Raw genomic sequence first — 57,671 nt, forward strand, 5'->3', positions numbered from 1 at the left:
AAATATGTTGAGATTAAACCTAATGAGTTTTTAAAGTACACAGATAAATTTGATGACCCTAACCTTCCAGGTGAAATGACTACTTCAGTTTGGCTGCAGAAAGTTTCGGTGGGTACGGAAATAAAAATTTTGCAGGAGAATATTCCTTCCATGATACCTGTAGAAATGTGTTATTTAGGTTGGCAAGAATCTCTGGAGAAGTTGGCGAAATTGGTTGAGCCGGAAATTCCAGATATGTAATTTATTTTGCAAGCCTTTCTTAAAATACTTTTAAACAAATTGCCCAGCACTTCAACAGGTTTTGAACAAATAAGACTTTCCAAATGTGTCTGGCAAACACGAGGATCGCCATTTGTTTGTAGTTTTTCTGCTTCGGCTTGTGCCTCAGTCCGTTATTTATTTAAATCCTTCCTCTTACTTTCCGCGCATGATCCCGTCTTGTTCCCCAAAAAATGCTTCATATCTTTTTAAGCATTTTAATATTAAAAGTCAGTAAAGTCACAAATAAAAATTTGGATGGAAAAGATCCTGCATGTAGTTTTGTCTACTAATTTGGTAGACTATTAATATTATAACGACAGGTAATCTTGAAAATTATTTTTTATGAATGTTTATTTTGATAATGCGGCAACTACACCTTTAGATGAAAAAGTGTTTGAATCGATGCTTCCTTATTTGATGAATCACTTTGGAAATCCGTCATCCAGCCATAAACATGGGAGACAGGTGCGTATTGCAATCGAGGATGCAAGGAAAACAATAGCAGACTTGTTAAATGCTTCACCAAATGAAATATTTTTTACATCGGGAGGTACCGAAGCTGATAATACTGCCATTCTTTCTGCTATTCGTGGGATGGGAATAAAGCACGCGATCACAACGAAACTGGAGCATCATGCAGTTTTAAATACATTGAAGTCTTTAGAAAAAAATGGTGAGATAAGTTTGAATTACGTATCGCACGACCGGTATGGAAATCTTAATTTACAGCATTTGGAAAGTCTGTTGCAGAAAAATGAAAAAACCTTTGTCTCCATCATGCATGGAAATAACGAGATTGGGAATATTAATGATATTGAATTGATAGGTGAAATTTGCAAAGAATACAATGCAATATTTCATAGCGATACAGTTCAAACAATGGGACATTATCGTTTGGATGTTAAAAAACTGAATGTCCATTTTTTAGTTGGCTCAGCTCATAAATTTCATGGTCCGAAAGGTGTTGGGTTTCTTTATGTAAAAGATTCTGTTCAGGCAAAACCACTGATACAGGGAGGTTCGCAAGAGAGGCATGTAAGAGCCGGAACGGAAAATGTTGCAGGAATAATCGGTTTAGCAAGAGCACTTGAAATTGCATACGCTAACCTCGACGAACATCGGCATCATATAGAAAGTGTAAAACAATCTTGTATCGAACGTTTACAAAACGGAATTCCCAGAATTGAATTTAACGCTAATTCGGCTTTAACTAATAAAAGTTTGTACACCATCTTGAGTGTCAGTATACCTGCTACAGAAACTGACTTTCTTATCAATCTTGATTTTAACGGTATTTCGGCCTCAGGTGGAAGTGCGTGCAATAGCTCAAATCATGGTGCTTCTCATGTATTAACTGCTTTAGGCGCTAACGTAAAAAGACAAACAATTCGCTTCTCATTCAGCAAATACAATACGTTAGATGAGGTAGATTTTCTTGTGGAGAATTTGGTAAATATGCATAAAGAAGTTGCGGCCGCGTGATAGTATTACTAGTTAGAATGAGGAAAGAATGTAAGGAAGAATAAATTTATTCTACTGGTTTAGTAGACTGCAGTATATTTGCAAACTGAAAATAAAAAATAGAAAAATTATTAATACGGCTAGAAATAATCAGCATTAAAATCAGAACAATGAAAAACGGAACAGGCCTTAACAGAAAGGCTTTAGGTGGCACAAAAAGAGCTTTAATTTTACAATTCTTCTCTTCTTTTCAATGTTGTTGTATGCACTCGTCTTGCATATGTTGATATCTCAACCTTTTCCCTAACGACTTGCTTTCCCGGTTTTTGAAACAATTATCAAGTACTTGAATCTGTACTTGTAGCTACTCCTTGTTCTTATTATAAAGAATGTAGCAGATCAAGTTCTTATATCATCACTATTAATTATAACAATTATGTTTAAGCATTACAAACTGCTTACAGGATTATTAGCATTTCTCTTTTACAACAGTATTTATGCACAAAATGTAACCGTGAACGGTTCCGTCGTTTCAAAGAGCGACAACAAGCTGTTGGCTGGAGTCTCCGTTCTTGTTGAAGGCAGCAGCAAGGGAACAAAAACTGATAACGATGGCCACTTCACTTTAACCTCACCTGTCAATAGCGTAGCCACCTTTTCATTTATTGGTTATCAAGCGCAAAAGGTTACTCTCAATTCTTCAACAACAACCTTGAATATTGCATTGGAAAATGCAGAAAATTCATTAAATGAAGTCGTTGTGACGGCCCTTGGAATTACAAAGCAAAAAAAATCTTTAGGTTATGCGGTACAGGAACTGAAGTCGAAAGATTTTTCTGAAGCAAAAGAACCAAACCTGGTAAATGCTTTGGAAGGCAAAATTGCCGGAGTAAGAATTACCAATAGCCAGGGCGATATGGGTTCATCGAGAATAGTTATCCGCGGCGAAACTTCCATATCCGGAAATAACCAGCCGCTATTTGTAGTTGATGGTGTACCGGTAGACAATTCGCAGTTAGGCGCTGGCGGATCGAGAGATTATGCAAACGCCATTTCTGACTTGAGTGCAGAAGATATTGAAACCATCAGCGTATTGAAAGGTCCGAACGCAGCGGCGCTGTACGGTTCACGGGCAGCTCATGGTGTGGTATTGATTAAGACAAAAACGGGAAAACGACAAAAAGGTCTCGGAATTACGCTTAATTCAAATACGACCTTTTCTAATCTACTTATTTTGCCTAAGTATCAAAACGTATTCGGACAAGGTGCAAACGGGCAGTTTAGTTATGTAGACGGAAAAGGTGGTGGAGTGAACGATGGCGTTGACGAAAGCTGGGGCCCAAAGCTGGATGGAACTTTGATACCTCAATTTAATTCAAATGGTCAGCCGGTGCCTTTTATCGCTCATCCCAATAATGTAAAGGATTATTTCAGAACTGGCGTAACACTTAATAATGGTGTGGCTATAGCAAATGCAGGAGATAAATTTGATTACCGCGTTTCTTATAATAATTCTAACCAAAAAGGTGTTATTCCAAACAGTGAACTAAATAAACATTCAGTTTCGCTCAATACAACCTTTAAAGTTGACCCTAAACTCACTTTGACCGCTGCCGCAAATTATTTTATAGATGATGCACCAAACTTGCCTGGTTCTGGTGGTAAACGGGCAACCAGTACTATGCTGCAGTTTACGTGGTTTGGACGCCAGGTCGACATGAATCAGTTAAGAAACTACCGTGATGCGAATGGCAACACATTCAACTGGAACAACAGCTACTACAGCAATCCATTTTTTGTAGCTTATGAAAATACAGTGCAACAACGTAGGGATAGAATTATAGGAAACTTAGGTTTAAACTATAAAATAACAGATGACCTAACGGCAAACTTTAGAAGTGGAAGTGATTATTATACTGACCGTCGTAAGTTAAAAGTTGCCTATGGTACAAGTGGTACGCCTTTCGGCTCTTACGAAGAGGATGCTTACACTGTAAATGAAAATAATACAGAAGGTACATTAAGTTATAATAAAAAAGTAAGCAGTGATTTTAGTGTGGATGTTTTGGCAGGTGGAAATATTCGTACCAAAACTTATTCTGAAAATATTCAACAAGCGCCAAGACTTGCAGTAGCAGGAGTTTATACTTTATCCAACTCACGCGACCCGCTGGTTTCGTCAAATTACTTCAGCAAGTTGAAACAGTACAGTTTGTTCTCATCTGCACAGGTTGGGTTTAGGAATTATGCTTTCTTAAACCTTACTGCACGTAATGATTGGTCTTCTACTTTACCTATTGAAAACTTATCTTATTTCTATCCTTCAATAAATGGAAGCCTGGTGCTTACAGATGCTTTTGATATAAAAAGCAATGTTTTAAGCTTCGCTAAAATAAGAGGTGGATGGTCAAAAGTGGGTAGCGACGCTGACCCTTACCAGCTTGTAAACACTTACAATTTTAATGCACCGTTTAACTCAAATCCACAGTTAACTGCTACCGGTAAAGACCTAAATCCTAACCTTAAATCAGAATCTACCACCTCAACTGAAATCGGAGCCGAAGCTGCTTTTTTCAACAATCGTGCTCGTCTCGATGTAAGTTTATACAACACAAACAGCTATAACCAAATTCTTTTTGTTGATGTGAGCGCTACAACGGGTTATACATCAAAATTGTTGAATGCAGGTAAAATAAATAACAAAGGAATAGAAGTGCAGTTAGGTGTTACCCCCGTAAAAACAAACGCATTTTCATGGGATGTAAATGTAAACTACGGGTCTAACAGAAGTAAAGTTATAGAGTTGGATAAAGAAGGCCGTTTGCAGAATTATGTTTTAGGATCTTACAGAAATATACAAGTGTTGGCAGCAGTTGGTCAACCTTATGGAACTCTTTATGGCAATGCTTTTCTTCGCGACGCATCTGGCAACATCATTGTAAATGCTGACGGTTTACCTGCCACTGACCCTAACAAAAAAGTGTTAGGTAAATACACACCTGATTGGACTGGAGGGATCACAAACAGTTTTTCTTATAAAGGCATCACGGCGAGTGTTTTAATAGACGCAAGCTATGGTGGTTCTATTTTCGCCGGAACAAATTCAACTGGGAGCTATACAGGAGTATTGGAATCTACTTTACCGGGCAGAGATGCTGCGCACGGTGGATTACTTTATTACTATCCGGGTAATGATAAAGCAAATGGAACAGTTCAATTAACAAATGGAACCGCAGCTCCTGCAGGTGAAACAGTGTATGACGACGGAATGATTTACAAAGGTGTAACTGCTGATGGAAAAGCAAACAGCAAGATTATTCCTGCTTCTTCTTACTATAAATCAACAAGAAATATCGAAGAAGCTTATGTATACAATGCTTCCTTCGTGAAGCTAAGAGAAGTGAGACTGAGTTATGCATTGCCTTCAAGATGGATTAGCCGCATTGGTTTCGCAGGCGCTTCTGTCTCGCTTGTTGGCCGCAATCTTTTGTTCATTCATAAAAATGTTCCAAACATCGACCCCGAAACAGCTTTCAACAATGGTAATGCACAAGGCCTCGAAGACCTGACCCTGCCAACAACAAGAAGCTACGGTTTTAATATCAACCTTAAATTTTAATGCTCCATTTATGAAATTCGGATATTTCAATATAATTGCTTTTTCTTTCGTTTTGTTTGCAGCAACCTCTTGCAAAAAAGAGCTTGCTAAAACCAATATTAATCCCAATACAGCCCAAACAGCACAGCCTGATTACCTGTTAACTGCAGCTTCAAAAATTACAGCCGATGCTTATTGGGGTGCTGACAACAATTTCAATTCAAGTCTATTAATCGTTCAGCATTGGGCTAAGATTCAATATACAGAACCTGACCGTTATATTTTTTCAAACAGCAGTTTCATTTCTCTCTGGAACACCCTCTATTCACAAAGTCTTACTGACCTCAATACTATAATTGCACAAGCCTATGCACAAGGCAATTCTAATTACAAAGGAGTGGCACTTGTTTTAAGGTCTTGGGTATTCCAATTATTAACAGACCAATATGGTGACATTCCGTACAAGCAAGCGGGCGCTATAGATGAACATCTTACACCAGTTTATGACGCACAGAAAGACGTGTATTTTGGATTATTAGATGATTTAAAATCAGCGCAGGCAGCGCTTGACCCTGCAGGCAAACCAATAGCAGGTGACGTCATCTATGGAGGAAAAATCGATTTATGGAAAAAGTTTGCAAATTCTTTAAGACTGCGTATTGCACTTCGCATAGCAGACCGCGAACCTGAAAAATCAAAACAAGTATTGGCAGACATCACAGCAGAAGGTGGAACTTATATTAGTGATAATACCGAAATTGCTCAGTTGCTGTACTATGATTCCCCCAACCAAAATCCTGTAAGCGCCTGGTTCGACACTCGCGATGATTACCGCATCAGTAAATCTATGACGGATAAATTGTTCCAGTTAAATGACCCACGTCTGCCTGTTTATGCAAGTAAAACACAAACACCTACGCCGACTAATTATGTTGGTATTCCAAATGGGTTAACTACCGGCGACGCCAACAATCTTGGTTTTGCAAAAACTTCAAGACCGGGTGCTTATTTTACTGCACCTCACGCTCCCGCTGTAATTATCAGCTACGCGGAAGTATTGTTTGACCGGGCAGAAGCAGCAGCACGAGGATTTACTTCTGAAAACGCCGCCGATTTATATGCCCAGGCTATCCAGGCATCTTTAAGACAATATGGAATTGCTGATAATGATATTAACAATTATCTCACTCAGCCTTCCGTTGCCTTCAATGCTGCTAATTATAAGCAATCTATTGGTGACCAAAAGTGGATTGCTCTTTTTGGAAACGGTCTCGAAGCATTTGCTGAATGGCGCCGTCTGGATTACCCACAACTTGCTCCGGCGGTTGCAGGCGTCCTAAATGGTCAAATACCTGTTCGCTTTATTTATCCCGGAACCGAGCAATCACTTAATAAAGAAAATTATAAAACAGCAGTATCGAACCAAGGCGTAGATGTATTAACTACCAAGCTGTGGTTTGATGTGAATTAATACGGAAGGGCAGATAAATCAAAAAGTGAGAAAATTTGCAAAAGAAGCTTGAAAAAATACACGGAAATTACTTTTCGTCATTGCGAGGAACGAAGCAATCTGCTTTGACTAATTGAACAAGTCTTCAATATTTATCAGATTGCTTCGTCGTTCCTCCTTGCAATGACGAACATAATAATAACTGATACGAGGAACTTTTACAGGTCATTTTTCCAAAGAAGGGCTAAAGCAGATGCCTGATTATTATATAATCTATGAGCCTGGGCTGGTAGCAACTTTACACACACGCACAAATGGTTGTATAATTAAAAAACCAAAAATGAAAAAGCGTCACATTATATTTCTCAGGCATTATCCGTACCTGTTCGCTTTACTACTGGTTCTGCTTGTAAGTTGGACAGATAAAAAGCCCATTTTTAGAAATGGGATATACCGCTCCGTCGTGACAAGGCCTGATGGAAAGGATATTGTTTTCAATTTTCAGTCAAAAGATAGTGCAGGCAAGAAGATTTTGTATGTATTAAATGCAGATGAGAAATTATTGGTTGATAACGTAGCCGAAAAAGATGATTCTGTTTTTATACAAATGCCATTTTTTGAATCAGGATTTAGAGCAGCAATTGATGCGCAAGGCAATCTGCAGGGACAATGGATAAAGCGATTTGCAGACAGGGAGCAAATATTACCCTTTACAGCAAAATACAATGAGAAACAAAGATTTGTTGCAACTGCAAAGCCGGCTTTCAATGTTAGTGGAAGATGGGACGCAACTTTTATAGGAAAGAAAAACGATACAACAAAAGCTATTGGAGAATTTTCTCAAACAGGGGCTAAGATCACAGGAACATTTCTTACATCGACAGGCGACTACAGGTATCTGGAAGGAGTTGTAAGCAGAGATAGTTTAGTACTATCAGGCTTCGATGGCGGACATGCGTTTTTATTCACTGCGAAAATCGATGATGCTAATAATCTTTCCGGAGGAAATTTTTATTCAGGTGCTACAAGTGTTGAAAGTTGGGTGGCCAAAAAAGATGAGAAAATAGAATTGCCCGATGGATACCAGCAGACAAAACTGCACGAAGGCGAGTCGAAATTAAATTTTTATTTTAAAAGCCTTGATGGAGAAGATGTATCGATAAACGACAACCGCTTCAAAAACAAAGTAGTTGTAGTGCAGATATTAGGTTCGTGGTGCCCGAATTGTATGGACGAAACCAATTTCTTAAGCGATTACTATAATCGAAATAAGCAAAAAGGTGTAGAAATTGTTGGTTTGGCTTACGAAAGAACAACCGATTTCGAAAGGTCTAAAAGTTCGCTCCAAAGATTTGTAAAAAGATTTAATGTTCAATACCCGGTATTGATAACAGGCGTAACAGTATCAGATCTGCAACGAACAGAAAAAACGCTACCTCAATTGACAGAAATCAAAGGTTTTCCAACTTCCATTTTTATTGATAAAAAAGGTAATGTAAGAAAAGTATACACCGGTTTTAACGGACCGGGAACTGGAGAACACTATAAAGAATTTCAAAAGGAATTTGATGAAACGATCAATGGGCTATTGAATGAATAACTGCTATTATCTTAGTATGGCTTGAAATATTCCATAACGCTTTTCTGTTGCTAACTGAAAAATTTATATTAACGTTACGGAAAGTTTTAAATTGACTTCATGCCATGAGAAGCGAAACTGAAATTAAAAATCTCATACTTGAGTTTTCCAAACAAGATGAAAGGATTAGAGCAGTTTTGCTAAATGGTTCAAGAGCAAATCAAAATATTAAACCTGACAAACTTCAAGACTTTGATATTGTTTTCGTTGTTGATAACTTGGAAAGCTTTACGATTAACCACTCCTGGACAAACATTTTTGGTGAGCGAATCCTTTTTCAGCTTCCAGATGAAATGACTTTTGGAAATAAAGACCGCTATGAGGAAAATATAAGTTTTGCTTATCTAATGTTATTTAAAGATGGAAATCGGATAGACCTCACACTATTTCCTAAACAGAAACTTACATCAGACTTTAAACGAGATAGTCTAACAATTTTGTGGCTCGACAAAGACAATCTATTTACACATCTTCCTCAAGCGAGCGATAAAGATTATCATATTCAAAAACCTACAGAAAAAGAGTTTTTAGATACTTGTAATGAATTTTGGTGGGTAAGCACCTATGTGGGCAAGGGACTTTTAAGGGATAAAATAATTTACGCAAAAGAAATGTTGGAAACAGTTGTAAGACCGATGTTTATGAAAGTTATTGAATGGAAAGTCGGAATTGAAAACAACTTTGACGTATCAATTGGCAAATCGGGTAGTTTTCTAAGAACATTTGTTCCTGGCGACTTCCATAACAAAGTTTTATTGACCTACTCAAATTTTGAGACCGAAGAAAATTGGAAGGCGTTATTTTTAATGACTGAAATTTTTCAACAAACATCAGATTTTATCGCAGACAAAATGGGATTTGCGATAAACAGAGAAGAACAGCAAAACACACTCGCTTATCTGAAAAAACTGCACGATAAGGTTGATAATTTCGAGCTGTAATAATTCAAACAACCAGACAATGAATTCCCAAATAGCAAAAGGCTACGAAACAAAAAATGATAGCACAAGCGGCTATGCTTCCGTGAACGGACTTACAATGTATTACGAAATTCACGGAGCGGGTGCGCCGCTTGTTCTGATTCATGGCGGCGGCTCTACCATTCAGACAACTTTTGGAAGAGTGTTACAAGACTTTGCAAAAACTCGTTCAATAATAGCGGTTGAGATGCAGGCACATGGACACACAGCAGACATTGACCGACCTTTAAGTTTTCAGCAAGATGCAGATGACATTGCAGAACTGTTAAAGCAACTAAACATAGGCAAAGCTGACATTTTTGGTTTCAGTAATGGAGCAAGTACCACACTTCAGTTTGCTATTCGACATCCTGAAATGGCTAATAAGATAATTGTAGCTTCTACTTTCTATAAAAAGTCCGGTGCTCCCGACTGGTTTTGGAATATGATGTCTAGTCCGACTTTTGAAGGTATGCCCCAACCATACAAGGATGAATATTTAAAAATAAATCCTGACACAAATGCTCTTTACCGAATGTATGAAAGAGATGTAACAAGAATGCAGTCCTTTCCCGACATTTCTGAAGAACAAATATTATCTATCAAAGCACCTGCATTTATTATCATTGGGGACAATGATGTTGCAACTCCTGAACATGCTGCTGAAATGCATCGTTTAATGTCAAACTCACGACTTGCAATTATTCCTGGGGGACATGGAGATTATATTGGGGAAATGACAACACCGCAAGACAGCATTTTAATTGCAGCTACAGTTTCATTGATTAATAAGTTTCTAGACGAGCCGGTAACGAAATAGAACTTTGAACAAGATAAATTGTAAGTATAAAACAACCCCGCGTAGATTCTATCCTCTGGGCCAAGGTGCAAATCACATATGCAGTAGTGGCTTTAGAAAAACTTCATCTTCGGTTTGAATAATACATTAACGGGCGAATTTGGTTGCTTTGTGATGCTCGATTTTTTAAGACTTGACTATTAAAAAGGCGCAATGCTTTGCATCTGCGCCTGTATTATAAGCCCTTACAGTCGAGAGTTGTAGGCTGAAAAATTACAAGTAGCTCTTATGTTTCGTTATATAATTAACGCTAATATTTACAGGATTTTTGCATGTTTTAAAAAGCCCCATCCTGTTTTAAGATGAGGCTTTTTAAAATTTATTGCTTTTATTCTATTCTTTGCTGGAAGAAAAAAAGTTGCCGAGGCTTTAAAAGCAGCAAAAATACTTACTATCTAGCTTCCTCTGTTTGCTCCTGTTGACCTTACTTTTTTAGTGATTGCTGCGGGCTTTGCCGAACCTTTTATAAACTTTGAACCTTTTCCAACATCTTTTTGATTTTTATTTACCTGGTTTTCACCTTTCTTGTTATTAGTGGGTAGAGACATGGTTAATATTTTAGTATTACAAATGTAAGTGGTTCTGCAAACAACTGCAACAGTATACATTTAATTAACAGGATGTAAATGCGTAACAAATGGACTGTAAATAATTAATGAATACTGTCGCCCGAAATCTTACTGCCTGATGTATCCATGTGCATGGTGTCCATTTCCATAGTATTTGAACCCGGTGAGTTTCCTTTTGCAGAATCTATGTTTGCACCATCAGAACTTTGGCTGGTATTTCCGCCTGAATTGCATGACATTGCAATAAATAATAAGCCCAGGTAAAATATTTTTTTCATGATTTGCTTTTGTAATAAAAGTAATACGGTTATTTGCTTTAGATAGATATAATCTTGCTTTTAATTAAACGCTTATCGTTTCAATTTTCTTGCCAGGCAACTATGATCTAACTGCAAGTCCTAATTATTTTTAAAACTTAATATGAGCGCCGACGAAATAACCAACAGCCCTGCAAATAACTTCTGGAAAAGACGAGAGTTTGTAAGTACATTAATGACTGTGGCAGGAGTTTCTACATTTTTGACTAGTCCTGTCGCCGGTATTGCACAAAAATTCCAGAAACAAATTCAGGAACTCACAGTGCAACAGGTAATTGATCTTATTCTTAAAAGTATCCCCAATGCTCCCTTTGAAAAAACGGTGGATACTATAAAATCAGGTGATCCCGATCAAAAGGTGACAGGCATAGTTACTACAATGTTTGCCACAGATGAGGTTATTGAAAAAACTGCAAAACTTGGGGCCAATTTTATTATTGCACATGAGCCTACTTTTTATAGTCACACAGATGACACAGGGTGGCTTGAAAACGATGATGTGTACAGGCACAAACGTGAACTTCTTCAAAAACATAACATCGCTGTTTGGCGGTTCCATGATTATATACATGCACATAGGCCTGACGGTGTGCTGGCAGGTGTGTTAACAGAATTGGGTTGGGAAAAATATTCTAATGCAGATAATCCTTTCTCAATTACTATTCCGCCCACATCTTTTGCAGCTATTATAGAGCTTTTAAAAACTAAACTTGGTATTCCTCATCTAAAGGTTATAGGAAACAAGGCGCAGTCATGCAGCCGAATAATACTTGCGCCGGGGGCGGCTGGAGGAACCCGGCAGATTGAAGCAATACAAAAATACAAACCAGACGTTTTTATTTGTGGTGAGCTAAATGAGTGGGAAACGAGTGAGTACATAAGAGACATGCGTTATATGGGTTCAAAAACTTCTCTTATTGTGTTAGGACACATAGTTAGTGAAGAACCCGGACTTGAATGGCTGGTAAAATGGCTACAACCTCAAATACCTGGAATTCATATTACACATATTCCTTCTAATGATGCGTTTACATGGGCCTAAGCTCACAGCATCTTTCGACTTTTTTAAATGAAATTTATAAGATTAACCACTGTTCTTATTCTTAATAGCTAAAAACCAAAAACGGAAATAAACTCTACTTTGTAAATAATGAACCAAACTTTTTCATATAAGCAATTATTCAACTTTACTTACCAGGTATTTTTAAAAATGGGATGTAATGAAGAACATGCAATTTTAGCAACACGGGTTTTATTGTCAGCAGATATGCGTGGAGTGGATAGTCACGGAGTAGCGAGATTGAGCGGCTATGTAAGACTATGGGAAGCCAAAAGAATTAATGCAAGGCCAAACATAAAAATAGTTCATGAAACACCTTCTACCGCTACAGTAGATGGTGATGCAGGATTGGGATTGGTAGTCGCGCCTTTTGCAATGCAAGTAGCTATCGAAAAGGCTGAGAAAGCTGGTACAGGCTGGGTCGCCGTTAAAAACAGCAATCATTTTGGTATTGCGGGCTATCATGCAATGATGGCCTTAGAGCATAATATGATTGGTATTGCTATGACTAATGCGAGTGCAATTGTAGCACCAACGTTTTCAGTTGAGAGAATGCTGGGAACAAATCCAATTGCAGTAGCCATACCAGCTCATGACGAACCACCTTTTGTTGCTGATTTTGCCACCACAACTGCATCTAATGGGAAGCTTGAGATTTTGCAAAGAAAAAATGAAGATGCTCCTGATGGTTGGGTGCAGAATTTAAATGGCGAATCTACGACAAATGCAAATGCGTTGAAAGAAGGTGGGGCATTGTTGCCATTAGGAGGCGATAAGGAACATGGAAGCCATAAAGGGTATGCTTTGGGAAGTATTGTTGATATTTTTTCTGCTGTTTTAGGCGGAGCAAGTTATGGCCCGTGGACGCCTCCTTTTCCTGCTTATGTTCCTGTTCCTGAGAATATGCCTGGTGCAGGTCTTGGACATTTTTTTGGAGCCATGCGAGTCGATGCATTCAGACCATTGGAAGAGTTTGAGGAACACATGGATAACTGGATAAAAAGATTTCGTTCAGCAAAACCTGCCCCAGGATACGATAAGGTTTTAATTCCCGGAGATGTTGAAAGGGAAATGGAGACTATAAGAAGTAAAGATGGTATTCCGTTATTTGATTCTGTAGTTAAAGAATTGAATGGAGTGGGGGAAAAGATGGGAGTAGGTTTATTAAGTAACGAGGCCGATAAAATCTAAGGCAGACACTTTAATTATATTGATTCAAGTTATTAATTTTAAAGTTTATTGTTTCCAAACTTTAAAATTATTCTGAAAAACATTTAATGTGGTTGTTGTTGCAAATCAATTTCGTCTGTATTACATTACCTTTGCACCACTTTTAGTAATCTACATTTTATTTATTTTGTTGCAGTATTCGCTTTAGTACAAGTGAGTGACACAACGATGTTTAATAGAATTTCAAATGCTTGTTACCAAATAAAAAAATTGTATTGAAATGGCAGACGTTTTTGCAAAGCTTATAAAAGATGGTGGGCCGTTAGGCCAGCATATGGACAGGGCACATGGTTATTTTGCTTTTCCAAAGCTGGAAGGAGAGTTGGGGCCCAGAATGACTTTTCGTGGAAAGGAAATGATTGTATGGAGCTTAAATAATTACCTTGGACTTGTAAATCACCCGGAAGTTAGAAGAGTGGATGCGGAAGCTGCTGCGAAATATGGAATGGGTAACCCGATGGGAGCCCGCATGATGAGTGGAAATACTGCAAAGCACGATCAACTTGAAAAAGTAATAAGTGAATTTGTCGGTCGGGAAGACACAATGCTTTTAAATTTTGGGTACCAGGGAATAATGAGTTGCATAGATGCTCTTGTTAACCGTCGAGATGTGATTGTTTATGACGCCGAAGCGCATGCATGTATAATTGATGGGCTCAGACTGCATATGGGGTATAGGTATGCGTTTAAACATAATAATGCAGAAGATTGTGAAAAGCAATTGCAACGTGCTACTGAAATGGCAAATAAAAACGGCGGCGGAATTCTTGTAATTACGGAAGGTGTTTTTGGTATGGATGGAGAGCAGGGTATACTGAAAGAGATTGTGGAACTGAAGAAAAATTATGAGTTTAGAATACTGATAGATGATGCGCATGGTTTCGGGTACATGGGTCCAAATGGTGCGGGTGCTGATTCTGCACAAGGCTGTGAGGATGGAATTGACTTGTACTTTTCAACCTTTGTAAAAAGTATGGGAAGCATTGGTGCTTTTATCAGTGGTCCTAAAGATGTGCTTAAGTATTTACGCTATAACACCAGAAGCCAGATTTTCGCAAAAAGTCTGCCTCTTGTTGTTGTAGAAGGTATGCTGGCAAGAATGGAAATGGTGAAAACAATGCCGGAATTGAGAGAAAAGCTCTGGTACAATGTAAACCGCCTGCAGGAAGGATTAAAGGCAAGAGGTTTTGATATTGGTAGTACAAATTCGCCTGTTACGCCTGTTTTTATGAAAGGTGATGTACCTGAAGCCACATCAATGGTGATGGACTTGAGAGAAAATTATCACATATTTTGTTCTATTGTGGTTTACCCGGTTATACCAAAAGGAGATATTATATATAGAATTATACCAACTGCCGCTCATAGTGATGAGGATATTGACCTGACTTTAAAAGCGTTTGAAGAAACTAAAAAGAAGCTAGATAGAGGCGAATATAAAGTTGCTGAAATACCAGCAATGGCTGAGGCAATGTAAGCTGGTTTTATATCACTGGTTAAATACATAAAATATAACCTTCCTGTGGGAAGGTTTTTTATTGGCGATTTTTTAAATTGTTTTACAGGTCTTTGAAGAAATCTTCATCAACCTTGTATTGCTTTTGCTCCAAAACTTTATTGAGCTTATTTATTGTATATCCTGCTCTTTGTAATTTTAGACATGTTAAAGAAATGGTTTAGGAGAACAAGCCCATTCGTAATACTTTCTGTTATTCTATTACTAGTTACGTTATATCTATTATTTGCAGAAAGAAAAACCGAAGGATTTCAATTTTCATTATTTTCCAAAACAATTATTTCTTTAATTGTAATAGTTGTAATTGATGTGGTTCTCAAATACCTGATAACCACAAAAAACTACTTAATCTGGATAATCGAGCTTTTTTTATGCTTAAGCTTTCTCTATTATTGGATTGTTACTTAAGGTTTGTGCAAAAGGCCATTCTTTGGTCAATCGCGCTTTTATAAAAAATACTATTGTTCCCAGGGAGATAACTATTAAACCATAAGCGACCATTTTTATTCCTGTCGAGTATAAAATGAATAACCAAATAGCTATTGCCAGGAAAACAGGCGCGGGATACAAAGGCATTTTATAAGGAAAATCTTTTTTATTTCTTTTCTTTCTTAATATCAACAAACCTATTGCCTGGCCTATAAACTGTATTAAAATTCGCATAGCCAAAATAGCGCTTATAACCTCACTCAGTCTGAACAGTAGACTAAAAACAAAAGCAACTGCGCCCAGAAACAACAATGAGATATAAGGAAAATGTTTGGTAGGATGCAATTTGGCAAAAACTTTGAAAAAAGCTCCATCGGCCGCCGCGGCATATGGAATGCGGCTATACCCTAAAGTTGCTGAAAAGACCGAAGCGAATGCTACCCATAAAATAAGACAGGTAATTATTTTTGCAGCAGAATTTCCTGCAAGTTCTCTCATATAAATACTCAAAACAAATTCACTCTCTTTTGCCTCTTGCCACGGTATTACGCTAACCACGCTCACATTCATAAACAGGTATAAAATACTGATACCTGCAATAGACAAAAACATACTTCGCGGAATGTTTTTAGAAGGATTGATGATTTCTCCTCCAAGATGGCAAATATTATAATAACCAAGGTAACTATATACAGACTTTACACTTGCAAAACCAATGGCAGTTACAAAGGCATAGTTTATAGTAAGACCGTCATTAATATGTTTTATCGGAGACATAAAATTTCCATGTGCAATTCCACTTCCAATAATCCAAAATAGGGTAATGATAACGCCTGCCCAGAGAAGCACGCTTATTTTTCCAATCGTTCCTATTTTTCGATATAACAATATTACAATTAAGATAACGACACTACCGCTTACTACTTTCGAGGTGAAAGGTGTTAAGGGCAACAGGTACGAAAAGTAAGAAGCAAAGCCGATAGCTGCAGAAGCAATTACAAGGGGTGCTTGTATCATCGTTTGCCAAACAAATAAAAAACTCATAAATCTTCCTGCACCATTAGTTCCATATGCTTCCTTTAAAAAATTATAGCTTCCTCCTGCTCTTGGAAAAGCTGTTCCTAATTCGCTCCATATCATCGCATCTATAAACGATAATAAAGCGCCTGCTACCCATGCATACAAGAACCAGGGACCATTCATCATGCCTATTACCATTGGCAGGGTGATGAAGGGACCAATGCCTACCATATCAATCATGTTTATGGCAGTAGCTTGTGCAAGGCCAAGACGTCTTTCTAGTACAGGTGCAGGCATTAGTTATGTTGGTTTGCTTTTGAGGTTGCAAAGGTGCAAAGAAGAATTGATGAATAAATCATCGCTTCGGAGCAAATTGTCGTTCTTTTGTTTAAAAGCCTTTAGAGTTAAACTTTTTATTTTCAAATATCCCACGGTTCATTACTTTACATTAATGCTTACCGATTATTGGCTGATTGTTGTTATTCTTACCATTGTAGCGTTTATTAGCATCAAGGCTAAAAAACTTACATTGGCGGCAGGAGTCACCGGATGGTTAACAGGTTTGTTGGTCTTTGCAGGTACAGGTTACATAGGAGTAGGCCTGATAGCCACATTTTTTGTATTAGGTACAGCTGCTACTTCTTGGGGAATGAATGTAAAACAAAAGCTAGGTTTAGCAGAGAAAGATAAAGGCAGAAGGACAGCAGGACAGGTTCTGGCAAATGCAGGCGTTGCAGGAATACTTGGATTGACTTCAATATTTTGCCCGGCACAAAGAGCGTTATTTACAATCATGATAGCTGCATCTATTGCCTCTGCTACCGCAGATACTTTGTCTTCTGAACTGGGAAATATTTATGGCAAAAACTTTTATAACATTATTTCCTTCAAAAAAGATATTAGGGGATTGGATGGTGTTATAAGCCTCGAAGGAACATTAATTGGTGTTGCAGGTAGTGCTATCATAGCAGCCGTGTATGCAATAGCTTTTGGGTTTCACATACATTTTTTGTGGATCACTGTTGCCGGCACTCTTGGAAATCTTTCAGACTCTGTCTTAGGTGCTACTGCAGAACGTAGAGGTTATTTGCGCAATAATGAAGTGAATTTTTTAAATACTTCAATTGCAGCGTTGTTAGTTATGGCGTTATTTAATTAATTATTCTACGGCAAAAGTAGCCAGCACCAACTTTTATTACTCCTTAAAATTAAAAAGCCTCCAAAACAAGAGGCTTTACAATTTTTATTATAAAATTAATTTTATTACTATTTTCTCTGCTGATCATTATTTACAGGAACGGGTATAGGGATCAATTCTGGTTTTTTATCATCAAACAAAATAGAAAGCAATTCACTCAGACTCATATTAAATATTTTAAAGTTAAAAACGTAATTATCACTTTTTTATTTTACTAAAATTGATACTATCAACACCTAAATTACACACAAATACTATACTCAAGTGTTAAAAAATTAAAATTATCTTTAATCTTTTTTTAATCTGTTATTTTTTTCGCTTTTGTCTGACTTTTAAATAACTTTTGTTTAATATAAAGCCGGCCAATGTTCTTAATTGGATTGATAAGAGAAGGAAAAATACCCGCTGACAACCGTGTTGCCTTAACTCCTAAACAATGCAGGTGGATACAAGAAAATATGCCTGACATAAAAGTTGTGGTACAGCCTTGCTCTAACCGTTGTTTTTCTGATAAAGAATACAGATCTGCAGGCATTGAATTAAGGGAAGATTTACGTGAATGTGACCTTTTGTTAGGAATAAAAGAAGTACCGGTTGATTTTTTAGTCGAAAAAAAAACATATATGTTCTTTTCGCATACAAAAAAAGCACAACCGCATAATAGAAGGATGTTACAGGCAATTATTGAAAAGAAAATTACTTTAATAGATTTTGAGTGTCTTGAGCACGAAGACGGTCAGCGGATTTTAGGATTTGGATTTTTTGCAGGTATTGTTGGAGCTCATAACGGCATGTGGGCTTACGGCAGAAGAACAGGAACCTATAACTTATGCCGTGTGGGTGAATGCAAGGATTATAAACACCTTATTAATACTTATTTTGGTTTAAAATTACCTGCCATAAAAGTTGCAGTTACCGGCAGCGGCAGGGTAGCCAGCGGGGTGTTGGAAATTATGAATTTAATGGACATAATTGAGGTTGAACCTGCGGAGTTTCTGCAAAGAGAATTTTCTTATCCTGTATACGTGCACTTAAAAGGACGGGATTTATATGAACACAAACTTACAGGCCACTACAACCGTGAAGATTTTCATGCTAGTCCGCAAAATTACAGCAGTAAGTTTAAGCCTTATATCTATCAAACAGATATACTGATGAACGGAACTTATTGGGAAAAAAATATTCCCCGTCTTTTTAATTGGGAGGATATGCTGAATGAGCGTTTTCGTATACAAACGATAGCAGATATAAGTGATGATAAAGAAGGATCGATACCTTGTAATTTAGGTAATAGTACAATCGAATTCCCGGTCTACGGCGTTGATCCTGTAAGCCGCAGAGTTATTGACCCTTTTCAAAAAGGGGGAGTGGATATAATGGCTGTGAGTAATCTTCCCAACGAATTACCAAGAGATGCCAGCAGCTACTTTGGTGATCAGCTAATAAAATATGTATTAGATGAGATAAGGAAAGATGATTCACCGGTAATTGAACGTGCAACGATAGTGAAAAAAGGACACTTAACTTCTTATTATGCTTATTTGAAAGAATATGCGGCAACAAAAGTTTAGTTATAGTAATTACAATAAACCATTTTTAGTTTTCTTACAAATACAGGTAATAGTCCTTCAGAAGCTCTATAAAACTTTCTGTATATGCGTCATTTTTATCTTTTATGGAAATTGAATGTTCCGTTACTGCTTCCGGAGTTGCTACATTGGTAAAAACGCCAATTGTTCTAAAATAGTTTGAAAGGGTGTGTTGCCGTATGTTCACCTTTTCAAACAGTTTAAGTTTATTTTCAAGAGCTATTTTTTCAAAAGCAATAAATTCTTCAAAAGGCAAAAGAATATAAAATTTTCCTTTTTCAGCAAGGTGGCTACATGCAATGGATGCAAGCGCGGTATAGGGTAGCGTGGTGGTATGCTTCGCCAGGTTTTTTTTGAGGTCGTCGCTTTTTAATGATTTTTGAAAAAAAGGAGGATTTGAAACAATAATATCATACTTTTTCAAGATCGACAATTGTGTTATATCTGCATGAATTGCAGTTAACCTTTTTTGCCACGGGCTGATTTCAAAATTTTCATTTGCTTGTTCAAAAGCGCTGTCATCTATTTCAACTGCTTCAATATTTCCATTAACTCTTTGTGCAATCATAAGGGATAGCAGGCCGCTGCCGGTGCCAATATCCAATATATTCGTTTCCTCATTGCTACAAGCCTTTTCTTTTAATGAAACATATGCACCAAATACACAAGCATCAGTACACACTTTCATAGCCGATTTTGCCTGGTGAACAGTGAATTGTTTAAACCTAAAGTAAGAATTGGCCATTAATTCTTTAATTCGCTTAAGAGTGATTCCATATCTAAAGCCTCCGTTATCATCTGTAAGTTACCTGACCCATCAAAAGGCCATTGCTCTCTCGGTTTGTCCCAATATAACTCTACACCGTTGCCATCCGGGTCATTTAAATAAAGCGCTTCAGACACGCCGTGATCGGCAGCGCCGGTAAGCGGATATTTTGCTTCTGCAAGTCTCTTTAAAATGACTGCCAAATCTCTTCTTTCAGGATAAACAATTGCAGTATGATACAGTCCACAGGAATTAACGGGTGCAGGAGGAGCATTTTTGCTATGCCAGGTATTTAGCCCGATATGATGATGATAACCCCCTGCAGAAACAAAAACTGCAGAAGGACCATATCGTTGCATAATTTCAAAACCTAGTAGTTCATGATAAAATGCAAGTGCCCTGTCAATATCAGATACTTTTAAGTGAATATGGCCTATTCTTGTATTGGCGGGAACGGTATAAGACATATTTAGAAGTTAAAATAAAAAGTGTTTTTCTATAAAATAGTTGCTAAAATTAAAGAATTAGCGCGTTAAATGATTTGAAGGTTTATAAATAAGAATTTTAGTGGAACGAACAGAATAACTTTTATCAACATCCTTGTGTCACTCACTTCGACCGTAACTTTTTAATCATCTATTATGCTGATTATTTGCGTTACGAGCTTTATCCTAGCAAATTTGTACAGTCCTTTTTCAGCTAGCGCGCGACCATTCCTTTAGTTTATGCCCCCAGTGAAAATATTTTACTTTATCGTAATACTAAAATACTTGTTCCTGTTAACCTTAAATAACTTTATTTTTCGTACCTTTATACACACATTTATATACAAGAAGTGCCTACTTTCAGGTACATGTATCATCTAAAACAAAACAATGGGTAAATCACAGGAAACTTTCAGTAAAAAAGAAAAAGAGAAACAAAGATTAAAGAAGAGACAGGATAAACAGGAGAAGAAGGAAGAGCGCCAGGCACACGCCCGGAACGGTAACAATTTGGAAAGTATGCTCGCCTATATTGACGAGAACGGAAATATTTCTTCAACACCACCTGATCCTCGTAAGAAAATAACTACGAATGTAGAAGACATACGTATAGGTGTCGCAAAAAGGGAACCGGTGGATGAGTCTGAATTAATAAGAACAGGAGTTGTTACCATGTTCAACGAATCTAAGGGGTATGGTTTTATAAAAGACAGTAAAACACAGGAAAGCGTTTTTGTTCACATCAATTCTTTGCTTGATCGTATTAAAGAGCACGACAAAGTGACTTTTGAAGTGGAAATGGGTGTTAAAGGAAAAAATGCTGTAGGCGTTAAGAAGTCTGTTTAAGAACTTCAAAATCTTTTGTTCATACTATCTGCGGTGAGTTCTCACAAAAGGGAACTTACTTTTTTGTTTTTTTTACGTACTACCTACCAAGGCAATAAAACTTTGTGATAGATAAAAAGGAAATTTTGGAAATAGTTTTATTGCATTACTTCTGCGAGTTCTTTTTCTATTCGTTTACACGATAGGAGAAATGGCTTTTTTATGATTGCTAACGATAACGCTTGTCCTGAAACCGCGAAAGAACCGTGAATTGATCCTAAAGGCGTTTTAGCTTGAAAACTAGCCTGCGTAAAATCTCCACTAAATGCTCCGCCCGCTTTTTCTATTTCTTGCTTTGCTCTTTTCATCAGACTTTCAGAGTCTCCCTCAAAGGGTATACTAAACTGACACATAATAATAGTTTAAGAAACTTGAATGAGTTGTTTCGGCCATTGTGTTTCTTTCAATAATTCAGCCAATATTTCAATTGCGTTTTGAAAAAGAAAAGGAAAAAAGCCAGAAAATAAATTCGTTGCCAAAAAGTACGTGCAAATTGAGTTAAGCTGGCCGATATTGCAGCGGAAAAATCAGGTGGACCTATGGTTTATATGCTTGAAATGTAGAATAACTTTAGGATGATTTTGTAATGCATTCCTGTGTTAATTTATTATTCCTTATGTTAAACAATGAAATAATCCCGAACTTTATCCTTTAACAAAATAGGGATGATGTGAATAAAGTTTTAAGCAGAAATAATGTAAAGGTTTTTGGCGAAGGGCAGGCAATGTTATTTGCGCACGGCTTCGGGTGCGACCAGAATATGTGGCGTTTTATAACTCCGGCATTTGAAAAACAATACAAAATTGTTTTATTTGATTATGTAGGATCTGGTAATTCTGATATCTCAGCTTATAACCGCGAAAAATATAGCGACCTGAATGGATACGCGAATGATGTACTTGATATTATAAATACTTTGGATTTACAAGATATTATTTTCGTAGGTCATTCGGTAAGCAGCATGATTGGTTTATTAGCCGCCATCAAACAGCCTGATCGTTTTGATAAATTGATTTTTGTAGGTCCTTCCGCTCGATATATCAATGAAGCTCCCTCGTATACGGGAGGTTTTGAAAAGAAAGATATCCTGGAGCTACTTGAAACGATGGAGAAGAATTATATCGGGTGGGCCAATTTTCTTGCACCGGCAATCATGAAAAATCCGGAAAGACCCGAATTAGGGAAGGAGTTAACGGAGAGCTTTTGTTCTACAGACCCTGTTATTGCGAGGCAGTTTGCAGAAGTTACCTTTTTATCAGATAATAGGCAGGACCTTTCTAAATTGAAAACTTCAACGCTCATATTGCAATGTTCTGATGACCTGATAGCACCGTTGGAAGTCGGACATTATGTGCACGAGCGAATAGCTGGTAGCACTCTGAGAATAATGAAAGCTACGGGCCACTGTCCACACATGAGTGCGCCCCAGGAGACGATCGATTTAATGAAAGAATACCTTCTAAACGCCAATTAGCTGAAATGTCAGGTGTACATGAAAATCTATTAATTCACGCCCCATGTGGGATTTTTTCGTTTACAGAAGATGGTGTGATAACAATGGCAAATGCTTATTGCTGCAAATTGCTAGAATATGAGGAAGGTGAACTAACAGGAAGAAATTTTTCAGAATTACTTACGGTTTCTGGCAAAGTATTTTACCAAACCCATTTTTACCCACTTGTAAAGCTACTGGGACATACAGAAGAAATTTTTATGAACCTGCAGGCGAAATCTAAAAACGACGTGCCTGTGGTTGTAAATGCTATAATCGCGAAAGCAAATGGCAAATCAGAAATTCTTTGTTCTTTTATTCCAATACTTAACAGGGTGAAATATGAGGAAGAAATTCTTTTGGCAAAAAAAAATGCTGAGGAAGCCTTACGTAAAAATGAAGTGTTAGAAAAAGTTAAGCTCGAATTAGAACAACAGCAAAAAGTATTAGATAAACAAATCACTTTACTTACATTTCAGAATAAAGAGCTCCTGCAACTAAGTGATATAATTACCCATGACTTGCAGGAGCCTGTACGAAAGCTCATCCTCTTTTCGACCGAGTTGCAGCAAAAAGAAATGCAGGCAACTTTTGATGGTCATGCTTTGTCAGTAATAAAAAAGTCATCTCAAAAAATAAAGACCCTTTTGCTAAACCTGCAAAACTATTTAGCTCTTACCGCAGTAACTGCAACAAAAGAACAAGTTAATCTTTCTCACGTCGTTCAATACGAATTAGGGCAATTGCAAAACGCGTATCCTCAAATAAATGTACATGCAGAAGTAGAGCCTTTACCAACTATTACGGGTAATAAAAACCAGCTTAATTGGATGTTTCACCACTTATTAAAAAATGCTTTTGACCATGGCTGCGTTGACAATAGGCTTATGCTTACGATACAGTCAGTTGTGGTAAAAGAAAACCTATACAACCATCTTGAGGATAAGTATAAATATATCGACTATGTAAAAATTACAATTTCCGATGAGGGGCCGGGCTTCGAATCTGAGTTTAATGATTATATTTTCGGTGTTTTGAAAAAATTGAACGTAGCGGGAGAAACTGTAGGTTTCGGGCTTGCTTTTTGCAAAAGAATTGTTGAGAATCATTTTGGAAATATAAGGGCAGAGGGCTTAGCCGGTAAAGGCGCTGCTTTCACTGTTATGTTACCAATTGATAATGTTTAAAGTTCTATTATGAATATACCTTGTAAAATATTGTTAGTAGATGATGACCGGGACGATCAGATGATTTTTAGGCATGCGATAAATGAAATTAATACCCAAATTGAATGTAATTGCTATGACAATGCCGAGCAGGGATTAAGGGCATTAAAAACAGATAATCAACATAAACCTGATTTTATCTTTTTAGATTTAAACCTGCCTTTTATGCACGGCTTTGAATTTTTGCAGCTTCTCAAAACTTCTGAAGACTTAAATGATATTCCCGTTATCATTTATTCAACTTCTTCGCGTGACTCAGATAAAATAAAAGCAAGAGAGTTAGGCGCCCTCAATTATTTAAGCAAACCAACTTCTTTTAATGAACTGAAGGTGAAAATAACTAATCTTTTAAATGAAGTGTATAACTGAAAAAAGGACTTTTCTACCTTTATTTGATTGTTAATAATACGGAGGTTTTAAAACCTACATTTATACGCTTTCATTTTGACTTTTCAGTTGCATTATTTCATTCATTGCCGCTTGCAATTGTAGCCGCGAGGAGGGTATAATTTTAGTAGCTATCGTCGAAATAATTATTCTTTTGGCCTTTTCAAACTCAAAACAATACACCTGGATAGTTGCAGGAATATTATTTGCCATATTATGGGCATCTGCATCAGCTGCAACAAAAATTGGTTTGGCAGATGCCCAGCCTTTGGTAATAGCGCAGGTAAGGTTTATGATTGCCGCCGTGGTGATGTTAGTTTTTTCTCATCTCATTAAAAGATATGCCCTGCCAACCGGTAAAGAGTGGAAATATCTAACTGTGTATGGCTTACTGAATATTACTGTTTATTTAGGATGTTATGTTGTGGCAATGCAACATGTTACTGCCGGCATAGGTTCATTGGCTGTAGCGACTAATCCGTTATTTATTAGTCTTATATCGGTTTTCTTTTTAAGGAAGAGGTTACAGCCAGCAACGGTGATCGCTATCATTTTAGGTACAGCCGGAGTCATGATCGCGTCGTGGCCTTTATTTAAACAGGCAACGGTGACAACAGCTGGATTACTGCTTTTATTATTTAGCATGTTGTCCTATTCTGCCGGCGCAATTTATTTTTCTACTAAAGAGTGGAATGGTTTGCATCTTTTTACTATTAATGGATGGCAAACATTAATAGGAGGAATGTTATTATTGCCGGTAACTCTAATTACGTATCACAATACTAATAATCATTTCACCCCGGGTTTTTGGCTAAGTGTGTTATGGTTAGCTGTGCCGGTATCTATTTTTGCTGTGCAAATATGGTTATGGCTATTGAGCACAAATGCAGTAAAAGCTGGATTGTGGCTTTTTCTATGCCCTGTCTTTGGCTTTGCTATCGCGGCCTGGTTAACACATGATGTTATCAGTAGCTATACAATTGCTGGTGTCGCTCTTGTATTGGCCGGGCTATTTTTGGCACAAAAAAGTTCAAAACAAAGTGCCGGTTCCTGATATCGAAAAAATATTTTTGCCTTCCGCAAGCGCTTTATTATTTAAAAAAAAGCTTGCTTTTTTTAAGGATGTATCATTTCAATACTTCCATCTGAATTATGTTTCAACTCCGTCACTTTTATATTTCTCAAGTAAGTTTTACCGGATAGTTCTGTATCATGATAGAAGATATACCATTTCCCTTTAAATTCAACTATAGAATGATGTGTTGTCCAGCCTTCTACAGGAGTCATGAAAACACCCTGGTAAGTAAACGGACCATAAGGGCTATCGCCAATTGCATATGCAAGAAAATGAGTGTTGCCGGTAGAATAAGAGAAGTAATACTTCCCATTGTATTTATGCATCCATCCACCTTCAAAAAATCTTTTGTCGTGGTCTTTCGTTAGTAGTGGTTTGCCATCTTTATCAACTATTGTCACATCCCTTACCGGCTCTGAAAAATGTAACATGTCTTTGCTCATTTTAACTACTTTGGCGCTTAATGCCGGTTCGTTATCCTTTCCATTATCAGTTTTAGAACCATTGGCATCGTATTTACCGGTACTCCATCTTTGCAGTTGGCCTCCCCAAATACCACCAAAATACATATACGAGTTGCCATCGGTATCTGTAAAAACTGCGGGGTCAATACTAAAGCTGCCCTCTATCGGTTTTGGCTGCGATTTAAAAGGGCCGGTTGGCGAAGAACTGGTAGCTACACCAATCCGGAATATGTCATTTTTATCTTTGACAGGAAAATACAAATAATAAGTACCGTTTTTATAAGCAGCATCGGGAGCCCACAATTGCCTTCCCGCCCATGAAATATCTTTAACGCTTAGCGCAACTCCGTGGTCTTTAACTTTTCCATTTATACTATCCATCGAAAGTATGTGATAATCCTTCATGTCAAAATGGTCCCCGTTATCATTTTCCTTTATACCTGATTCAATATCGTGCGACGGATAGATGTAAATTTTTCCGTTAAAAACATGAGCAGAAGGATCAGCGGTATAAATATGTGTTACTAACGGTTTTGATAAGTATTTTTTGGCGGTAGATTTATTATTTTGAGCTATTACCTTCGTTGTACCTGAGAAAACTGATACCAAAACAGTAGCAGATAAAATAATGAAAAACTTACTATATACAGATCTCGTCATTGTTTGTTATTTGAATTTATTCAGTCTTTTTTGTCTTTTTTACGCTAAAAATCTTTTCGGCTTTTTATACTTGTTTTACTTTTTATTTAAAGTAAAGTTGTTATTATCTCTTATAAATGCCTTTAAATTTCCAATATTAATTTTTTTTGAATAAACTCTGTCTTTTTTTTATAATTATTGACAAAAAAGATCTTAACTAGATGTATCTATTTTAAGGAATCTATTCGCGACAAAATATTTTATGACGGTAAGTGGTTTGCTAGTTATAAAAGGTTAAGGGTTGTAGCAGTAAAGGAATGAAGAGAAAATGTGTTTTTATAAATACTTCTTATTATTAACAATAACTCACTCCCGCTATGAATACGAAATCATAATAATCATAATTGAGATTAAAATATTTAGGTGCAACAATATCGGCCATTGTTAGCAAAAGAAAAAGCTTTTGTTTTATGTCATTAAAAGATTAAGCAACAAGCTGCATCGTTATGGTGAAGGAAATAGCCGCTTTTAATCTAGCTTCCCGAAAACGTGCAATTAAAAGCCTGCTGCAGCTAATAAAAAAAATTGCTTCAGAAAACCTATATACGGAGCATCAGGAGTTGGGGAAAAGAATACCTCACGACAGTTTAGTTATTTATGCGGCATTAGCCATCTGCATTCCTTTTTTCCGTCGCTGGCCCTTCGTGCCTGGTTTGGCAATCATCTCGCTTTCTATTTGTTTAATAAATACATCATTGTAATAGCGCCAAAGAATTTCGTTCAGCACTGCTTCTTCATCGTCCATGTGGTTGTAGTTAAGAAGCATGAATTCATTAAAGTTTTCACTTATTAATTCCATCACCGCTAATTTATTTTCTGCCCCCTGCATTTTATAAAACGATTTTATAAGGCTTTCAAGACTGAGAGACAGGTTGGCTATTTTATGGTGTTCACTGGTATAGCTATTCCACACCGATGGCTCATATTCAAAAATAAAAGGCAAAATATTAACAGTCTCATATTTTACCTGTTCATCACAAAGCTCAAGTACTTCCTCTACTTTGTATATCGCTTCCACTGCTGTTGCTATATTCCAGTCGCCATTTCTACTTAAGTAAATACAGGTCGATAACAAACACTCTTTTAGTGGCCTGTGTACCTGGTTAAAAATATTGTAACGCATGATTTGACATTTTAAAATTTAGAAGATCTGTTTTGGCTTTCCTTAACAAAAGAACAATACAAATATTCTTATCCCAATAGCACAAATATGTGGTTGGTACAAACGGCAGAATCAAGCCATAATGTTCACCTTTTGTAAGGAAGAATGGCGATGAATATTTTACATGTCTACAACAGATTGCTGCACTATTTTCACGCGGCGGTCGATAGAAAAAGCAGGTTTTTAAAACTTTTTTGAAACATAGCAATTTTCGGGTTGATACCTGCTATAGACATTTTTATTTTTGTATAGTCAAATTAAAAATCATAAAATGAAAGCGCAGGACGAAACTAACTTTAGCCGTATTGCAGTAGCGATTGAGTATATAAAAAGCAATTTCAAAACACAACCCGGTCTCGAAGAAGTAGCTGAAAAAATAAATGTAAGCCCGTTTCACTTTCAAAGAATGTTTACAGACTGGGCAGGTGTCAGTCCTAAAAAGTTTTTGCAATACATCACGGTGGAGCACGCAAAAAAGATGCTGAAAGAAAACAACGCTACCTTGTTTGATACAGCGTTCCAAACCGGGCTTTCCGGTACGGGTCGCCTTCACGACTTATTTATAAACATAGAAGGAATGACACCGGGTGAATATAAAAATGGTGGTGAGAACCTTTCCATCAATTATAGTTTTGCCGAAAGTCCTTTTGGAAATATTTTGGTAGCATCTACCAGCAAAGGTATTTGTCATATGGCTTTTGCAACTGGTGAAAAGGATGCATTACAGGAGTTAAAGACAAAATTTCCCAATGCGGTGTACAACCAAATAGTTGACCTGGCACAACAAAAATATATTATACATTTTTACGCACGATTGGAGCGAGCTTAACCAGGTTAAGTTACATTTAAAAGGGACAGAATTTCAATTAAAAGTTTGGGAAGCACTTTTAAAAATTCCAATGGGGCACTTAACTACATATGGAAACATTGCAAGGCAAATAGACCTGCCCAATGCTTCAAGAGCTGTAGGCACCGCGGTAGGTGATAACCCGGTAGCATTTTTAATTCCTTGTCACCGCGTCATTCAGTCAACTGGTGTCTTTGGTCAATATCATTGGGGAAGCATTCGTAAGGCAGCTATGATTGGGTGGGAAGCTGCTCATGCAGATGCTATTTCTAAAGTAAATTAAAATTATGGACCAAGCTTTATTACTACTATGAAACCGCGGTTGCGTCGCACTCTTGTGCTTTCTGTTCACCACTCAGCTTTAAAAAGCTATGAACACAAATGACAGCTTTTTCCATTTTTCTTAAAAACACTTCCTCAAAATCTATATCGAACGCTTTAAAACAATGAAAAATATAAAAGAAAAAATTTCTTCGATTAATTGGGAAAGTGTATCAGAAAATATGCATGAAAAAGGCTTTGCCGTAGTGCCTGAATTATTATTCTGAAAGTTGTAAAATGCTTATAGATAATTATAATGATCCTGATTTTTATCGCAAAAAATCATTATGGAACGTTATCGGTTTGGACTAGGTGAATATAAATATTTCGATTATCCATTACCAGGTTTAATACAAACAATCAAAGAAGAAATATATCCTAAACTTGCACCAATTGCAAATAAATGGATGAATGTTTTGCATATAGAAAAAGAATTTCCGTGTAAATTTGAAGAGTTGCAAAGGCTTTGTCACAACAATAATCAAACAAAGCCAACTGTGCTCATTTTAAAATATGGCAAGGGCGGGCATAACACTCTGCACCAGGATTTATACGGAGATATATTTTTCCCGATTCAAATGGTTTTATTTTTAAATGAACCTGCTGAAGATTATTTAGGCGGTGAATTTGTATTAATACAACAAACGCCGAGAGCGCAATCTAAAGCGATTGTTTTACAACCGCGAAAAGGAGATATGCTAATTTTTACAACAAATTTCAGACCTGTAAAAGGTAGCAAAGGATACTATCGGGCAAATATGAAACACGGGGTAAGTGAGGTACACGAAGGAGAACGTCATACCCTTGGAATTATTTTTCATGATGCCTTAAAGTAATACATGATCCATCATAATAACATTAGTAACACTGAATTGCGAAAACAAATTAGACAAAATTTTATTCGTTTTGGTGGAAACATGAAGCTTAAAATTTATGGCAAACTAAATTGCATATCCGGAAAAAGAATGCTGAAGCAAAACCGGGTCTTTTTCTGCACAGAAGCAGAAGCAATAAAGAATGGCTTTCGCCCATGTGGACATTGCATGAGGAGCGATTATAAAAAATGGAAAAATGGACTTGTTTAATACAGAGAGGATAACAAACTTATTACCGTATGACGGCGTAGTAAATTATTATGGAAAAGTGCTCGGTCAAAAAGAGGCGGATGATTACTTGGACTGCCTGTTACACACCATAAAGTGGAAAAATGATGAAGCCATTATCTTTGGAAAACACATTATTACCAAAAGAAAAGTGGCCTGGTATGGCGATACAGGTTATTCATATACTTACTCTAACACCACAAAACAGGCATTGGAATGGACTAGAGAATTGTTAGAACTCAAACAAATGGCAGAGGAACTTACGGAAAGCAAATTCAATTCATGCCTGCTTAATTTGTATCATAATGGAGATGAAGGTGTAGCATGGCACAGTGATGATGAAAAATCATTAGCAAGAAATGGGGCCATTGCTTCATTTAGTTTTGGCGCTGAAAGAAAATTTTCTTTCAGACATAAAAAGACAAAGGAACCCGTATCAGTTATTTTAGAACATGGAAGTCTGCTGGTAATGAAAGATGCAACACAAATAAACTGGCTGCACTGTTTGCCAAAATCGAAAAAAATAATGCTACCAAGAGTAAATCTCACTTTTAGAACAATGGTGACCTAGGTTTATTTTTCTACTACTATTTCTTTTGTTATTGATTTTTTTCCATTTCTGACAGTCAATAAATACACACCATTTTTCAAATCTCCTGCATTTATCTGTTCCATTTTATTATTGGTAATCGCAATGTTTCTTATTAGCCTGCCATTAATATCAGACAATGTAATTACATCGGAATTGAAATTATTTTTCACTAATACATAAAAAATATTTTTTGCCGGGTTGGGATAAATTGAAAACATCAACTCTTTATTAGGCCTCTCCTTTAAAACTATCTGTGTGTTATTTTGTTGTTTACTGGCAGTTGAAAAATAATTTACCACTAGCTGCGGTCTATTAGCTTCTGCTTCTCTTGAATTAAATTCAACGCGACTTACTGTTATATCACGATTGATAAGTTTAATCGTGACAAAATTCGCTCCTGCCTTTTTAAAGATTTTTATATACTTTGTAATATCCCAATCATAATATCTGAATGTAGTTCCGGCAACCGATGTAGTGGCAACAGTTGAAGTATCTTCAAGTGGATTGTTATTGCGTGTTATCGTAGTTTCAACCCAGTTATTGTCTGATACATTATGAACATCAATAGCTACAGAATCATCTTCTGTACTATTTAATGCTCCATATAAACGAAGTGTCGCAGAAGAAGCGTCAGGAGGAAAAGATGAAATATCGAACCTTAGATATATTTCCCGTTCGTAATAAGCTACATGGGATTTCTTTGAATATAAAACGGGACTGGAACCAAAATTTGTATTTGCAAATGTGCCTGCTCGTACAAAAGCATCAGCTACAGGTGTCAGTATTTCTTGTGTTGTTTTCGAAAAATTAGCTGTGTAAGCAACATCATTAACAGGAGTAGCAAATGTTTGTATTGTATCCCCTCCATTGTTCCAACCGCTAAATGTATAATCTCCCTGGTGCGTTATTACTCCAATTGTTCGTACCATTCCTTCAACACTGATAACAGTTACAGGTGCCGTAAAGGGTTGGCCATCCAATGTAACCAGCAAATTTTCAGGATTGGTTTGAATTGTTATAGTAGATTTTCTTGGCAGTATGTCGGTGAATGAAGTATCTGATGCGCCTTTTGAATCTGTCACTACTAAATATAAACGGTAAAAAACATTTGCCGAAGTTTCACCAATGTCAGGAATAGTGAATGAACCACGGGTTATTCCGGCTGGGATGGTCGGGCCAGGATGGGTATGAGCATCGTGGTAAAATAAGACGAACCATTTAAAATCAGAAGCTGGCAAAGAACCATCTTCCGGGTCTGTTCCGGCTCCTGAAAAACTTATTTTATTTCCCCCTGCGTATGTGGCTCCTTGTTTAGGTGTTTCTATCGTAGCCGTTGGCGTTTGATTAGAATCTGTAACTGTAAGTGTGGCATTGCTGCTTGTGTCTCTTCCTGCACGATTGCTAACGATAACAGAGTAAGTGCCAGCATCAGAGTAAGTTACAGATGAAATTTTATAAGAAGGGTTTGTAGCTCCTTTGATACTTACGCCATTTTTTCTCCATTGATAGAATAAAGAGTCAGCGCTACTAGCTTTTACATAAAAAACTGCGGTTTTTCCTTTTGATACGGTAATGCTTACAGGCTGTTCATCAATAACAGGTGCGTCGGAATTAGTGTATGTAATTTTATAAACAGCACTGGTGGTACGGCTAAGAAAATACAAATTTCCGTCATTACCTGTTGTAATACAGACAGCACTGCCTGGTATGGATGAAGCAAAATTTTCACGTTTTACAGTATTATTCTTAATGGAGATCGAATTGATCCACCTGCTGCAATAATCCAGGAAAAAATATTTTCCTACATAAGAAGATGGATAATTGGTTTTCGATGGATTGAAAAAAGTTCCTCCCGTTATCGCACACCCTACTTCACTTCCACTGCCATGAGCATAAGTGTACACCGGATTTGTATAATGTAAAGTAGAATCTTTTCCTTCTGCTAAAGGCCATCCATAATTTAATCCTCCTGTAGTACAATTATTTATCTCTTCCCACATATTTTGGCCAACATCATTTACAAATATTTTACCTGTCAGAGGCTGCACCGATAAGGTGAACGGATTTCTCAACCCATACGACCAAATTCTCCTGCGTTCTTCACTACCGGTTTTAAAAGGATTGCCGTCAGGAACAGTGCCATCAGCATTGATCCTAAGAATTTTACCGAGATAAGTGTCAAGGTTTTGTGCATTTGCGGAATTTGCATTATCCCCAATTCCTACATATAATTTCCCATCTTTTCCAAACTGTATACTTCCGCCGTTATGATTTGTTGCATTGCTTAAGGGACTAAGATTTAAAATTACAACTTCACTTCCCGGTACCACAACATCGCCATTTGCTGTAAAACGACTAATGCGATTATTGGCAGCAGAAGAAAGTGTATAATATAAGTATATATATTTATTGGTGTTAAAATCTGGATCAAAAGCAATCCCTAACAGACCACGTTCGCCCTTTGAGTTTACCTGTAAAGTAATAAAAGGTTTAGAGAGCAAACCGCCATTTTTAATAATTCTTAGTGCTCCGGTTTGTTCTGCAACAAAAAGGCGACCATCGGGGGCAAAAGCCATTACTGTAGGATTACTGATACCACTTGCAACCAGAATTTGGTTAAATCCTTTTGGTAGTTGTTGACTTATCGCAGGCAAGACTAGTATCAAAAAGAAAATAAATATTGAAATAGATATTTTAGCGAATGTTATAAAAAGCGTTTGATAAAATTTTTGCAAGAACTGTTGGAAAAGTATTAGCATATAGCTTTTTTTATTGAGATGTGATGCTTATTTAGTGGAAACAAAATCAAAGTTTGATGTGTCTATTTCCTCTTGCTCCTTTCACTTTCACAAAAGATGACATCTAAAAAATACTTTAAAAAATTACTTAAGAACATTCAACTTTAGACCAGCTGGAGTTTTATGTAGGTTAGTATTGTAAAGAAATTAAGCTTTTAAAAAGTTTCTCCCCGCCGAGCGCAACTACGCCTGATTATAACGACATCTATCTTAGCTAAAGTTAAATCAAATATTAGAAAAGTTATAATATTAATGTTTTTAATCCGGTATAATAAGCATAGGAACATGACCAGCTCATGTTTGTATTTCTTAATGTTGCAATGCGAAAGCTCATAGACTATGTTCTTTCTGCAGACTAACTTAAAACCTGCAATCAGCCTTTTCTGCAATTATTGATATTTTATAAACTCACTTGTTTAAACTCCGTCAGATGCCTGAAACTCGTTAAACTCATAATTCTATTGTAAGTACTTATGATTGTTTTGTAGCTTATCTTTATTATGTATGTTGAAAAAAATAGTGGAGGCCAAACTGGTATTATTTTTTTCAACTTCTTATGCAAGTAAAAACTGCACAAATCTTCTTAAAACATGATGAACCATTTAGAAAAAGAAAAGCAACTGGCGGCAAAAGAAGCTGTTAAGCTTATAAGCAATAATCAAATTGTAGGATTAGGAACCGGGTCTACCGCAATATATGCCGTGCAAGAAATAGGAAACCTGGTAAAACAGGGCTTTAATATTAAAGGCGTTGCCACATCAAATAAAACAAAAGAACTCGCTAAATCCCTGAATATACCGTTAATGGATATCAATGACGTAAATTTTATTGATATAACGATAGACGGAGCTGATGAATTTAACAGCGATCTGGTTTTGATAAAAGGAGGTGGGGGAGCTCTTTTGAAGGAAAAAATAGTTGCGTCTATGACTAATGTTGAAGTAATTATTGCTGACTCCTCAAAAAAAGTAGATACGTTAGGCTCATTTCCGCTCCCTATTGAAGTTGTACCGTTTGCTGCTAATTATGTTATCCGCGAACTGTTCCACATGAGCGGTTTTGGTAAAATAAGGATATCAAATAATCAACCTTTTATAACCGATGCCGGAAACTTCATTATAGATACTGATTTCGGCACCATTGCAGATCCTGTTTATATATCAGAAACCTTAAATAATATAGTAGGAATTGTTGCCCATGGATTGTTTATTAAGCTCGCAAATAAAGTAATAATGGGTGTTGGTGAAAGCAATACAACAGTTGTTTATCAATAATTATTAATCCTCGTCAGAAGATTCATTCGTTGTTCTTTCCTGATCATTTTTAAGAAAATTAATATGCTTTTGCGTGTTAGCATCTTGAGGAGATTGAAGTGAAGGATCGATGTCATCTGTTTTGTGTTTCATTTTCTCCTCCCTCATTTCTCTCCATTGTCGTTGGGTTGGGCTTTCTTCGTTCTCTGTGGCAGATGTACTGTCTCTGGTTTCTTCCTCTTCAGTATCAAGAAAATTGACATGCTTTTGCGTATTTGCATCTTGAGGAGACTGAAGTGAAAGATCTATATCGTCTTTTTTGTTTTTTATTCTCTCCTCCCTCATTTCTTTCCACTGTTGCTTTGCAGAGTTTTCTTCATCGCCCGCCGATGGATGACCGGTTTCTTTAGTATCAGGGAATTTAAGAGGTTTTCCTGTATTCTCATTTTCAGATGAAGGAACTGAGGGGTCTTGAATATTCATAACAAAGAGTTTATGCTAATACTTTTAATCCTACGATAGTAAAGTTAGAATGTCATGTAATTTAGTAAAACTTATTAAAAGGGTGAACAACTAATGTTTTTATTAGCGGGAAATTTTATCTTATGAACTGCAACTTAACATTGAGCATCCAGCCTTTTCAGCTGCCCATGATGGTCTTTTTGCATAAAATTGATCAAACTTAACTGAATAAGGTTCCTTTATAGCTTCCTGTAGTTTTACAAACAGCGTATTATCACCCTTTTCTACATCTTCAATAGCCTGGTGAAGCAAATAATTCCGTAAAACAAAACGTGGATTATTTTCCCGCATCCGTTTTATTGATTCCTTCCTGCTGATTGTATTTGATTGAATTCTTTCTGAATATGTTTTCATCAAATCAAAAAGTTTTTCAACTTCCCCATCAGATGGGGTTTCATAAAAACTTTCTTCAAAATGTTCAATTACAGCTTGTTCATTTTCTATTTCCCCGGGTAGGTCTATAAGCAGTTGGTAGAAAATTGTCATATCTGGCTTTATAACGCTAAGCACTTTTTCAAACTGCTCAACAAACTTCATGTCCTTTTCGCTTACTGCATCCAGTCCTAGTTTGTTTGCCATCATGGTATTATACCTGCTCCAGTAAAAATCATCGTATGACTCTAAACTTGCTATTAGTTTGTCGTTATCCTCTACAATCGGAGCAATAGCACCGGCAAGACACGCCAGGTTCCATTTGGCAACGGCGGCCTGTCTTCCAAAAGCATATCTTCTGCCTGGCAGGTCTGTAGTATTAGGAGTAAAGTTAGGATCATAATCATCAACAAATGAGTAAGGGCCATAATCAATCGTAAGACCAAGAATGGACATGTTGTCGGTATTCATAACACCATGAACAAAACCAACCCTTAACCACTCCACCATTAAACTTGCAGTGCGTTCAACTACTTCTGTAAACCAGGCCAAAATTTTATTATCGCCATTAATATGAGGATAGTATCTTTCAATCGTCCAGTCGATAAGCTTTCTTAAATTATTTATCTCACTTCTGGCAGCGGGCATTTCAAAATTGCCAAAACGCAAAAAGCTGGGGGCTACACGCATTACAATTGCTCCGGGTTCATACGCAGCGTTTCCATTGTAAAACATGTCACGCATTACCCGTTCTCCTGTACTTACCAGGCTTAGCGCCCTTGTGGTTGGAACCCGCAGGTAATGCATTGCCTCACTCATAAGATATTCTCTTAAAGAAGATCTTAAAACTGCTCTTCCATCAGCATTTCGGCTATAAGCAGTTCGTCCGGCGCCTTTTAACTGCAGTTCCCAAACTTTGCCCGTAGATGTTTGTAATTCTCCAAGTGTTATTGCTCTTCCATCGCCTAATTGGCCTGCCCAGTTTCCAAACTGGTGGCCCGCATAACATGCAGCGTACGGACGCATCGAAGGCGTCACCATCTTTCCGCCCAAAATATCTATGTCCGCTTGGTTTATTGGTCTCTGTATTTCCAGTTCTTTTGCCAGCTCATCACTCCACGCGATAAGTGTAACATCTTTTACCACTGTCGGTACAGCCCTGCTATAAAATACACCAGGAGTTTGTCGCGGAGTTATATTTCCACTTTCATCTCCATTAAAACCGTTGACAAAGTCATTCCTAAAATCAATTGAGCTTATGTTCTTCATAAATACTGGCTTAAATAGTTCCGTTCAAAGAAAATCTTGTAATCTAATTTATCGCAATTTCTTTGCCCATTTTATTTTAGCGATTTTAATTATTACAATTGACAACATTGACATGTTTTCCATACATCTTTTATAACTTATTGTTAAGACCCTCCTCTTTACTAATACGATACTACACAAAATCTACCTCTTTTGCCATTTGCAAATTTTACTTGTGCAACACGTTTTTCTTTTTTTATTTGGAACAGTTTTTTAATGACTATCAAGATACCTTTGCAGGGTCAATTATTGTTAACAGAAAAAACGCGTAAAAAATTAGTTATGTCAAACAGGACAATAAATAGCAAGAAAATAAAAAAGACATTGATTATTGAAGATGAAAGTGACATGTGCTTACTGTTGAACATTATGCTGAATGGTAAAGATGTGGAACTGGATCATGTAAAGAGCCTTGCCGCTGCAAAGGAGTATCTGGCAAAAGAAGATGCATCAGTTATTATTCTCGATAACAAACTTCCTGACGGATACGGCATTGATTTTATAAGTTATATCAAAAGTAATTATCCGGCTATAAAGATTATTATGATCTCTGGTTATGATGCTTCTGTGGAGGATGTGGCCCTTGATAATGGCGCCGATATCTTTTTGCAGAAACCTTTTACCAAAGACAAACTTTACCAGTCTATGATGGGATTGTTGAATTAGCAGCACAAGTAGCGCCAGGACAAATAAAAAAAGCCGCCAATGAGGTGGCTTTTTTTATTTAGCACCATATAAGCTATATTGAGCAAAGTAAACAAGCGATTGTAAAATTCATGTTCGCATTATTAAAAAAACTGGCTGTTTTATTGCTATCTCAAAGTTGTTGATTTGCAATAAAAAAGTTTAGAATCACAAGTAAGCTTAATTAACTTCGTAACGCTTTTATTATATCTTCTATTAAAATTTTATCAACTAACCATTGTTATGTCACAACAAAATTTACGTTTTGAAACATTACAGGTACATGCCGGCCAGGAGGTTGATCCTGTAACCAAATCGAGGGCTGTACCAATTTACCAGACTACCTCTTATGTTTTTGATAGTGCAGAACATGCAGCTAACTTGTTTGCACTGCAAGAGTTTGGAAACATTTATACACGCATCATGAACCCCACTACTGATGTGTTTGAAAAAAGAGTCGCCGCACTGGAAGGAGGTGTAGGTGCACTAGCTGTAGCTTCAGGCCAGTCGGCTCAATTTATTGCGCTACAAAATATTTTACAGCAGGGAGATAATATTGTGTCGTCTTCTTACCTGTACGGCGGAACCTATAACCAGTTTAAAGTAACCTTTAAGCGTTTAGGCTTCCAGGTAAAATTTGCAGATCTTGATAATCCTGCTGATTTTGAAGCTAAGATTGATGACCGCACACGCGGCATCTATGTTGAAACAATAGGGAACCCTGGTTTCAGTATTCCTGATTTTGAAAGACTGGCTGAGATAGCGCAGAAAAATAATATTCCCCTTATTGTTGATAATACCTTTGGCGCAGCAGGTTACTTATGCAGGCCAATTGATTTTGGCGCCAATGTAATTGTAGAGGCAGCTACCAAATGGATAGGCGGGCATGGAACCAGTATAGGCGGCATTATAGTTGACGGAGGTAATTTTAATTGGGGTAATGGCAAGTTTCCTTATTTCACAGAACCAGATGAAGCTTATCACTTCATGAAGTTTTGGGAAGTGTTTGGCAGCAATAGCTCTTTTGGTAATATTGCCTATATAATCAGGGCGAGAGTAACAGGCCTTCGAAGTCTAGGTCCTGCGTTAGGCCCTTTTAATTCATTCCTGTTTCTGCAAGGTCTTGAGACGTTAAGCCTGCGTGTGCAACGAACAGTAGACAACACAATGGAACTGGCCGAGTGGTTACAGAACCACCCACAAGTAGAGTATGTTAATTACCCTGGATTAAAAGGAAATAAATATCATGAACTGGGGAAAAAATATCTTCGAAACGGATTTGGAGGTGTATTGTCTTTTAAAATAAAAGGTGGAAATAAAACTGCTGATACATTTGTAAATAACCTGAAACTGATCAGTCACCTTGCTAATGTAGGGGATGCTAAAACACTTATCATACATCCGGCCACTACCACTCACCAACAACTGACAGAAGCCGAACAACGTTCTGCCGGTGTTGAGCCAGGATTGCTGCGTATATCTTTAGGCATAGAGCATATTGAAGACATAAAAGATGATATAGAAGCAGCATTTAAAGTGGCTCTAGGATAATCTGTAATTTCTACTTACAAAAAACTTTTGTAATTTATTGAAATAATTAAATAGCCCGTTCTTTTCTACCTGATGAGAACGGGCATTATTATATCAAAAGGATAATGCAATCAATCGCATTTTAACACCCTGTTTCGCCGGAGGAGAGCCTCTCTTAATATTTGCAATAGTATTAAGAATTATAGGTTAAAAATAATAGGAATGTCAAAAGGTTACCTGCTAAACCTCAACTTGTAGCTACAAAAAATTCTTAATTCATTTTTTATTTATACGAATTTTATAGGTTTCTGGTGGTACAATTTTTTATATCTTTTCCACTTACAAATACTCATTAAATTTTAAATTATTTTCTTGCTTATGAACGCACCTTCTATCCTGGGGATTAACAGAACACAAGACGGAACTATATCAATATTTGAGGGCGGTAAACATGTAATGTCTATACATAAAGAGCGGTTAACTAAAAGAAAGCATCATTGGGGAAGGTTGGGCGATATGAAGCTGTATAAAGAACGAATTCCGGCGGTTGACCGACCCTACGATCTTGTGGTCGAATGCTGGAGTGCAGATACGGAACGCGAAAAAAAGGAGCAGTATCACGAGGAGCTTAGAACTGTTTTAAACCTTAAACCTAATGCCCGCATCGTTGAGATTTCACACCATCTTTCTCACTTATATAGTTGTTACCCGCCAAGTGGTTTTGACACTTGTGCTGTTATGATTATTGATAGTGTTGGCAGTCCCGTAGAGCATATTAAGTACGACTACCCCGGTAAGGAAGGTAAGGAGAATTTATTTGAAGTTGCCTCCTATTATTATTGTCAAAATGGTGAGATAAAATGTATAAAAAAGCAATTACACGACCGCGATCCTGAGAACCCTCACGGGCTTGGCAATTTTTATTATAAGCTCACTGAATGTTTGTTTAAAGGTGAGGGTAATGAAGGTAAGGTAATGGGTCTTGCTGCTTACGGTAACTTAGATGCATTAGACTTACCGGATTTAATAGTGAAAGAAGGCGAAGTTTTCATACCCGAGGAATGGCAGGAAATGTTTAAGTGTACGGATTATAATTATAAAGACCAGAAAAAGACCTTTCAGGAAAAAGCAGATTTTGCAGCAAAAGGACAGGATGTTTTTGAGAAAGCATTGATAGAGATAGCAGCATGGCTGGCTGAAACAACAGGCACAAAAAATATAGCTTATGCAGGTGGCTGCGCCCTTAATTGTGTAGCTAATACAAAAGTTCTTGAGCAAGGTTATGATTTATTCATTCCACCGGCTCCGCATGACGGAGGTACTTCCGTGGGCTGTGCTATTTATGGTGCTGTAGAGTGTTTTAAAATTAAAAATGAATATCAATGGCGGTTTGATTATCTCGGCCCGGATGTAGATATACAGGAAGTGACGAAGCTCATTGATAATTATCCTGATTTGAAAATTGAAAAACCAGAAAATCTTATTGAGCTCTGTTCTGATCATCTGCGCTGGGGTAAGATATTGTGTGTTTTTCAAAGTAATAGTGAGTTTGGCCCCAGGGCATTGGGTAACCGCAGCATTGTTGCTGATACGAGGTATGCCGTAAATAAGTTCTGGATTAATGCATTTATTAAAGGTCGTGAATGGTTCCGTCCCATTGCACCATTTGTTTTAGAAGAAGATGTAAGTGAATATTTTAATTTTAAAGGAAGAACACCGTTTATGCTGTTCACTGCATTTTTACATGATAAGTATAAAGATAAGTTTCCTACGATAGAACATGTTGATCATAGTGCGAGAATACAAACCGTTAGTAAAGAAGATAATGAATTTATCTATGATCTTATAAAAAACTTCAAAGAAAAAACAGGCGTGGGCATTATTGCCAACACATCTTTCAACGGTAAAAATGAGACAATGGTAGAGACATTGACTGATGCAATAAATTGTTTCGTAAATAACGCAATTCATTACCTGGTGGTGCCGCCATATATTATTTCAAAAAAGAACGAGGTGAGTAATCCATTGCAATTGTCGAATGCAAAGGTTGCGGGGTAATTTTATTGAATTATAAAAAGTCTAAAGACACAAAGCTTCGCGGGGTAAATGTTTTTCCCTTAGCGTGACTTTGTGTCTTTAAGTGTTAATAGTAAAATTTGTAACAAGATCAGTTTTAACCAGAAATGAATAATCCTCCTAAAATATATATTCTTTCGCCTCATTTTGATGATGCTGCATACGGCCTTACAATTACAATTTCAAAACTGCTTAACCGTAAAGTACCTGTTACTCTTATTAATTGTTTTACGATTACAAAATGGACAGCACTTCCCGTTACTGATAAGGATGTAAAATCGGTCAGCCTGCTGCGGGCCATGGAAGATGTTGAATATAATAAACTTTTTAATTCTGCTATCAAAATCATTAATCTCGACCTGCTTGATGCACCTTTAAGAAATGGATATATTTTCCAGAATCAGCCATTTCAACAAAATGAACTGCAACTGGTAGACGAATTAGGGAAATTGTTGGAACAACATGTTGTTGGTGGAATATTACTTTGCCCGCTTGCTATTGGCAATCATATTGACCATGCTATCTGCCGCGAAGCGGTGATCAAACTGTACAAGAAGTTTAGTGTTATTTTTTTTGAAGACTTGCCCTATGCGCAAAGAATCGGTGAAGACCAGGTACGCCGGCACATTAAAGACCTGGAAGAAAAATTAGATGTAAAACTGAAAAGTTATACATGTGGTCTGCAAAACTGTACGATAGATAAAGGACACGCAATCAAGGTATATAAAAGCCAATTGAATGAGGAAATTCATTCGGAGATTCTTTCACGCATGAACGCAATGGAAGGTGAAAGGTTGTGGAGTGAAGATCTTGAGATCGAGAGGTGGGCAACGTTGTTAGAAAACGACTAGAGGCAGATTTGTTAATAATGATTATGGAATGAGTGGGAGAGGAGAGGCTACCAGATGACGATACGGTAATAGAGGAAATTCAAAAAGTATTTTGTAAATTTAAAGTGAAGGGAACTTAAGGTGTTACTATTTGTTGGAGTTGGATATTGATTTATATTGACTATAAGCCTTTCCTCTTTATCGTTAATAAATGCAGCAACAAGTTATATCATACCAAATAGCTGATAATATTGACGTAAAAACATTTAAAAATGTTTTTAAAGCTGAATTATATCATAGCGACCCAAGTGAGCTTTTTTATAAAATAGATACAGATCAATACGTTTATGTATTTAAGTATGGCGTGGTGTGCTTCTTGAATTGTGACCCTATTAAGATATCTGAATTTTTACTGCTGGTTTCAAATTATTGCAAAAACCCTTTTAGTGACAGCCTATCCGAAGAGTACCAAATTAAAACCAATGGAAATGAGAACAAAATCGCTTATAAGTATATAGAGATTATAGGCTCAGATATAGAAGTTTTACGTTTGATCATGTTGAATGTTTCCCAATCGGTGGCCCTCGATTATTATTCCGAAGAAACGACCAAGCTTTTGGAAGAAACCAATTTTCATACTCAGATATTAGCCACAAAGGGCAGGTTGGGCATAAGAGGATTGCGTCTGAAAAAATACATCGGAACATCGCTGTTGTTGAAGAACCGCATTGCTGAGAACTTGTACATATTCGACTCGCCTCCCGAGACATGGGAGGACGAAAATCTGAACAAAATTGATCTTGACCTGAAGCGCATGTTTGACTTGCAGGAACGGTCAAGAAACATTCATGATGGATTAAATATTATAAAAGACAACCTGGAACTTTTCAGGGCGCTTTTGCAATCCCGCCATAGCAACATTCTTGAGTGGATTGTTATTATTTTAATACTTGTAGAGGTACTGAATTTATTTGTTGAAAAATTATTGCATTAAACTTTACCGGTGATAGCATAAATAAAAACAGCAGCAAAAACAATTGCCCTACAGGTTAAGTGCAGTTCGAAATGTATTGCAATGAGCCTCCAGTATATGTCTTATATCAGTCGAATATCCTCCGCCCATACACACTACACAGGGTATGGAATGTTTTTTAATGAGAGAAAGCACTATTTCATCTCTTTGTTTGCAACCTTGTATAGTTACTTTCAGTTTTCCAAATTTGTCTGTTTCAAGAATATCAACACCTGATTGAAAAAAACAAAAATCAGGCTTTACGTGTCCAAAAAGTTTAGATAAAGTGTCTGATAAAATACTGAGGTAAGCGGCATCATTAATTCCATCAGCGAGCGGAATGTCAAGGTCAGATTTTTCTTTGTGAAAGGGATAATTGTGCCGGCCGTGCATGCTGAAAGTAAAAACGCCAGGTTCATTTTCAAAAAGCTTTGCAGTGCCATTTCCCTGGTGCACATCAAGGTCAACTACTATTATCTTTTTAGCAAGTTTTTTACGCAAAAGATAATTTGCCGCTACTGCCTGGTCATTCAGCAAACAAAATCCCTCTCCGCGGTCAGCAAAAGCATGGTGAGTGCCACCTGCCACATTTAAAGCTATACCGCTTTCAAATGCCCAATGACAACAATCGATTGTTCCCTGCGTAATAATTAGCTCCCTTAAAGTGAGCCCGGGAGATTGCGGAAAGCCAATTTTTCTTTGCTCAGATGCAGAAAGTGTTTGATGTAATAATTTGTCCAGGTATCCTTTTTCATGAGTCCATAATATAATCTCCTCGGTACAAGTCTGTGGAGTTATGAGATTTTCATTAGTAATGGTTCCTTCATGAAGTAACTGTTCCGGAATTAGTTCGTATTTAAGCATAGGAAACCGGTGCCCCTCAGGTAAAGGGTGAGCATATATTGGTGAGTAAGCTATTTTTATTGAACTGTTAATTATTGAACTGTTAAAAGGTTATTGAATGGATTATTAGATTTTCGTCGTTTTTTGTTTATTAGCAATTGATTGTAAAGAGTTGTTTAATGATTTTATTGTTAATAAAGGATCTGCTCCATTAAGTTCTGACAGTACAAGAGTGCGACGCAACAGAAGCATAACAGATGATTCTCTGCTGGCTAACCAAATCCTCCTCCTGTCTTCTTCAAATATCGATGATATAAATAATTGCTCTATATTTTAATAACAGCTGCGTTCTGGCTTTTTAATGGATTTGCTGGTATAATTGCAAAAACATTATCAGATGATTTTGGTTCAATGGATGCTCCGCCGGTAAACTTCGAAAATGCAGGAAGAACCGCGAAACTGTCAGTAAAATAATAACAGGGCAAAGAAAGACTTTGTTTTGCAAGGCCTTTGAGCAACACGCAGGGATGTATGTGACCGCTAAAGTAATAATTGATTTGAGGAGAAGGGGTACATGCATCGCTGATATCGTGAACAAAACAGAAGTTGGCAACATGTAAATGATTATCTGAAACTGAAATGTTTGCTTCGGAATACCATTCATTTTTTAAAATATCATGATTGCCCTTAACAAGTTGTATGTGAAGATGGCTGAAGTCGTTGCGCCATTTTTTAAAAAAGTCAAGTTCTTTGTTGACAACGCTATGAAAAAGGTCGCCGACAACAATTAATTGTTGTGGTTTGTACAACTGCAACTGATTTACCAGCCGCTGCATATCTTCTTTGTAAACGCTTTGAGGAACAGCAATCCCTGATTTACGAAAATGACCCGTTTTTCCAAAATGAAGATCTGAAATAATGAGTGATTTTTGCTCCTCCCAATATATACAACGGTCAGCAGAAAGCCACAATGTTTGCTGATTTAAAATAAACCTCTCAAATGCCTGCAATTATTTTCAATTTAAAGAACGGCAAAGATAGGGTAGGAATCAAGGTTATCAGGGGCAGAAAAATTTGATTTTTTTTAAAGGAAGAACTAGCTAACATACGACAATCGCGCAGAAAAGCGTAAATTTTATTCCGTCTATATGCTTATCTGTTTCAGTTACAAGCGGGCAGCTTAATTTTGAATATGAACTGGGAGACAATTTTTACAACACAAAGGGTAGGACAGGAAAAAGAATCAGCAGGTCCGCGCTCAGGTTTTCAGCGCGATTTTGACAGGTTAATATTTTCTTCTTCTTTCAGAAGGCTTCAAAATAAAACACAGGTATTTCCGCTGCCGGGCAGCACTTTTGTACATAACCGGCTTACTCACTCTCTTGAAGTAGCAAGCGTAGGCCGATCGCTCGGTAGCATGGCAGGCGAAAAGATCAGCCGTGAGATTGGCGATAAAAATGGAGACAGTTATGAGTTTTATAAGTATGAATTGGCAAATGTGATAGCGGCTGGCTGTCTGGCCCATGATATCGGGAATCCGGCATTCGGTCATTCGGGCGAAAAAGCCATTTCAGCATATTTTAATGATAATGCTCACGCTACTATTGACGGCACGGAACTTCAGTCCTTTTTTAATGAAAAGGAGTGGGCAGATATCTCGAATTTTGAAGGTAATGCCAATGCAATACGCATTCTTACACATACTTTTAAAGGCAGACTTGTGGGTGGATTAGGGTTAACATATACAACTATTGCCTCCATTTTAAAATATCCATGTGAAGCAACAGCTATTGATAAAAAGTTTAAGCATCGAAAAAAGTATGGTTTTTTTCAATCTGAGATAAATGCTGTTCACGCAATAGCCGGAAAGTTGGGTATGCAGCGAGAGGATTCTGACACAGTAATTTATCAAAGACATCCGTTTGTGTATCTTGTAGAAGCAGCAGATGATATTTGTTACAGCATAATTGATATGGAAGATGCAAACAGGCTTGGCATACTTTCTCACGAGGTAGTGAAGGATTCTTTTATGCATGTTATTAAATGTCTTGATGCAAGCAAGAAAGAAGAAAACCGCACGTTGGAAATCTATAAGAAAATAGGTGATATGAATGAGAAGATAAGTTATCTACGTGCAAAAGCGATTAACCTGTTGACAATGCGGGCAGCAGAAGTATTTTGTGATAACAGGCAAAAAATATTAGAAGGAACTTTTAATGACACTTTGGTTGATAACATTGAAGGCAGTTGTGGGGCCTTATCGGAGTTAATGAAAATATCGAACGAAAAGATCTATAATCATGATACTGTTCTTGAAATTGAAATAGCAGGTTACAACGTTATGGGGGAACTTCTCAGCCTTTTTGTGCCTGCATTACTTAGGAAGAGGCCCGGTCATAAAGACGAGAAAATTTTGAAGTTATTTCCGCTGCAGTTTACCGAATTTAGGGAAGCAGAATCGGCTTATAAAAAAGTTCTCAACGCTTTTGACCTGATATCTGGTATGACGGATTTGTATGCCACGGAAATGTACAGAAAGCTAAAAGGTGTTGAAATACCTCAACACCGGTAACGATTTTCGTAACTTAAACAATAGAAATTGTAAAACTATTCACCTCTCAGTTTTGCTTCTTCCGGATCGGGCAGGCTTCCGTTATGGCTTTCCTTTGCTCGTACATGCACAAGATCATCGAGGTCTTGTTCTTCATCTTGCTTATAGGCGGTACTCATATTGATTTTTGAAGATTCGTCTTCCTCCGGAGTTTTTAATGTGCCCTCCGCCGCTGTGCTTTTGTTTACGTTTTCCTCATTAACCGGTTTGTTTTGTTCCAGGTTTTTCTGCTGCATGTCTTTTTCAAGGTCGTTATTGCTCATTTCTGCCGGATTGTTATTGTCCATCTTTATAATTTTAAAATGTATTTATTGTAGATAAAGGCTAAATAATTATGCCGCCGTGTTGCTACTCAGGAATATTTAGAATCGTCTTCGCTAAATGTATCATTTTTTCATCTCCCGTGTATTTCCCTTTTTCATCAGATAACTTTACTACCGGTATCCATTCATCTCCTTCCGGAAAAGCCTCAACCATTTTTATTACAATATTCATAGGTTGCAGCCCGACATCATTTGTAAGATTAGTACCTATGCCAAAAGACATACCTATTTTGCCACGGCAATAATCTGCAATACGTGCTACCTTATCATAGTTAAGAGCATCTGAAAAAATAATTGTTTTTGACAATGGATCGATTCCCAGTTTCTGGTAATGTTTTATTGTTTGTTCAGCAAATTCAATAGCATCTCCACTATCGTGTCTTACACCATCAAATAATTTTGCAAACTTTTTATCAAACTGCTTGTAAAATACTTTGGTGGTGTAAGTGTCTGTCAAGGCAATTCCAAGGTCACCTTCATATACTTCGGTCCAGTGCTCAAGACCAAGCGAGTTAGCCATTTTAAAACCATATTGTGCAGCATGAAACATAAACCACTCGTGTGCATGAGTGCCAATAGGTTTAACATCATTCGTCATGGCGAGATGTACATTACTTGAGCCTACAAACGAATTTTCTCCGTATTCTTTTAAAGCTTGCACAACCAGTTGATGCACTTTGTAGGAATGTCTTCTTCGGGTTCCAAACTCTGCTACTGTGACACCCAGTTCAGCATACTTTTTTATCTTTTCTTTTGTAATCTGTATAACCTCTTTATCATTGTTTCGCAATTGCCCCTTCATCCCGTAAAACAGTTCTGACACAAGTGATAAAAGTGGAATTTCCCACAAAATTGTTCTGTACCAATAGCCTTCTATCGAAATGCTTAACCGTTCTCCATCCTGCTCAATGCTTACTTCATCGGGGTTGTAGCAGTAACCCTGTAAAAAATCAAGATAAGTTGGCGCAAGATAAGGGCATGTTATTCTAAGGTATTCCTTTTCTTCGATGGTCAATTTCAACTTACACATTGCCTCGACAGATTGTCGCAGCGCTTCTGCAAACCCAGGTGGAAACGCGTCTTTTCCACGGTTAATAAATTTATAACGTGCTTTTGCTTTAGGAAATAAACGTATTACAGCATGCTGCATTGTAAACTTGTAAAAATCATTATCGAGCAGCGAAGAAAATTGCACAAAGCCTTTATCCATATTATTATTTCAATGTTGCTATGCAATTTATATGCTATCATTTTAATTCGGCGATAAATAGAATTGTCTTTTTAAAAACGATAAGTATCAGTAACGATTTTTTTATATGAATTTAAAAAACAAACGTTTCGTGCTTCTAACTTAATTGTAGAAGCTAATTGGACAAAGTTGAAGAGCCTTAAAGATTTTGAATAAAAAACTAAATAATATCTTTTTATTGTTTAAATACTTTCAATAGAAGCCGGTATTGGCAGATATGTTTATTTAATAAGTCTTATATTAAAGGGGTATTTATACAATTTTCCTTCACTCGCCTTTATTGTAGCAATTATAACCAAAACAAGCGCTGCAATACCAACTATCCATGCTACCAACATTCCTATAATGGTAATTAAAAGTCCAATTACAATTATCATGACAGTAATCTGGAAATTTAGAGACTCTTTTGCATGAAATGTTACAAATTTTGATTCGTCTTTTTTTAGAAGATAAATGATCAATGGTGCAAGTATTGGCGCTACTAGTGTTAAGATGTGGGACAATATGGCTAATGTTTTTTCATCACTTGTAGGTATATAATCCGGTTGAATACCTTCCCCCAGGTAAGTATCATTTTCCATAAAGATTATTTTATTCTTTAAAGTAACTCAATACTTTTTATATTTCATAACTTTTGAGACGCTATTAATATAAAAGCGCTCTTTTTATATACATTTTATTTAATACACGTGTTCCTGGCAGTATTTTGTAATAAAATCATTCACTACATGTTCATTTTCGAACACTTTCTATTCAATACTTTTAAGTAACTAATTGGTAATCAGCAATAAAAGGAATTGGCATCATTATACATTATATCTTCTAAATAGAACGAATAAAACTAAAAAATAGAAAATCATGAAAAAGTTAGTAACCTCTGCCGTGCTTACTTTGTTAATTGCTGCATCTTCATTTGCCGCTGGTGAGAACAAAGTAAATTCTAAAGCTGCAAGCAATTTCTTGCTCGAATTTAAAGATGCAAAAAATGTAAACTGGAAATCCACAGAAAATTATGTAAAAGTTTCTTTTATTTTAAATGATAAGAACATGGATGCCTTTTATGACCTTGATGGGAACAAGATAGCGACCAGTAGCAATATTGCAATGGATAAGCTGCCCACCAGTGCAAAAAGGGCATTTGCAAAAAAGTTTGCAGATTATACCTTTAAAGAAGCAATTCAATTCGATGGGGTAGAAGATACTGCTTATTATATATCGGCGGAAAATGAAGCACAATCACTACTTTTAAAAGTATCAGCCGAAGGTTTTGTTTCAGTTTTAAAAAATGTAAGAAAGTAAACAAATTCATATTGAAAAGGCTGTTCGTTTATGAGCAGCCTTTTTAACTAAACAAATGAGGCTCCTGACAATAGAAGTTTACTTCGTTTCCGGGTGATTTGTAAGTGATCTGGAGCTCAACTATCACTAATCCAACACAAATTGTCCTTCTTGATAAATCACTTTTTGAGTATTGTCACACAGCGTGGCAGTAACAGTTCTATTACTGGTGCTTATAATGTCTGTATGCACTTTTGGGCAACTGTTATAACCCATACTGGCCCACTGATCATCAGTTACAGAGGACATATCTCCGGTAAAAGTATCTTTATAGGCATTACCTAGTGCTATATGAGTGTTCCCGTATGCACCACCCATATTTTCATCGAATAGGGTAGTAGCCATAAATTTTGTAATGCGTGAATGACGTTTGTCTGTCAACGAAAATTCTCCGACCTTGTCGGCATTCTCCTGGGCTATCATCTCTTTTAATGCATCCTCGTTCTCTGTTGCAGAGGATGTTACTACGATCCCGTTCTCAAATTGTAGTGACACCCCCGATATACGTTTGCCCGAATAATACAACGGCTGGTTGAAATGGATAGAGCCATTCGTGCCCCTCCAGTCAGGGGATGTAAAAATCTCAAAGCTAGGGATATTCTTTCCTCCTCCACTAAGCCACTTTCGGTGCTGACCTATCTGCACTTCCAAGTCAACATCTTCACACTTGATGTGTAGCTTTTCAATTTTTAAAGCATCCAGCTTATCTTTTATGTCCTCGATCTCTTTTTGTACAGTCTTCCATTTCATCACGGGGTCATCTTCCTGCAAGTAACAAGCTTCTATAATTTGCTCCCAGTATTCCTCCAAGGTTAGTCCTGCTTCATCAGCCATCGATTGAGTGCCATAAAGGCAAAGTGACCATGATAACTTTCCAGCCTGCTCCTTTTCCTCCCGCATTTTCATATACGGAGCTCTTGCACTGTTCATCATGCTGATCTTTGATGAGGGCAATCCTTCCAAATAGTGAATGTCGGGCTCCGAAATAATAAAGAGTAAATGATCTGACGAATCTACTATCCCCTGCCAGTAAGGTTTAGCAAAAAAAGAAATTTGCTCATCGGCACCATTTTGTAGCAGAAAGCGGGGAAGACTGTTATCCCTGGTATTGTTGGGTAAATAGTTAGTAATAACGTTTCCGCCTGCTGTATATATCTCTTTTGCAATAGCCGTAAATAAGTCCCTGGTACATTCTTGCCCAACCAAAAAAACGGTATCGCCCTTATTAATACCATGACCGTTATTTAACGCATATCGTACCATAACCTGGGCATATTTTTTCAGTAAAGTTTCATCAAGCTTCATGATAGTGATCATCGTTTAAGGGGAACGAAGTTATGGAGGATTGGTTAAAGGGAAAGTGGTAACTAATGCCGCGCTTTCACCATGTTTTTTTATGTCATTCATAAAAGAGTTGAATGAGGTGCTACAAACGCATTTAACGAAAATTTTGTAGTACTCTTTGTGGGTGTTTCTTGCCTACTAAAAAAATCAATCACTTGCTGTATAAGGTGCCCGTTTGAACCTGCAATTTCTTTTAACCGGATTACCCACAGATCTCTAACTCATATCTACTGACTAATTTTTGTCATTTTATATCTACTACAAGTAAAAAGAATTGGCTTGGAAGAATAAAATGTCCAGGTTATTGCGCATCGCGTCAACGAACCAATTGTCCTAATCATTTTTTATTCTTCTTTTTCATTAATATGAATTGATTGTTGATAGATGGAAATAAAGCAACCAGTATTAGCAATGTAGAATGCTTTATTTTCCCGACTTTTACCAATTTGAAATTGGTGAAAACCGTTCTAATTTAATGGAGTGTATTCAAGATTTACAAAAACTTTCAAAAAGTTCTAATAACCTATAGCAACAACTTATAACTTGTGAATAAATTCTGCCAGCATTTGCTGCTAAACGTAAAAATAATTCTCTCGAATTAAATAAAGCGGTCCTAAAGATGCTTAATTAAACCAATCAAAATACTTTTATCACTCAATTACTTTCAAATACCTTGACATCCAATAGGGTAAGAGGTATTCATCCCCCGCCAATTCGCTCGTTCCGCCTTCACCTCCATCAAGCTCAAAAGCATTTGCGTTGTGGCGGTGTATGGGTGTTTCATCGGGAGGCAATAGGTCTTTCGTTAACTGGTTGCGAAAATTGGGTGGAAGCAGAACAATATCTTTCCGGTGGGAGTTTTTTACATCCCATCGCATCAAATCCATCGGAAATTCTCTCAGATGCCACAATGTCGACTCTTTATCAATAGTGCCTGTTGTTCCAAAAGTGATCACGTTCCAAAGTGCATTTCTTTCTGGTTTTTCAATCTCCCAGTGATCAATAATAACCTGCTTGTATTGCTGCTGCAATTCCTTATTGAAAGCATATTTGTACAATACCCAGTACGTTAAGAAAGCCATCTCATCATCTGAATGATTCCAATTTCCACTGCCTATATCGACTCCTAAATGAATTACACCTGCCGTAGGTTTGATATTCTTATAAGAAACAAGAATATTTTTCAGATAGCCATGCTCATTCATCAGCCGTAATGCTTCTGTTTTATAAATTTCTTTGCCTGTAAGTGCATACCCCAACTGTAAACCTGCTATTATAGTAGTGCTTCCAAGCTTTCTGTCACTTACTGTCGATGGAATCGAATTAATGTACTCGGGGTTCCACCGTCCCCAAAGAGTTGGCTTACCATCTGCATCAATAAACTGGTAGTTGTTTCGGATAATGTGCCCCAGTATTTTATCAATAAAATCAGCAACTCTTTTTTTCTCCGTTGCAGTTTCTGCTGTTAACTCATGCAGCACAGCGGCTGCGAAAATATATCCTACAAATTCATCACTGCTCGTTGTCCCTTTCCATTCCCATTCTGTATCCTGCGAAGGATGCCACCGTTCAGGATCGGAATGCTTGAAACCTCGCCGTTCAAAAGTTCTCGCAGGAAATCCTTTAAGCGGATTAACAGACAGTATTCTTTCAAACGCTTCAAAAGTTTCCCAGGCATACCGCTTTGCTGTTTTATCTCTTGTTACCCCATATCTGAAAGCCTGGCTGCCCAGATAAAACGCACTCCATAAACCGTCATTGTCTGTGTCAGTCATTTTCGCCGTTGCGATATCTCCCCGCTTTGTAAAAGTTACATTTGATATAAACCCATACCTGATATGCCGCTGTCGTATTTTCTCCTCGAAGTATGTTGCCTTCTGCAACAATGTTTGCGAATGAAATTCAATCTTATTTAAACCGGTAGGAGTTAACAAGTAAACATTTTTTTTCGAGTCTGATGCTATACATGTAACCTTATTTTCATCTAGCCATCTTTTTGAAGCGTAATACCGGTATTTTCCTGTTGGCTCCTGCATGTAAGCACCGTCATTTGTTGCAGCCCATATATTGTCATCTATTGTTTTTAAATAATCAATGTCTTCTACAGGCACTTTCGTTTGAAGTGAAAAAGTAGAATCACCATTTAGCATGCTAATGCCATAGAAGCCTTTAGCTGTTGCAAGTATTATTTCATCTTTTCTGAAACTAATAGTTTTAAGGCCTAATCCTTTGTGCAACATTATAAAACGACCAGCTTTTAGCTGATATACAGCTTCACCGGTTAAAGCATAAAAGGTGCCCTTATAAACATAAAGTGAAAGCAGTTTACCAGGTGGCTTAGGAATATGAGCGAGGCTTTCATTTTTGCATAGACTTACTACGCTATCTCCTGCTAAAAGCACACTCCCATCTCCAGCTACCGCCAACATTGCATATTTTTTTTCAGGAAGTATTTTATAAAAAGCACCAGCCTGCGCGTTTGTAAGCACTTTGTCTTTATACAAATAATATAAATTACCCTCGCCTTCCTGAACCGCCACATCTACCGGTATTTTCTCAGCGAGGGGAGTATAACGTACGTCTCTCACCAAATCTTTATCATTCACCCGGTACAAGCCCTTGTCTGTAAGTATATAAATAATATCATTATAATCAACCACTACTTTTTTTAGTGCACTTCCTTTTAGTAACTCAGGCAGATTATACTTAACAGAAATAGCTTGTTTGAAAGAAGTGTCGGGTTCAAAAATTTCCGCCTTACAATTACTTGCACATAAACAAAACAAGGCACTAAAAATGAAAAAAAGTTTAGCCGTTGATGTCGTTTGATTCATAGGTAAATACTTAATTAATGTCCGTCAATTAATTTACTGCAATAACCACATCTTTGAAAACTCATCGTCAACTGCAGGAGCCAGGGCGGCAACACCGGCATCATACGCATCTTTGTTTTGTCCAAGTTCGGCACCCGGATAACGGTAACGCAACGGAAATTGATAAGTGCTTAAGTTTCCATTTTTAAAAATCTCAGGCAAACGGGTACGGCGTAGATCAAGATATGCTTCGTCGGAAACAAGAAATAAACCGAGCCATTTTTGATCGGCAATCTTTACGAGCTTGCCGGTATTGTCTGACGGCAAAGTAATAGTTGGTTGAGCAAGATAAGTTGCTATAGCACCATCTGGAATGCCCCAGCGCTGCATTGATAAAGTTATTCCTTTCCGGTAATATGCATCCGCATCGCCGGTAATCAAACCTCTTGCTGCAGCTTCTGCAAGAATAAACTGAACTTCATCACTGTTCATGATCATCGCCTTCAATAAGGGATGACTGTTTTGCCTAAACAATTGAGAAAATTTAGACACTTTAAAATTGCCAACAACACCGCCAGCTTCTGTATTGTAATGTCCATTACCATTTTTCCAGTCGCCCGGCATGCCGGCAATAAAGCCTGCATAAAGTTTGTTTGAGTCGAGAATGTTTATAGACTGGGCTGCAATATCGGGATTGGAATGATCGATATACTCCCATGTGGAAGTGTAAGAAAATCCATTAGGATCAGTTGTAGAAACTTCAACCCCATTTGAAGCAGGATCACTTGTCCAAGGTTTTTCAACCGGCGCAATCCATATTCGCAAACGCGGATCATTGTAAGCAGTTAGTTTGTCAACCAAAGTTTTGCAAGGCCGTCTTTTATCAAACTCCTCATTATCGCTCCAGTATAACGTGCCGCCGTGCCATGAGTTATCTGCAGTCGTTCCAATATATGAGATGGAAGCATTATCAGTTGTTTCTGAAAAGATTGGCGTTGCAGACGGATTGCTTACAATAGCCTGCATTTTTGCTCCTGCATCTGCCAATTTATTAGAAGCCCGCATTAATAATCGCAAGCGCAAAGAGTTTGCAAATTTCTGCCACTGGGTTTTATCACCACCAAACATGATGTCATAAGAGGAGGAGATAGATTCTGAACCTTGTGCAATAAGGGTATTAGCTTGTTCAAGTTCATTTAGGATACCTGCATAAATATCTTCCTGCTTATCATATTTGGGGTACAAAATCCCTTCGCGGCCTTTAAGGGCCTGGCTGTAATATACATTTCCATAAAAGTCTGTGACAAATGAAAAAAGCAGGGCTCTGAAAATTGTAAAGATTCCTTTGTGAGTCAGAGAACCTCTTTTATCTGTAAGTGCGATTGCATTATCAATCAGTTTAAGAATATTCATCGCGGCATACATATCATCTGAAGGCGTTTTAAAACCGGAATAGTAGTTGTCGCCGCCCTGGAAATTTCTTTGCATGTACTGTACCGCGCAAGGAAGCCTGCTGTTTTCATAACCCATATTCTGATAAAAAAGGGCTGTCTGTTTAATTACGGAAGACAGAAGAAACGGGTCGTTGACAGATTCAGTGGCATTTAGCTGGTGCAGGATGTCATTACTGCGCAATGCATCCTTACTGCACGAACTAAATGCGACAAATAAAATGACTCCAAATATTTTAATAATAAATGATTTCATACTTTATTTTTAAAAAGGGTTAGTCTGAAATTAAAATTCGACGCCAAGCTTTACTCCGTATGAACGAATGCTTGGTAATGTTGCTCTTAAAATGCCCTGGTTTGCACCAACACCTGTAAATGCCGATTCAGGGTCTTCATGCCTCCCTGACTTATTCCATTGAAATACATTTCGGCTAATGAGAGAAAGCGTTAGATTATTTATTTTATACCTGCCGGTTACTTTATTGGGCAAAGTATAAGAAAGAGAAATTTCTCTCATTTTAAAATTAGTGGCATCAAAAGTTCTTGTTGAAGCAAAATCCCAGATGACATCTCCATAACTGTTGTAAGGAATCTGGTAAAAAGTATTATTGGGGTCTTCTCCGTTAACGATGTAATCTTTATCAGAAGGAGTCGCACCTGTAAAATCAGGATTTATAAAAACACCTTTTGCATAGCTGGCATCATTCCAGTCGCTGCGCTGACCATCGTTGTTATTATTGATAGCCTCGTACTTGCTGGAGCCGGCAGCGGGCCAGGGCAGGCCTCCATGTTCGGGGTCGCGCCCCCCTTTCCACCATGGGTTGTTTGGTCCTGAACCTAATGTAGTGTTTACTCTTCCGTTAGATTCCAAATACTGCTGGTTGACTGAAACATATTTTCCACCTTTACGAAAACTACCAACAAGATTTAGAGAGAACTGCTTGTATCGCAACGTTGTGTTTAGTCCGAGGATATAATCAGGATTAAAATTGCCCAGCTTTTCACGGTCTCTTTCATCTCCTGAAATTTGAAATTCTCCCCCCTCGCTGTTTAATAAATATTGCCCGGCATACTTTCCGGATTTCACCTTCAGTATGGGATTTTGTTCATAAATATTTCCAATTTCCTCGCCAACAGCAATTTTTACTCTTGTCTTTCCATCATAGTTGGCAAATACGTAACCGTTGGGCGCAAACTTATCCGATAATCTCGTGATGGTTGCCCTGTAATGTGTAAAGCTTGCTGAGACATCCCAGTTCCAGCTTCTTGTTTTTAATGGGCTTATAGTTAAACCCCATTCATAACCCTTGTTTCTAACGTCACCAATATTGGTTAATACTCCTGTGTATCCGGTTCCCGGTACGGTAGGAATATTGTCAATCTGATTTTTCTGATCTTTTATAAAATAGGTAAAATCAAATCGAAGGCGGTTATCGAGCATTGAAACATCAATACCACCTTCTTTTGTAACCGAATGTTGCGGTTTAATATTGGGATCAACTAACGAAGCATGTAAGCTTACAGTTTTTATCGCTCCCCAGTTGCTTGCATCGTAAGAATAAGTGTCTACAGATCTCCTCCTGGTTAAACCATTGCCGACATCAGCGACAGCCAAACGGGCTTTAACCAGGTTAAAAACTTTAGGAAGTTTGAAAGTTTCTGAAGTGATCCAACTCAGGGAAGCAGAAGGGTAGAAATAATGAATTTTTTCTTCACTTAAAATTCCCTTCCAATCATTTCGTCCGGTAACATCAAGATAAAGCTGGTTATTATAACCAAGGGTTGCAGTACCATAAGTGCTATAAGATTGTCCTGTTCCCCACCCTGATGCTGACACATATAACTGACCGGGCATAGCGTTTTCCAAAGTAAAGATCGAAGGTGCAGAAAGTTTGCCTGCAGTATTTTCTAAACTGCTATTGTTAGAATAAGTATAGTTAGCTCCGGCAGCGGCTGTCAAAGAAAACTTACCAAAATTGTTATTATAGGTAATAATAGCGTCAGAGTTTGCCAACAGACTGCTGTTTGTACCTGCAGCAAACTGCCCATCTCCATTGGCAGCCTTATCACTCATACTTGTTTTACCCCACGATTGCCTAAATTCATAATTTTCTTTTACATTCTCCATACCTGTTCTTAGCAAAAACGAAAACCTGTTTGAGAATTGCCAATCGAGCTGAAGTTTTCCAAAATAGCTGTCTCGGGTGAAACGATGCACTTTCTCATATGTGGTCCACCAGGGATTATCGGTATCAACATCAACGCCATTATCTTTCATAATAGCACCGTTTTGCTGAATGCCTTCATATCCTTTCAACCAGTAATTTTTCATGGCAGCAAGTGGTTGAAGGTTTGATGGGAAATTAAAAAGCAGGTTATTTAATATACTGTTTGAGCCGGTGATGTTTGCCTTGTTAGGCGAATAAGTACGGATATAGCTCGAACTGACTGAAACCCTTACTTTACTGTTAAGCCTGTAGTCGGTATTTAGCGTTACAGAAGTTTGGTTTGTTTTGGTGTTTAGCATTACTCCTTTATTGTCCATATTTGACATTGATAAACGGAAAGAACCCTTATCATAATTACCGGTAACACTAATGGTATTGGTAAATGTATTGCCGGTTTGCAGGTACGCTTTTACCCGGTCTTCGTGTG

Annotated in this window: 50 protein-coding genes (1 of these 50 running past the window's edge); 30 read left to right on the forward strand and 20 right to left on the reverse strand. The window is 37.3% G+C overall.

Going from position 1 to position 57,671, the window contains the following annotated elements; translation table 11 throughout:
• The 7 genes from B154_RS0113670 to B154_RS0113705 form a co-directional block, all read left to right on the forward strand.
• On the forward strand, positions 1–240 hold a 240-nt coding region (locus B154_RS0113670; protein ID WP_018614818.1), incomplete at its 5' end, for an SRPBCC domain-containing protein.
• 363 nt (positions 241–603) lie between these two features.
• Positions 604–1,743, forward strand: a complete 1,140-nt coding sequence (locus tag B154_RS0113675; protein ID WP_018614819.1) for a cysteine desulfurase family protein — start codon at positions 604–606, stop codon at positions 1,741–1,743.
• Positions 1,744–2,158: 415 nt separating this feature from the next.
• Entirely contained in the window at positions 2,159–5,341 is a 3,183-nt protein-coding gene (locus B154_RS0113685) for a SusC/RagA family TonB-linked outer membrane protein (protein ID WP_018614821.1), read from the forward strand.
• 10 nt (positions 5,342–5,351) lie between these two features.
• Positions 5,352–6,791, forward strand: coding sequence for a SusD/RagB family nutrient-binding outer membrane lipoprotein (locus B154_RS0113690; RefSeq protein WP_018614822.1), 1,440 nt, complete (start codon positions 5,352–5,354; stop codon positions 6,789–6,791).
• A gap of 319 nt (positions 6,792–7,110) precedes the next feature.
• Positions 7,111–8,370, forward strand: coding sequence for a peroxiredoxin family protein (locus tag B154_RS0113695; protein WP_018614823.1), 1,260 nt, complete (start codon positions 7,111–7,113; stop codon positions 8,368–8,370).
• 104 nt (positions 8,371–8,474) lie between these two features.
• Entirely contained in the window at positions 8,475–9,350 is an 876-nt protein-coding gene (locus tag B154_RS0113700) for an aminoglycoside 6-adenylyltransferase (protein WP_018614824.1), read from the forward strand.
• A gap of 19 nt (positions 9,351–9,369) precedes the next feature.
• Positions 9,370–10,188 (forward strand): alpha/beta fold hydrolase, encoded by an 819-nt coding sequence (locus B154_RS0113705; RefSeq protein ID WP_018614825.1) that lies wholly within the window; start codon positions 9,370–9,372, stop codon positions 10,186–10,188.
• A 434-nt stretch (positions 10,189–10,622) separates the two neighbouring features.
• On the opposite strand, the gene B154_RS32415 is transcribed toward B154_RS0113705, so the two are convergent.
• The gene (locus tag B154_RS32415) at positions 10,623–10,775 is read right to left on the reverse strand and encodes a hypothetical protein (protein ID WP_018614826.1); all 153 of its coding nucleotides are present in this window, start codon (positions 10,773–10,775) and stop codon (positions 10,623–10,625) included.
• A gap of 104 nt (positions 10,776–10,879) precedes the next feature.
• Entirely contained in the window at positions 10,880–11,074 is a 195-nt protein-coding gene (locus tag B154_RS0113715; protein WP_018614827.1) for a hypothetical protein, read from the reverse strand.
• A gap of 142 nt (positions 11,075–11,216) precedes the next feature.
• Between B154_RS0113715 and B154_RS0113720 the strand changes: the two genes are divergently transcribed.
• The 3 genes from B154_RS0113720 (at position 11,217) to B154_RS0113730 (ending at position 14,880) form a co-directional block, all read left to right on the forward strand.
• Positions 11,217–12,155 (forward strand): Nif3-like dinuclear metal center hexameric protein, encoded by a 939-nt coding sequence (locus B154_RS0113720; protein WP_018614828.1) that lies wholly within the window; start codon positions 11,217–11,219, stop codon positions 12,153–12,155.
• A 108-nt stretch (positions 12,156–12,263) separates the two neighbouring features.
• A complete protein-coding gene (locus tag B154_RS0113725; RefSeq protein ID WP_018614829.1) occupies positions 12,264–13,364 on the forward strand; it encodes an Ldh family oxidoreductase in 1,101 nt (366 codons plus the stop codon).
• Positions 13,365–13,623: 259 nt separating this feature from the next.
• The gene (locus B154_RS0113730) at positions 13,624–14,880 is read left to right on the forward strand and encodes an aminotransferase class I/II-fold pyridoxal phosphate-dependent enzyme (RefSeq protein ID WP_018614830.1); all 1,257 of its coding nucleotides are present in this window, start codon (positions 13,624–13,626) and stop codon (positions 14,878–14,880) included.
• 414 nt (positions 14,881–15,294) lie between these two features.
• Here the strand turns inward: B154_RS0113730 and B154_RS0113735 are convergent, their stop codons facing one another.
• Positions 15,295–16,665: an APC family permease gene (locus B154_RS0113735; protein ID WP_018614831.1), complete on the reverse strand. Its 1,371-nt coding sequence runs from the start codon at positions 16,663–16,665 to the stop codon at positions 15,295–15,297.
• A 154-nt stretch (positions 16,666–16,819) separates the two neighbouring features.
• Here B154_RS0113735 and B154_RS0113740 point away from each other — a divergent pair, with 154 nt between their 5' ends.
• A complete protein-coding gene (locus B154_RS0113740; protein WP_018614832.1) occupies positions 16,820–17,527 on the forward strand; it encodes a DUF92 domain-containing protein in 708 nt (235 codons plus the stop codon).
• A gap of 404 nt (positions 17,528–17,931) precedes the next feature.
• Positions 17,932–19,137 carry an NAD(P)-dependent oxidoreductase gene (locus tag B154_RS0113750; RefSeq protein WP_018614834.1) on the forward strand — a complete coding sequence of 402 codons (1,206 nt, stop codon included), beginning with the start codon at positions 17,932–17,934 and terminating at the stop codon, positions 19,135–19,137.
• Positions 19,138–19,171: 34 nt separating this feature from the next.
• Here the strand turns inward: B154_RS0113750 and B154_RS0113755 are convergent, their stop codons facing one another.
• Complete coding sequence (locus B154_RS0113755) at positions 19,172–19,900, reverse strand: tRNA1(Val) (adenine(37)-N6)-methyltransferase (RefSeq protein ID WP_018614835.1); 729 nt, start codon at positions 19,898–19,900, stop codon at positions 19,172–19,174.
• Positions 19,900–20,388 carry a VOC family protein gene (locus B154_RS0113760; protein ID WP_018614836.1) on the reverse strand — a complete coding sequence of 163 codons (489 nt, stop codon included), beginning with the start codon at positions 20,386–20,388 and terminating at the stop codon, positions 19,900–19,902. Before B154_RS0113760 ends, B154_RS0113755 begins: the two co-directional genes overlap by 1 nt.
• Before the next feature lie 408 nt (positions 20,389–20,796).
• Between B154_RS0113760 and B154_RS0113765 the strand changes: the two genes are divergently transcribed.
• Positions 20,797–21,252 carry a cold-shock protein gene (locus B154_RS0113765; protein ID WP_018614837.1) on the forward strand — a complete coding sequence of 152 codons (456 nt, stop codon included), beginning with the start codon at positions 20,797–20,799 and terminating at the stop codon, positions 21,250–21,252.
• Between the two features lie 137 nt (positions 21,253–21,389).
• Here B154_RS0113765 and B154_RS0113770 read toward each other — a convergent pair whose 3' ends face one another.
• Positions 21,390–21,644, reverse strand: coding sequence for a hypothetical protein (locus B154_RS0113770; RefSeq protein WP_018614838.1), 255 nt, complete (start codon positions 21,642–21,644; stop codon positions 21,390–21,392).
• 317 nt (positions 21,645–21,961) lie between these two features.
• On the opposite strand from B154_RS0113770, the gene B154_RS0113775 reads away from it, so the two are divergent.
• The 4 genes from B154_RS0113775 (at position 21,962) to B154_RS0113790 (ending at position 25,450) form a co-directional block, all read left to right on the forward strand.
• Positions 21,962–22,765 carry an alpha/beta fold hydrolase gene (locus B154_RS0113775; protein ID WP_018614839.1) on the forward strand — a complete coding sequence of 268 codons (804 nt, stop codon included), beginning with the start codon at positions 21,962–21,964 and terminating at the stop codon, positions 22,763–22,765.
• A 5-nt stretch (positions 22,766–22,770) separates the two neighbouring features.
• A complete protein-coding gene (locus tag B154_RS0113780) occupies positions 22,771–23,970 on the forward strand; it encodes a PAS domain-containing sensor histidine kinase (RefSeq protein WP_018614840.1) in 1,200 nt (399 codons plus the stop codon).
• Between the two features lie 9 nt (positions 23,971–23,979).
• Positions 23,980–24,378 carry a response regulator gene (locus B154_RS0113785; RefSeq protein ID WP_018614841.1) on the forward strand — a complete coding sequence of 133 codons (399 nt, stop codon included), beginning with the start codon at positions 23,980–23,982 and terminating at the stop codon, positions 24,376–24,378.
• Between the two features lie 172 nt (positions 24,379–24,550).
• The gene (locus B154_RS0113790) at positions 24,551–25,450 is read left to right on the forward strand and encodes a DMT family transporter (protein WP_018614842.1); all 900 of its coding nucleotides are present in this window, start codon (positions 24,551–24,553) and stop codon (positions 25,448–25,450) included.
• Positions 25,451–25,512: 62 nt separating this feature from the next.
• On the opposite strand, the gene B154_RS0113795 is transcribed toward B154_RS0113790, so the two are convergent.
• Positions 25,513–26,595, reverse strand: a complete 1,083-nt coding sequence (locus tag B154_RS0113795) for a glycoside hydrolase family 43 protein (protein WP_018614843.1) — start codon at positions 26,593–26,595, stop codon at positions 25,513–25,515.
• Positions 26,596–27,229: 634 nt separating this feature from the next.
• Positions 27,230–27,757, reverse strand: coding sequence for a hemerythrin domain-containing protein (locus tag B154_RS0113800; protein ID WP_020601312.1), 528 nt, complete (start codon positions 27,755–27,757; stop codon positions 27,230–27,232).
• A gap of 310 nt (positions 27,758–28,067) precedes the next feature.
• Between B154_RS0113800 and B154_RS33390 the strand changes: the two genes are divergently transcribed.
• The 5 genes from B154_RS33390 to B154_RS0113820 all read left to right on the forward strand — a co-directional run bounded on the left by B154_RS33390 (position 28,068) and on the right by B154_RS0113820 (position 30,638).
• On the forward strand, positions 28,068–28,625 hold the full coding sequence (locus B154_RS33390) for a helix-turn-helix domain-containing protein (RefSeq protein ID WP_245542602.1): 558 nt from the start codon (positions 28,068–28,070) through the stop codon (positions 28,623–28,625).
• Between the two features lie 70 nt (positions 28,626–28,695).
• On the forward strand, positions 28,696–28,926 hold the full coding sequence (locus B154_RS33395) for a methylated-DNA--[protein]-cysteine S-methyltransferase (protein WP_245542603.1): 231 nt from the start codon (positions 28,696–28,698) through the stop codon (positions 28,924–28,926).
• 325 nt (positions 28,927–29,251) lie between these two features.
• Complete coding sequence (locus B154_RS30175) at positions 29,252–29,800, forward strand: 2OG-Fe(II) oxygenase (RefSeq protein ID WP_211217498.1); 549 nt, start codon at positions 29,252–29,254, stop codon at positions 29,798–29,800.
• 81 nt (positions 29,801–29,881) lie between these two features.
• Positions 29,882–30,049, forward strand: a complete 168-nt coding sequence (locus B154_RS33400; protein ID WP_281166870.1) for an Ada metal-binding domain-containing protein — start codon at positions 29,882–29,884, stop codon at positions 30,047–30,049.
• A complete protein-coding gene (locus tag B154_RS0113820; protein ID WP_018614845.1) occupies positions 30,036–30,638 on the forward strand; it encodes an alpha-ketoglutarate-dependent dioxygenase AlkB family protein in 603 nt (200 codons plus the stop codon). The genes B154_RS33400 and B154_RS0113820 overlap by 14 nt, the downstream gene beginning before the upstream one ends.
• A 2-nt stretch (positions 30,639–30,640) precedes the next feature.
• On the opposite strand, the gene B154_RS30745 is transcribed toward B154_RS0113820, so the two are convergent.
• Positions 30,641–33,418, reverse strand: a complete 2,778-nt coding sequence (locus B154_RS30745) for a PQQ-dependent sugar dehydrogenase (protein WP_018614846.1) — start codon at positions 33,416–33,418, stop codon at positions 30,641–30,643.
• Between the two features lie 629 nt (positions 33,419–34,047).
• Between B154_RS30745 and rpiA the strand changes: the two genes are divergently transcribed.
• Positions 34,048–34,731, forward strand: a complete 684-nt coding sequence (rpiA, locus tag B154_RS0113830) for a ribose-5-phosphate isomerase RpiA (protein ID WP_245542604.1) — start codon at positions 34,048–34,050, stop codon at positions 34,729–34,731.
• A gap of 3 nt (positions 34,732–34,734) precedes the next feature.
• Here rpiA and B154_RS0113835 read toward each other — a convergent pair whose 3' ends face one another.
• The gene (locus B154_RS0113835) at positions 34,735–35,193 is read right to left on the reverse strand and encodes a hypothetical protein (RefSeq protein ID WP_018614848.1); all 459 of its coding nucleotides are present in this window, start codon (positions 35,191–35,193) and stop codon (positions 34,735–34,737) included.
• Between the two features lie 120 nt (positions 35,194–35,313).
• Positions 35,314–36,873, reverse strand: a complete 1,560-nt coding sequence (locus tag B154_RS0113840; protein WP_018614849.1) for a protein adenylyltransferase SelO — start codon at positions 36,871–36,873, stop codon at positions 35,314–35,316.
• A gap of 321 nt (positions 36,874–37,194) precedes the next feature.
• On the opposite strand from B154_RS0113840, the gene B154_RS30750 reads away from it, so the two are divergent.
• From B154_RS30750 to B154_RS0113865, 5 genes are all read left to right on the forward strand, one after another.
• Positions 37,195–37,578, forward strand: coding sequence for a response regulator (locus tag B154_RS30750; protein ID WP_169337669.1), 384 nt, complete (start codon positions 37,195–37,197; stop codon positions 37,576–37,578).
• A gap of 261 nt (positions 37,579–37,839) precedes the next feature.
• Entirely contained in the window at positions 37,840–39,147 is a 1,308-nt protein-coding gene (locus tag B154_RS0113850) for an O-acetylhomoserine aminocarboxypropyltransferase/cysteine synthase family protein (protein ID WP_018614851.1), read from the forward strand.
• Positions 39,148–39,504: 357 nt separating this feature from the next.
• Positions 39,505–41,184 carry a carbamoyltransferase C-terminal domain-containing protein gene (locus B154_RS0113855; protein WP_018614852.1) on the forward strand — a complete coding sequence of 560 codons (1,680 nt, stop codon included), beginning with the start codon at positions 39,505–39,507 and terminating at the stop codon, positions 41,182–41,184.
• A gap of 125 nt (positions 41,185–41,309) precedes the next feature.
• Positions 41,310–42,053: a PIG-L deacetylase family protein gene (locus B154_RS0113860; protein WP_018614853.1), complete on the forward strand. Its 744-nt coding sequence runs from the start codon at positions 41,310–41,312 to the stop codon at positions 42,051–42,053.
• Positions 42,054–42,243: 190 nt separating this feature from the next.
• The gene (locus B154_RS0113865) at positions 42,244–43,026 is read left to right on the forward strand and encodes an RMD1 family protein (RefSeq protein ID WP_018614854.1); all 783 of its coding nucleotides are present in this window, start codon (positions 42,244–42,246) and stop codon (positions 43,024–43,026) included.
• A 48-nt stretch (positions 43,027–43,074) separates the two neighbouring features.
• On the opposite strand, the gene B154_RS0113870 is transcribed toward B154_RS0113865, so the two are convergent.
• Positions 43,075–43,908, reverse strand: coding sequence for a histone deacetylase family protein (locus B154_RS0113870; protein ID WP_018614855.1), 834 nt, complete (start codon positions 43,906–43,908; stop codon positions 43,075–43,077).
• Between the two features lie 305 nt (positions 43,909–44,213).
• Entirely contained in the window at positions 44,214–44,897 is a 684-nt protein-coding gene (gene pdeM / locus B154_RS0113875; protein WP_018614856.1) for a ligase-associated DNA damage response endonuclease PdeM, read from the reverse strand.
• Positions 44,898–45,079: 182 nt separating this feature from the next.
• Here pdeM and dgt point away from each other — a divergent pair, with 182 nt between their 5' ends.
• Positions 45,080–46,459 carry a dGTP triphosphohydrolase gene (gene dgt, locus B154_RS0113880; protein WP_018614857.1) on the forward strand — a complete coding sequence of 460 codons (1,380 nt, stop codon included), beginning with the start codon at positions 45,080–45,082 and terminating at the stop codon, positions 46,457–46,459.
• 35 nt (positions 46,460–46,494) lie between these two features.
• Here the strand turns inward: dgt and B154_RS0113885 are convergent, their stop codons facing one another.
• From B154_RS0113885 to B154_RS0113895, 3 genes are all read right to left on the reverse strand, one after another.
• Positions 46,495–46,785, reverse strand: a complete 291-nt coding sequence (locus B154_RS0113885) for a hypothetical protein (protein WP_018614858.1) — start codon at positions 46,783–46,785, stop codon at positions 46,495–46,497.
• A 61-nt stretch (positions 46,786–46,846) separates the two neighbouring features.
• Positions 46,847–48,031 (reverse strand): nicotinate phosphoribosyltransferase, encoded by a 1,185-nt coding sequence (gene pncB, locus B154_RS0113890; protein WP_018614859.1) that lies wholly within the window; start codon positions 48,029–48,031, stop codon positions 46,847–46,849.
• Between the two features lie 260 nt (positions 48,032–48,291).
• A complete protein-coding gene (locus B154_RS0113895) occupies positions 48,292–48,651 on the reverse strand; it encodes a DUF4870 domain-containing protein (protein ID WP_018614860.1) in 360 nt (119 codons plus the stop codon).
• 277 nt (positions 48,652–48,928) lie between these two features.
• Here B154_RS0113895 and B154_RS0113900 point away from each other — a divergent pair, with 277 nt between their 5' ends.
• Positions 48,929–49,369, forward strand: coding sequence for a hypothetical protein (locus tag B154_RS0113900; protein WP_018614861.1), 441 nt, complete (start codon positions 48,929–48,931; stop codon positions 49,367–49,369).
• Between the two features lie 126 nt (positions 49,370–49,495).
• Here B154_RS0113900 and B154_RS0113905 read toward each other — a convergent pair whose 3' ends face one another.
• The 4 genes from B154_RS0113905 to B154_RS0113920 form a co-directional block, all read right to left on the reverse strand.
• Entirely contained in the window at positions 49,496–50,713 is a 1,218-nt protein-coding gene (locus tag B154_RS0113905; RefSeq protein WP_018614862.1) for an aminopeptidase, read from the reverse strand.
• A 689-nt stretch (positions 50,714–51,402) separates the two neighbouring features.
• Entirely contained in the window at positions 51,403–53,586 is a 2,184-nt protein-coding gene (locus B154_RS0113910; RefSeq protein WP_018614863.1) for a ligand-binding sensor domain-containing protein, read from the reverse strand.
• A 33-nt stretch (positions 53,587–53,619) separates the two neighbouring features.
• A complete protein-coding gene (locus B154_RS0113915) occupies positions 53,620–55,272 on the reverse strand; it encodes a SusD/RagB family nutrient-binding outer membrane lipoprotein (protein WP_018614864.1) in 1,653 nt (550 codons plus the stop codon).
• Between the two features lie 30 nt (positions 55,273–55,302).
• Positions 55,303–57,671, reverse strand: the 3' portion of a protein-coding gene (locus B154_RS0113920; RefSeq protein WP_018614865.1) for a SusC/RagA family TonB-linked outer membrane protein. The gene runs 1,027 nt beyond the window's last position; the window shows 2,369 of its 3,396 coding nt (coding positions 1,028–3,396); its start codon lies off the right edge, out of view — the gene reads right to left on this strand; the stop codon is at positions 55,303–55,305.

It is taken from the genome of Segetibacter koreensis DSM 18137 (assembly GCF_000374045.1).
Taxonomy (GTDB): domain Bacteria; phylum Bacteroidota; class Bacteroidia; order Chitinophagales; family Chitinophagaceae; genus Segetibacter; species Segetibacter koreensis.

Bases quoted from the DNA above. Each gene is read 5' to 3' on its own strand.
- B154_RS0113915 (WP_018614864.1), bottom strand. From the start codon at position 55,272: ATGAAATCATTTATTATTAAAATATTTGGAGTCATTTTATTTGTCGCA.
- B154_RS33395 (WP_245542603.1), top strand. From the start codon at position 28,696: ATGGGGCACTTAACTACATATGGAAACATTGCAAGGCAAATAGACCTG.
- B154_RS0113760 (WP_018614836.1), bottom strand. From the start codon at position 20,388: ATGTCTTATACCGTTCCCGCCAATACAAGAATAGGCCATATTCACTTA.
- B154_RS0113715 (WP_018614827.1), bottom strand. From the start codon at position 11,074: ATGAAAAAAATATTTTACCTGGGCTTATTATTTATTGCAATGTCATGC.
- B154_RS30175 (WP_211217498.1), top strand. From the start codon at position 29,252: ATGGAACGTTATCGGTTTGGACTAGGTGAATATAAATATTTCGATTAT.
- B154_RS0113695 (WP_018614823.1), top strand. From the start codon at position 7,111: ATGAAAAAGCGTCACATTATATTTCTCAGGCATTATCCGTACCTGTTC.
- B154_RS0113705 (WP_018614825.1), top strand. From the start codon at position 9,370: ATGAATTCCCAAATAGCAAAAGGCTACGAAACAAAAAATGATAGCACA.
- B154_RS0113700 (WP_018614824.1), top strand. From the start codon at position 8,475: ATGAGAAGCGAAACTGAAATTAAAAATCTCATACTTGAGTTTTCCAAA.
- B154_RS0113770 (WP_018614838.1), bottom strand. From the start codon at position 21,644: ATGTGTCAGTTTAGTATACCCTTTGAGGGAGACTCTGAAAGTCTGATG.
- B154_RS0113850 (WP_018614851.1), top strand. From the start codon at position 37,840: ATGTCACAACAAAATTTACGTTTTGAAACATTACAGGTACATGCCGGC.
- B154_RS33390 (WP_245542602.1), top strand. From the start codon at position 28,068: ATGAAAGCGCAGGACGAAACTAACTTTAGCCGTATTGCAGTAGCGATT.
- B154_RS0113800 (WP_020601312.1), bottom strand. From the start codon at position 27,757: ATGCGTTACAATATTTTTAACCAGGTACACAGGCCACTAAAAGAGTGT.
- B154_RS0113835 (WP_018614848.1), bottom strand. From the start codon at position 35,193: ATGAATATTCAAGACCCCTCAGTTCCTTCATCTGAAAATGAGAATACA.
- B154_RS0113765 (WP_018614837.1), top strand. From the start codon at position 20,797: ATGGGTAAATCACAGGAAACTTTCAGTAAAAAAGAAAAAGAGAAACAA.
- B154_RS32415 (WP_018614826.1), bottom strand. From the start codon at position 10,775: ATGTCTCTACCCACTAATAACAAGAAAGGTGAAAACCAGGTAAATAAA.
- B154_RS30750 (WP_169337669.1), top strand. From the start codon at position 37,195: ATGTCAAACAGGACAATAAATAGCAAGAAAATAAAAAAGACATTGATT.
- B154_RS0113820 (WP_018614845.1), top strand. From the start codon at position 30,036: ATGGACTTGTTTAATACAGAGAGGATAACAAACTTATTACCGTATGAC.
- B154_RS0113895 (WP_018614860.1), bottom strand. From the start codon at position 48,651: ATGGAAAATGATACTTACCTGGGGGAAGGTATTCAACCGGATTATATA.
- B154_RS0113865 (WP_018614854.1), top strand. From the start codon at position 42,244: ATGCAGCAACAAGTTATATCATACCAAATAGCTGATAATATTGACGTA.
- B154_RS0113720 (WP_018614828.1), top strand. From the start codon at position 11,217: ATGAGCGCCGACGAAATAACCAACAGCCCTGCAAATAACTTCTGGAAA.
- B154_RS0113905 (WP_018614862.1), bottom strand. From the start codon at position 50,713: ATGAAGCTTGATGAAACTTTACTGAAAAAATATGCCCAGGTTATGGTA.
- B154_RS0113755 (WP_018614835.1), bottom strand. From the start codon at position 19,900: ATGGCCAATTCTTACTTTAGGTTTAAACAATTCACTGTTCACCAGGCA.
- B154_RS0113685 (WP_018614821.1), top strand. From the start codon at position 2,159: ATGTTTAAGCATTACAAACTGCTTACAGGATTATTAGCATTTCTCTTT.
- B154_RS0113885 (WP_018614858.1), bottom strand. From the start codon at position 46,785: ATGGACAATAACAATCCGGCAGAAATGAGCAATAACGACCTTGAAAAA.
- B154_RS0113725 (WP_018614829.1), top strand. From the start codon at position 12,264: ATGAACCAAACTTTTTCATATAAGCAATTATTCAACTTTACTTACCAG.
- B154_RS0113870 (WP_018614855.1), bottom strand. From the start codon at position 43,908: ATGCTTAAATACGAACTAATTCCGGAACAGTTACTTCATGAAGGAACC.
- B154_RS33400 (WP_281166870.1), top strand. From the start codon at position 29,882: ATGAAGCTTAAAATTTATGGCAAACTAAATTGCATATCCGGAAAAAGA.
- B154_RS0113690 (WP_018614822.1), top strand. From the start codon at position 5,352: ATGAAATTCGGATATTTCAATATAATTGCTTTTTCTTTCGTTTTGTTT.
- B154_RS0113750 (WP_018614834.1), top strand. From the start codon at position 17,932: ATGTTCTTAATTGGATTGATAAGAGAAGGAAAAATACCCGCTGACAAC.
- B154_RS0113730 (WP_018614830.1), top strand. From the start codon at position 13,624: ATGGCAGACGTTTTTGCAAAGCTTATAAAAGATGGTGGGCCGTTAGGC.
- B154_RS0113795 (WP_018614843.1), bottom strand. From the start codon at position 26,595: ATGACGAGATCTGTATATAGTAAGTTTTTCATTATTTTATCTGCTACT.
- dgt (WP_018614857.1), top strand. From the start codon at position 45,080: ATGAACTGGGAGACAATTTTTACAACACAAAGGGTAGGACAGGAAAAA.
- B154_RS0113675 (WP_018614819.1), top strand. From the start codon at position 604: ATGAATGTTTATTTTGATAATGCGGCAACTACACCTTTAGATGAAAAA.
- B154_RS0113860 (WP_018614853.1), top strand. From the start codon at position 41,310: ATGAATAATCCTCCTAAAATATATATTCTTTCGCCTCATTTTGATGAT.
- B154_RS0113785 (WP_018614841.1), top strand. From the start codon at position 23,980: ATGAATATACCTTGTAAAATATTGTTAGTAGATGATGACCGGGACGAT.
- B154_RS0113780 (WP_018614840.1), top strand. From the start codon at position 22,771: ATGTCAGGTGTACATGAAAATCTATTAATTCACGCCCCATGTGGGATT.
- B154_RS30745 (WP_018614846.1), bottom strand. From the start codon at position 33,418: ATGCTAATACTTTTCCAACAGTTCTTGCAAAAATTTTATCAAACGCTT.
- B154_RS0113840 (WP_018614849.1), bottom strand. From the start codon at position 36,873: ATGAAGAACATAAGCTCAATTGATTTTAGGAATGACTTTGTCAACGGT.
- B154_RS0113910 (WP_018614863.1), bottom strand. From the start codon at position 53,586: ATGAATCAAACGACATCAACGGCTAAACTTTTTTTCATTTTTAGTGCC.
- rpiA (WP_245542604.1), top strand. From the start codon at position 34,048: ATGATGAACCATTTAGAAAAAGAAAAGCAACTGGCGGCAAAAGAAGCT.
- pncB (WP_018614859.1), bottom strand. From the start codon at position 48,031: ATGGATAAAGGCTTTGTGCAATTTTCTTCGCTGCTCGATAATGATTTT.
- B154_RS0113900 (WP_018614861.1), top strand. From the start codon at position 48,929: ATGAAAAAGTTAGTAACCTCTGCCGTGCTTACTTTGTTAATTGCTGCA.
- B154_RS0113740 (WP_018614832.1), top strand. From the start codon at position 16,820: ATGCTTACCGATTATTGGCTGATTGTTGTTATTCTTACCATTGTAGCG.
- B154_RS0113855 (WP_018614852.1), top strand. From the start codon at position 39,505: ATGAACGCACCTTCTATCCTGGGGATTAACAGAACACAAGACGGAACT.
- B154_RS0113735 (WP_018614831.1), bottom strand. From the start codon at position 16,665: ATGCCTGCACCTGTACTAGAAAGACGTCTTGGCCTTGCACAAGCTACT.